Source organism: Sphingomonas sp. LHG3443-2, from assembly GCF_049896405.1.
Classification (GTDB): domain Bacteria; phylum Pseudomonadota; class Alphaproteobacteria; order Sphingomonadales; family Sphingomonadaceae; genus Sphingomicrobium.
The window spans coordinates 2493001-2547101 of sequence record NZ_JAFCUG010000001.1 but is presented as its reverse complement, the minus strand read 5'-3'; the positions used below and the strand labels follow the sequence as shown (position 1 = coordinate 2547101).

The following is a 54101-nucleotide window of genomic DNA, read 5'->3' as shown; positions in this document are numbered from 1 at the left end:
TAGCCGTAGTTCCACTTGGACACGAGCAGATAGTCGCCGACATACAGCCCCGGCAGCATCGACCCCGAGGGGATACTGAACGGCGCCGCGATCAGGCTGCGCAAAATCCACGCCACCACCAGAACGATCAGCATCCCGCGCAGCAGGCCGCCGCTGCCTTCCTTTTCCGCCTTGTCCGTGGTCGTGTCGCTCATGCCGCATGGCCTTGGCGCTCGGCAGGGCTCCGGGTCAAGCCAAGGCAGGGTGGATTTCGCGACCACCCTCGCTATGTCCGGGCCATGCCCTCGACCCCGTTTCAGCCCGCCTCTCCCTCGGCGACCCTTGCCGAGCTGTTCGCCTCCGATCCCCATCGCGCGCAGGAGTTCACCCACGATCTGGGCGGCATCCGGTTCGATCTTTCCAAGACTCACCTGACCCGCGAAGCGGTCGAAAGCCTCGATACCGAGGATTACTACGACGCGCTCGCCCGCCTGTTCGCCGGCGAGATCGTCAACCCGACTGAAAATCGTGCCGCAGAACACCCGGCCGAACGCGGCTTCGGCTCCCCCGACGCGGTCGCGCTCGCCGCCCAGCGACGCGGTCGGATGCGCGCGCTGATCGACGCGATCGAGGCCGGCGCGTTCGGCGACATCACCGGCATCCTCCATATCGGTATCGGCGGCTCGGCGCTCGGACCGGCGCTGCTGGTCGACGCACTCGGCCGCAACGAGCGGCGCTACCGGGTCGAGATCCTGTCCAACATCGACGGGCAGGCGGTTGACGAAGCGCTCGGCCGGCTCGATCCCGCCACCACTTTGGTCGCCATCGCCTCCAAGACCTTCACCACCGCCGAAACCCTCCGCAACGCCGAAGCCGCACTGGCGTGGCTTCAGGAATCCGGTGTCGATGACCCTTATGGTCGCCTGATCGCAATCACCGCCGCGCCCGACAAGGCGATCGAATTCGGCATCGACGAAACCCGCGTCCTGTCCTTCGCGCCCAGCGTCGGCGGTCGCTATTCCTTGTGGTCCGCGATCGGCTTCCCCGCCGCCCTCGCGCTCGGCACCGACGCCTTCGAAGCGATGCTCGACGGCGCGGCGATGGTCGACGAACATGTCGCCGAAGCCCCCGCCAGCGCCAATCTGCCGCTGCTCGCCGCGCTCGCCGACCTCACCTACACCCAAGGTTTCGGCGCTTCGACCCGCGCTGTCTTCGCCTATGACGAGCGCCTCCGCCTGCTGCCGTCCTACCTTCAGCAGCTCGTCATGGAATCTAACGGCAAGTCGGTCCGCCTCGACGGCTCTCTCGCCGCCGGTCCGACCTCGGCCATCCTGTGGGGCGGCACCGGCACCGACGCCCAGCATGCGGTATTCCAGCTCCTCCACCAGGGCACACACCTCGTGCCGGTCGAATTCATCGCCGTGGCGCAAGGTACAGACGAACAGGACCCCGCCCACCACCGCGAGTTGCTGCTCAACTGCTTCGCGCAGGGCGCCGCATTGATGACCGGGCGCGCCTCTGACGATCCCCATCGCAACTATCCCGGCAATCGCCCTTCGACGACCATCCTCCTCGATGAGCTCGACCCATCCTCGCTCGGAACCCTGCTCGCCTTCTACGAGCACCGCACCTTCGCCGAAGCCGTACTGCTCGGCATCAACCCGTTCGATCAATTCGGCGTCGAGCTCGGCAAGGACATGGCCCGTGCCATCGACGATCCCGACACGCGCGAGCGCTTCGACCCCTCCACCCGCGCGCTGATCGAAAAGGCTGGCCTGTGAGCGATTTCGACTTCGACCTGTTCGTCCTCGGCGCCGGCTCGGGCGGCGTCCGCGCCGCGCGCATTTCGGCCGGTCACGGCGCCCGCGTCGCCGTCGCCGAAGAACATCGCGTCGGCGGCACCTGCGTCATCCGCGGCTGCGTGCCCAAGAAGCTGCTCGTCTACGGCGCTCACTTCGCCGAAGACCTCGATGACGCCGCCATGTTCGGCTGGGACATTCCCGAACGCCGCTTCGACTGGCCGGTGCTGCGCGACAACGTCATGGCGGAAGTCGGCCGCCTCGAAGGTCTGTATGGCCAGACCCTCGCCAATCACGACGTGACCTTGTTCAAGAACCGCGCGGTCCTGACCGGTCCCAATTCGATCCGCCTCGACGACGGCCGCACCGTCACCGCCGGCAAGATCCTGCTTGCTCCCGGCGCGCGCCCGGCGCTGCCCGACATTCCCGGGGTCGAGCATGCCATCACCTCGAACGAGGTCTTCCACCTCGAGGTCATGCCCAAGCGCGTGGTGATCGCGGGCGGCGGCTACATCGCCAATGAATTCGCCGGCGTGTTTCACCAGCTCGGCGCCCACGTAACCATCGTCAACCGCTCCGACACGATCCTGCGCGGCTATGACGAGCAGATCGTCGATCGCCTGGTGAAGACCAGCCTCGCCAAGGGCATCGACTTCCGCTTCAACGCCGGCTTCGACGCGCTCGAGCGCCAGGACGACGGCACCATCCTGTGCCGAATGAAGGGCTGCGACGACATCGTCGCCGACCAGGTCCTGTTCGCCATCGGCCGCTTGCCGAACACCGACGGGCTCGGCCTCGAAGAACTCGGCGTCAAGCTGACCGAGCGGGGGGCGGTGGTGGTCGACGACCAGTATCGCTCCACCGTGCCATCGATCTTCGCCGTCGGCGACGTCACCGACCGCATCCAGCTCACCCCCGTCGCGATCCGCGAGGGCCACGCCTTCGCCGACACCCAGTTCGGCGACAAGCCTTGCACCGTCGACTATCAATGCATCCCGAGCGCGGTCTTCTCGCACCCGCCGATCGGCTCGGTTGGCCTCACCGAAAGCCAGGCCAAGAACAAGCTCGGCGTGATCCGCACCTACACCTCCGACTTCCGCCCGATGAAATATGTGCTGGCCGGCCGCAACGAACGCGCGCTCTACAAGATCGTCGTCGATGAAGGCTCGGACAAGGTCGTCGGCGTGCACATGATCGGCCCCGACGCGCCCGAAGTGCTCCAGGCCGCCGCCATTGCGGTCAAGGCCGGGCTGACCAAGGCCGACTTCGACGCCACCATCGCGCTGCACCCGACGATGGCCGAAGAACTGGTGCTGATGCGCTGACGTGACCGAAACCTACGACGCGATCATCATCGGCGCAGGCCACAACGGCCTCGTCTGCAGCTTCTACCTTGCGAAAAAGGGCCTCAAGGTCCTGCTCCTCGAAGCGCTGCCACAAGTGGGCGGCGCCGCCGTCACCGACGAATTCCTGCCCGGCTTCCGCAACAGCGCCGCCAGCTACACCGTGTCCCTGCTCCAGCCCAAGGTCATCCGCGACCTCGACCTCGCGAGGCACGGCCTCAGGGTCGTCCTGCGGAAAACCGACAACTTCCTCCCCGGCGAAAACGGCGACTATCTCCTCAGCGGCCGCGGCGGCCTGACCCGCAGCGAGATCGTCCGCCACCATGCTGAAGACGGCCCCGCCTACGACCGCTACATGGCGGAGCTCGAAACAGTCGTGCCCTTACTCCGCAAATGGATTCTGAAAGCCCCGCCCGAAGCAGGCTCGGGCCTCGCCGGCCTGCCCACCATGCTCGGCCTCGGCCGCGACCTCGCCGGCCTCTCGACCGACCAGATCCGCACCGTTCACGACTATGTCACCCGCTCCGCCGGTGACATCCTCGACCGCCATTTCAAGGGCGATCTCGCCAAAGCCCTGTTCGGCTTCGACGGCGTGGTCGGCAACTTCGCTTCGCCCTACACCCCCGGCACCGCCTACGTCCTTCTCCACCACCTGTTCGGCGAAGCGGCGGGCGTTCCCGGCGCCTGGGGCCACGCCATCGGCGGCATGGGGGCCATCACCCGCGCCATGGCCCAGGCCGCGCGCGAAGCCGGCGTCGACATCATCCTGGGTGCCCCCGCCGAAGAAATCATCGTCGACAAGGGGCGCGCGGTCGGCGTCGTTGCTAACGGCAAGGCGTGGCGCGCGCCGCAGATCATCGCCGGCCTCAACCCCCGCCTGCTGTTCGACAAGCTCGTTCCCAAGGGCGCCGTCCCCGACGCCACCTACGACCACATGACGCGCTGGTCGTGCGAAAGCGCGACCTTCCGCATGAACGTCGCGCTCTCCGAACTCCCGCGCTTCACCGCCAAGCCCGAAGCCGGCGACCACCTCACCGGCGGCATCATCATCGCGCCCAGCCTCGCCTACATGGACCGCGCCCATGACGACGCCAAACGCGACGGCTGGTCCAAACAGCCGATCGTCGAAATGCTCATCCCCTCGACCCTCGACCCGTCGCTCGCCCCGCCGGGCAAGCACGTCGCCAGCCTGTTCTGCCAGCATTTCCGCTACGAGCTTCCGAAGCCGCTCCACTGGGACAAACTGCGTGACAAGGTCGCCGATCACGTGATCGCCACCGTCGACCGCCAAGCCCCCGGCTTCGCCAAAAGCATCATCGGCCGCCAAATCCACTCGCCCCTCGACCTCGAGCGCCGCTTCGGCCTCGTCGGCGGCGACATCTTCCACGGCAAGATGGGCCTCGACCAATTGTTCAGCGCCCGGCCGATGATCGGTGCCGCCGACTATCGCATGCCGCTTCCCGGCCTTTATCTCTGCGGATCAGGCGCGCATCCCGGCGGCGGGGTCACCGGCGCCCCCGGCCACAATGCCGCGCAAGCCGTGCTCGCCGACCGCAAGCCGTGGCGCCGCCGCGCATGACCAAGCCGCTCGCAGGCATCCGCGTCCTCGACCTCAGCCGCGTCCTCGCCGGGCCGTGGTGCACCCAGCTCCTCGCCGACCTTGGCGCCGACGTGATCAAGATCGAGCGGCCGGGGCAAGGGGACGACACCCGCCACTGGGGTCCGCCGTGGGTCGAGCATCCCGACGGCACCCGCACCGCCGCCTATTTCCTCGCCGCTAACCGCGGCAAGCGCAGCGCCGCCATCGACCTCGCCAGCCCGGAAGGTGCGGACCAGGTCCGCCGCCTCGCCGACGCCAGCGATGTGGTGGTAGAGAACTTCAAGGTCGGCGCGCTCGCCAAATACGGGCTCGACGCCGCCACCATGCGCACCCGCAACCCGCGCCTCGTCTACGCCAGCATCACCGGCTTCGGCCAGGACGGCCCCCGCGCGGCCCAGGCCGGCTACGACTTCATGATCCAGGGCCAGGCCGGGCTGATGAGCGTCACCGGCCTCCCCGACGACGTCGACAACGGCGGCCCCTTGCGCGCCGGAGTGGCGGTCGTGGACCTGTTCACCGGTCTCTACACCGCCAACGCCATCCTCGCCGCGCTGGTTCGCCGCGGCACGACGGGAGAGGGGGCCACCATCGACAGCGCGCTGTTCGACTGCGGCCTCGCCATGCTCGCCAACCAGGCGTCGAACTATCTCGTCAGCGGCGACAGCCCGCCGCGCCAGGGCAACAGCCACCCCAATCTCGTGCCCTACCAACCCTTCGCCTGCGCCGATCAGCCGCTGATCATCGCGGTTGGCAACGACCGCCAGTTCGCGGCCCTCGCAGGGCTCCTCGGTCAGTCCGGCTGGGCCACCGACCCGCGCTTCGCCACCAACGCCGCCCGCATCGCCCACCGCGCCGATCTCGTCACGCAGATCGAAGCCATCACCCGCACCGCACCCGCCGCTCACTGGTACGAAGCGTGCGAGCGCGCCGGCATCCCCGCCGGGCCGATCAACAGCATCGCCAATGCGCTTGCCGACCCGCAGGCCACGCACCGCGCCATGCTGCGCGAGATGGGCGGCCTGCGCCTTCTCGGCAGCCCGCTCCGCCTCGACGGCCAGCGCATGGACAGCGATCTTCCGCCTCCACGGCTCGGCCAGCACACCGACGAGATCCTGACCGAACTGGGCTGAACCTCGCGCGTTAAACCTCCACAATGACGACAACCCGACCGACCCAGCCATGAGCGTCGCCTTCCGCCGCGAAAGCGACGACGAACATCTCGAACCCAAGTACGAGCTGCCGATCCCGCCCGGACCCAACCTCGTCACCGAACGCGGCCTCGCCCAAATCGAGGAGCGCGTCGCCGAACTCGAAGCCAAGCTCGCCGAGCCGATGGACGACGAAGCCCGCAAGAAGGTGCAGCGTGACGCCCGCTACTGGCTGAACCGCCGCGCCACCGCCCAGCTCGTGCCCACACCCGACGGCGAAGAAGTCGCGGTCGGCACCCGCGTCACCTTCACCCGCAATGGCGACACCCGCACCATTCTCATCGTCGGCCACGACGAAAGCGATCCCGACACCGACCGCATCGCCTTTACCGCGCCGTTGGTCCGCGCGATGATGGGGAGCGTCGAGGGCGACGAGGTGACGCTGGCCGACGGGCAAACCCTTTCCATCGAAGCGATCGAGCCCGCCTGACCTTACGGAGACCAGTCATGGAAACCCGCCGCCTTGGAGACAGCGATCTCCACGTGTCCGAAATCTCGCTCGGCTCCTGGTTGACCTATGGGGTCGGCGTGGAAGCCGACAAGGCGCGGGCCTGCCTCGACGCGGCCTTCGATGCCGGCATCAACTTCATCGACACCGCCAACGTCTACGGCCGGGGTGCGGCGGAAACCTTTCTCGGCGAAGCGCTCAGCGACCGCCCGCGCGACAGCTACATCCTCGCCACCAAGCTGTTCTTCCCGATGAGCGACGAGGACCGCGGCCTGTCACGCGAACAGGTCCACAAGCAGCTCGATGCGTCCCTTCAGCGCCTCCGCACCGACTACGTCGATCTCTATCAGTGCCACCGCTACGACGAGCACACCCCGCTCGAAGAGACGATGGAAGCATTGAGCGAGGTCGTCCGCAGCGGCAAGGTTCGCTACCTCGGCTTCTCCGAATGGCCCGCCGAGCGCATCCGGCAGGCGATCGACATGGCCGGGGTGGAGAAGTTCGTTTCCAGCCAGCCGCAATACAGCTTGCTCCACCGCGACCCGGAAACCGAAGTCATCCCGTTGTCGCCTGCCAACGGCATCTCGCAGATCGTCTGGTCGCCGCTCGGCCAAGGCGTGCTGACCGGCAAGTACAAGCCCGGCGAAGCGCCCGCCGCGGGCACCCGCGCGACCAGCGACGAGATGGGCGGCTTCCTCAAGAACCTGATGACTCCGGCCATCCTCGAAGCCGTGCAGAAGCTCCGGCCGCTCGCCGACGAATCGGGGCTTAACCTCTCGCAGTTTGCGCTGGCCTGGGTGCTTCGTGAGCCCAATGTCGCCTCGGCCATCATCGGTGCCTCGCGGCCAGAGCAGGTCCACGAAAACGCCGCCGCTTCGGGCGCGCGGGTCGATCCCGCGTTGTTTGAACGCGCCGAGGCCATCGTCGCCGACGCCCGCGGCTAGGGCTTGAACAATAGGATTGCGGCTGCTCTTCTGGCCTTAAGTCGTTGAGTGTGAGGCAGTTCCCCGAAGAGCAGCAAGGGCGGCGCGGAACCCGCGCCCTATGTGAACTTCGAGAACTTCGGTCTTAGTCCGCCTGACCGTATTTGCTCTCGATGAAGCGCCCCTGGGTGCTGAACGCATCGACGTCGCGCTTGGCCAGCCGCTCGCTGAGCTCGCCAAGCGCAGTGCGGGTGGCGGTGAGGCCTTCGACCAGGCGCTGGTCGATGGTCTTGCCCTCGGCATCTGTCTCGCTGCGGTAAGCGGCCGGGACCTTGGCATAGCGGTCGATCAAGCCGGGCAGGTGAAGGCTCATCAGGCGCCTGGCGTCCTGCGCGTCGGGGTCCATGGGATTGGTCCGTTCCAGCGTCTGCTTGAGCGTGCCGAGGTTGCCGCTGATCTGGTCCACCACCTCCTGCGCCGGGGCGGGGAGGGCGCGGCGGCTTTGATAGAGGTAGGAGCCGAAGCGCTGCACCATCTCACCGTTCGGCAGATCGGTCCGCACCGCCGTGACCGGCTCCTCGCGCACGCCCCAGACGAACAGCAGGCCGGCGATGGCGACCGCCAGCAGCACCGCGGCAAGGAAGCCGAACAGCCCGATCGGGGTCACCAGACCGACCACGATTGCGCCAAGGCTGATGGCCAGCAGGCCCAGCGCCGCATTGCGCCCGGCCTTGCCATAACGCTTGATCGTCCGCTGCCGCTCGGCCCGCGCCTGCGCCGCGACCGGGCCCTGCTTCTCATCAACAACCGCCATCACCCGGTCGAACCGGACAAGGGCCTTGGTCACGCGATCGTCCGTCTCGCTCACTTGACCTCAAGCGCCGCGAAGGGCGAACTCGCCTCCAGCCGGTTGCCGCCCTGGTTCGCGCCCTCGGCCCGGGCGATATAGCCGCGGCTCTTCTCGACCTCGTTACCGAGCGTATTGACCGTCTGCTTCATGTTCTCGAGCGCCTTCACCTTGAAGCTGTCGATCGAGTCCATGGTGTCATAGATGTTCTGGAACGCCCGCTGCAGCGTCTCCAGCGGAATGGTCGAACTTGCCGCCTGCTCGTGAATCGTCGCCGACTGGCTCTTGAGAAGCTGTCCCGTCGAGTCGATCATGCCTGCGGTGGTGGAATTGAGCGCCCCGATCTGCTCCAGCACTAGCCGCTGATTGGTCAGCGCCTGCGCCACCGTCACCGCAGTCCGCAGCGCCGCCACGGTCGTGGTGCTGGCGCGGTCGACGCCCTTCACCAGTTCGACATTGTTCTTCTTGACGATATCCAGCGCCAGATAGCCCTGCACCGTGACCGCCATCTGCGTCAGCAGATCCGTGGTCCGCTGACGAGTGTAGAAGAGGGCCGTCTCGCGGATCGCCTTGGCCTTCATCGGCTCGGTCGCATCAAGCTCGGCGGCCTTCTCCTCCAGCTTGGCATCGAGCGCCTTGCTGATGTGGATCATCTGCTCGAGCTTGTGCATCGTTTTCCACAGATTGGCGCGCTCGGTGTCGATGGCGGCATTGTCCATCAACAGCTCGTCCTTGCCGCTCTGAAGCCGCGCCAGGATCGCGCTGATGTGTCCCTGCGCGCTCTGATACTGGCGAAAGTAATTCTTGATCGACTTGCCGAACGGAATCAGCCCGAACAGCTTGCGCGTCGGTGTCAGCGCGCCATTTCGCTTGGGATCGAGCGCTTCCACGGTTGAGCGAAGCTGGGTCAGGTCGGCACCGATTCCGGTGTCGCTGTCGATCGCCTTGACCGGGCGGTCGAGGAAGCGGTTCGAGGCGCCGGCCGCTTCGCTGATCTCCTTGCGGCCCATGGCGGTCAGCTGGTCGACCTTCTTGCCGAACTCCGGGCTGTTGGCGTCCAGCGCCACCAGCTCGTCGACGAAGCCGTCGACCTTCTTCTCCAGCTCGGTCCGCTCGGTATCCTTGAGCGGCACCAAGCCCGCGGCCTCTTGAGGAACGACGGCCTGAAGCACTTCCGGCGGATCAAGCTTCAGCTTGGTCGCGGTCGGAGCGGCAGTCTGCGCAATGGTCGGATCAGTAGCCATGTCGTTCTTTAATCCCCTTCTTGCACCGAACATGGCCGCCGCTGCGGCGCCGTGCAAGAAGCAGGTGTATGATATGACTGATACAGCTATTCTTCAAGGCCGCATCGGTGAGGGTTCGATTAACCGTTTCTCAAAAGGATTCGCTCACCCTGTTGGTCGTAGATGCCTGGTTGGTTTAGATCTGTATGGGGCCATTTCAATGCTGCGATTGCTGAAGAAGCTACGGCGCAATGAGCGTGGCAATGTCCTGATCATGACGGCGGCGGCGGCTCCGCTGTTGCTCGGATCGGCAGGGCTTGCCGTGGACACCATCCAGTGGACCCTGTGGAAGCGCCAGCTCCAGCGCGCCGCCGATTCCGCAGCCATCGCGGGAGTCTACGACTTTCGCGAGACGGATGACGAGGCGGCCGCCAGGCGCGCGGTCACCAACGACCTCGAGGAGGACAAGAATACCTGGGTCGCCTTGAAGCCCGGATTTCCGGTCGTCGGCTTTCCCGCCGACACTGGTGTTATCCAAAATCGCGTCACCGTGACCTTGGCGGTGCAGCAAACGTTGCCATTCAGCTCGATCTTCATGTCTGCTGCGCCTACGATCACTGCAAGAGCCACTGCAGCGGTGGTGCCGTCGGGCGGGACTGCATGCTTCCAGGCGCTGGAAAACACGGCGGTGACTGGGATCACCCACAATGGCAACAACTCGGTGATCGCACCCGAGTGTGTCAGCTACTCGAACTCCACTGCCACCAACGCAGCAAGCGCGGGCGGAAGCTCGGACGTGCAATTGCGGGCAATCGCCACGGTCGGCGGTGTCCAACAGACCCGCAACTGGCGCGTGCAGCAATATCTGCCTTACTCGCCGGCACTTCCGGATCGCTATGCCAACGTCAATCCATCGTCGAGCGAGATGGTCGGATGCGAACAGAACATCACACTTGATCGCAATACGACCAGCATTCCGGCCGGGGTGAACTGCTTCTCTGGGCTTGATGTCGGAGCCAACCGCACGGTCAACCTTACGTCCCTTGGGCTTAGCGGTCCGATCTTCATCAACGGGGGCAGCGTCGACCTGCAGGGGACGCTCAACTGCACCGGGTGCACCATCATCCTGACGAACCAGAGCACCGCGTCAAACGCGACCATCGGCACCCTGTCGTCGAACGCGCAGGCCCAGAACAACGTCAGCGCGCCCACTGAAGGCAAATATGCCGGCATCGCTTTCTTCCAGGACCGCCGTGCCCCGATGCAGACGATCCGCATCAACGGCGGCTCGGGCAGCGTGATCAATGGCGCAGTCTACATGCCCAACGCTCTGATGAGGATCAACGGCAACGGCACCGGCGATGCGCTGTGTGCGAGCTTCATCGGCCGCCGGCTCGAGTTCATTGGAACCAGCGGAATCAGGATCGGCGATCCCAACTCGCCCGCCTGCGCGGCGTTCAATAGCGGCGGCGCCGGTGCGGTGTCAGTCGTGAGGCTCGTCGCATGACCCGGCTTCGGCGTCTCCTCGCAGCGAACGACGGGACTGCAGTCACCGAACTCGCCTTTGTCGCACCGATCCTGGCAGTGCTTGCAGCGGGCGTGATCGACATCAGCACGGCCTACAGCCGTAAGTTGGCGCTTGAGCAGGGCGCGCAGCGTGCCATCGAGAAGATCATGCAGACCACCGACGATGATACGGTGGAAGGCACGCTGGTGTCCGAGGCCGTATGCCAGGTCAACGGCATGAACGACAACGGAACTTGCAAGACGACGCCGATCACGGCCGCAAACGTGACCGTCACTTACAAGCGCACCTGCCGGACCCCCTCGGGCGCATTGGGAGGCCAGCAGACCAACACCAATCCCGACGCTCTCGACGCCCTGAGTTGTCCGAGCACGGCGCCAGTGCAGAACCGGTTCATCGACGTCACCATCGTCGACAACTTCCAGGGCATCTTCATTCACAAGTTCTGGGGCAATCAGAACGTCTTCCAGATCAACGCTTCGGCGGGGATGCGGACGCTGTGAACCAGTTCAGATCTCTCCTTCGCGATGATCGAGGCGCGACCGTCATCGAGTTCGCCTTCGCCTTTCCTGTGCTGATCGTGATGCTGTGGATGATCGTCCAGCTCGCGTTTATCCTTCGCGCGAATGCCGGCATTCAACAGGCGTTGGGTGAAGGGGCACGCTTTGCGACCTTGTGCCCCAACCCGACTATCCTCGGCTGCACGCCGCCGGATCGTGACGCCATTCGAACCCGGATGCTTGACGCTGTTGGCGGCACGGAGCTTGGCACCTTCAACGCGGACCGACCGACCCTTCTGACCGATGTCAGCGGCGCTCGTTACTACGATCTCCGGGTCACCTATTCGATGCCCACCAGCCTTTTGCTGTTTCCCGGACCGACGGTGAACCTCGGCAAGACCAAGCGTGTCTGGGTCGCCAGCTAACGACTGGTTCGGGCAGCGAAAAAGGCCGTGATGGCGTCCCGAACCTCGTCGGAGGTCAGGCGTTCGGAGAAATGGCCGTTCTCCCAGTTCATTCGCTCCAGTACGGCGCTGTGATCGACACCGCGAAGAAGCCGCTGGGTTAGCCGCAGCGCTTCGGCCGGACGAGCAAGCAGCGCCCCGACCACCTGCTCAAGTCGCTCCGCCAGCGCGCCGGTAGAAGCGCGGTGCGTGACAAGGCCGAACCGCTCCGCCTCGTCCACGCCGAACGGCTCGCCGATCAGCAGATATTTCGCGGCCAATTGCCGCCCCGCAAGCGCAGGAAGGATCAGCGAGCTGGCCGCTTCCGGCACCAGGCCAAGCTCGGTAAACGGCATCTTGAAGCGTGTGCCTTCCTCCGCGACAACGAGGTCGCAATGGAACAACATGGTGGTGCCGATCCCGACCGCATTGCCGTGGACGGCCGCGACCAACGGCAGCTTGTTGGTGGCGAGCGCCCGAAGAAGTCGCCAGACCGGGATGTCGGTCTGCCCGTCCTGCGGCATCTCCTTCATAAAGTCGGCAAGATCGTTGCCGCCGGTGAAATCGACACCATCGCCTTCGAGCGTGATGACTCGTAGCTCTGGATCGTCCTGCGCGGCCGTGATCGCGTCCGCCAGCGCGGCATACATCGCAACGGTGATCGCGTTTCGGCGCTCGGCGCGATTAAGGAGGAGGCGAAGATGCGGGCCGCGCCGCTCAACAAGGACATGCTCGGTCATGGACCCATCTGTGCCTTGCCGCTAAGCGACGCGCAACCGCAGCCCTGGGATTCAAGCCACCATGAAGTTCTTCGCCGACACCGCTGACATCGCCGACATCCGTGAGCTGATGGAGACCGGCCTCCTCGACGGCGTCACCACCAATCCCAGCCTAGTGAAGAAATCGGGCGGCGACTTCATCGAGACGGTGACGGAGATTGCCCGCATCTGCCCGGGTCCGGTCAGCGCCGAAGTGGTCGCGCTAGACCATGCCGAAATGATGCGCGAAGCCGAGGTGCTGCGCCGGATCGCGGACAACATCACGATCAAGGTCCCGCTCACCATGGACGGGCTGAAGACCTGCAAGGCGCTGACCAGCGACGGCACCATGGTCAACGTCACCCTGTGCTTTTCCGCCAACCAGGCGTTGCTGGCCGCCAAAGCCGGCGCCTCCTTCATCTCGCCGTTCGTCGGCCGCCACGACGATGTCGGTTATCCGGGCATGGATCTGATCGCGGACATCCGCATGATCTACGACAATTACGACTTCGTGACCGAGATCCTGGTCGCCAGCGTTCGCAATCCCATCCACGTCCATGAAAGCGCAAAGCTCGGCGCGGACGTGATGACCGCACCGCCATCCGTCATCAAAGCGCTGTTCAATCATCCGCTGACCGACAAGGGCATCGCCGCTTTCCTGAAAGACTGGGAAGCGACCGGCCAGAAGATCGGCTGACCCCGCTTCCACTGGACGTTAACCTTCCTGGCCCTACACTTACGGGCATGGGACAGCTCCTCTCCTTCGAGGATCATGCGCTGGCGCGGCTGCGGGCGCGGGTAGCCGCGGCTGAAGAGGCGCGGGAAGACCTGCTCGCCTTTGCGCGCGGCCAGTCGGGCGCGGTCGCCGCGATCCACCAAGCGGTGCTTGCCGCGATGGAAGCGACCGACTTCGACCATCTGCTGCATGTCGTGGTGCAGGAATGGCCGCTTATCCTCGGCCTGGATGCTGTGGCGCTGGGATTGATTGTCGGTGGCCAGGGCTTTCGCGTAGATTCAAGTGGTGTCCAGCATTGCGAAGCGGCGCTGCTGCGCCAATGGCTGAGCGGTGGTGAGCTCGTTCAGTTGCGGACCGTGGACCGCGGCCATCCGTTGTTTGGACCAGCCTGCGACCTGATCGGGGCCGAAGCGCTGATCCGCCTCCCCGACGCGCTGCCGGAAGCGGTACTGCTGCTGGGCCAGCGCGGCTCGCAGCCGCTCGACGGGCGGCATGGTTCCGAACTGCTGCTGTTCCTTGGTGCAAGCCTCGGCGCTATGCTGCGGCGGTGGACGCTCAACCCCTGACCGACGCGCGGGCGCTGGCCGTCCGCTTCGACAGCATGCTCCGGCTCGAGCGACGAGCAAGCGTCCATACGGCCCGGGCCTATGTGGCGACGGCCTATAGGTTGCTCGACTTCCTTGCCGTCCATCACGGTGGTGCGCCGACACCGGCAGATTTGACCACGCTGGAGGCGGCAGACCTTCGCGCCTTTCTCGCTCGTCGGCGCGGGGAGGGGCTGGGTCCTGCGGCGGCAGCGCGGGAAATGTCGGCGGTGCGCGCCTTCCTCCGCTTTGTCGCCGAGCAGCAGGGCGCGCCTGCCGTTTTGCCTCGCATTGCGACGCCCAAGCGCCCACGAACCCTGCCGCGCCCGGCCGCGCCGGCCGATGCCTTGGCGCTTGCCGAGGAAACGGGTGCGCTTGCGCGTGAACCGTGGATCGCCGCCCGGGATACGGCGCTGCTGCTACTGCTCTACGGTTCGGGCCTGCGTATTTCCGAAGCCTTGTCCCTACCGGCGCGAACGCATCCGCTTGGCGAGACGCTGCGGGTGACCGGCAAGCGCGGCAAGACCCGGCTCGTCGCCGTCCTCCCAGTCGTTGCCGATGCGGTCGCCAACTATGCGTCGCTTTGTCCGTGGCCGCTCGGACCGGACGAGCCGCTGTTTCGTGGTGCCAAGGGCGGGCCACTCAGCGGGGACGTCGTGCGGCGCGCAGTAGCGTCGGCACGGCGTACGCTGGGGCTCAATGATCGCATCACGCCCCATGCCTTGCGCCACAGCTTTGCGACGCACCTGCTTGCAGGCGGGGCGGACCTCCGCTCGCTTCAGGAACTGCTCGGCCACGCGAGCCTTAGTTCGACGCAGATCTATACGGCGGTGGATGCCGCTCACATGCTCGATGTCTGGAGAACCGCGCACCCGCGGGCCTGAGCGGCCGCGGGACGCCTCGGATCAGTTGGTGGCCCGGTAGCGGATCACACGCCAAAGGTAGCCGAGCACCAGCGTGACCAGGATCGCATTGCTGATCGGGCCGAGCCATTCGTCGACTTGGTCGAAGTGCTCGCGGAGCTTGTAACCGCCATAGGCGAGCGCCGATGTCCAGCCCGCCGTCCCGAGCGTCGAGGCGATGAAAAAGGTCTTAAACCGCATCTTGAGCAGCCCGGCCGGCACGGAGACGAGGCTGCGGACGGTTGGCAGCATGCGGCCAAGGAAGACGAAGAAGGTGCCGTTGTGCCGGAACCAGCGCTCTGCGCGTTGAACTTCGTCCCAGTCCATCGTGATCCAACGGCCGTACCGGTCGATGATCGGCTTGAGGCGGATGATGCCCAGCGCTCGTGCAGAGAGGTACCACACGACGTTACCGAGCATCGCGCCGGTGGTGCCCGCGGCGATCACGCCCCACAGGTTCAACTGCCCCTTGGCAGCGGCGATGCCCGCCACCGACATGATGACCTCGGAAGGGATGGGCGGGAACACGGTCTCGAGGAACATCAGGAACCCGACGCCGAGATAGCCCGATTGCTCGATCAAGCGGATGACCCAATCACCCACGGTCGGCACCCCGCTCAAGCTTCGCTTCGATCGCGTCCCAGATCAGCGCGGCGCTGTTGATGCGCTCGAAGGCGTCAAGCGCGACGAGGCCGGTCGGGGATGTCACGTTGATCTCGGTCAGCATGCCGCCGATCACGTCGATACCGACGAACAGCAGGCCGCGGCGGCGAAGCTCCGGCGCGAGTGCCGCGCAAATCTCGCGCTCCCGCTCGCTCAGTGCGGTCTGATGCGCGGTTCCCCCCGCCGCGAGGTTGGAGCGGATCTCGCCCTTGCCCGGCACCCGATTGATCGCGCCGATCGGTTCACCATCGACAAGGATGATCCGCTTGTCCCCTTCGCTGACAGCCGGGAGGAAGGCTTGAGCAATGAACGGCTCTTTCCAGGTCTCGGAAAACAACTCCGCCAGCGCACGCAGGTTCGCGCCGTCGCGGCCGATGCGGAACACCGCGGCGCCCGCATTGCCGTGCAGCGGCTTCAGGACGATCTCCCCGTGCCGAGCGTGAAAGGCGGTCAGCTCGTCCATGCTGCGGGTGATCAGGGTCGGCGGCATGAAGCGCGCGAAATCGAGTACCCACAGCTTTTCGGGCGCGCTTCGGACATTGGCGGGATCGTTCACCACCAACGTGTTTCCGTCCAACCGCTCCAGCAGGTGGGCAGCGGTTATATAACCCATGTCGAACGGCGGATCCTGGCGCATCAGGACCACGTCGACCTCTGCGGCGAGATCGAGGCTCACCGCTTCGCCGGCTTGGAAGTGATCGCCCTCCACACGCTGCACCGTCACCGGGCGGGCACGGGCGCGCAGGCCGCCATCCTCGTAGGTCAGCGCTTCGGCCGGATATTCGAACAGACGATGCCCGCGCGCCTGCGCTTCCAGCATGAGGGCGAAGGTCGAATCGCCCTTGATGCTGATGGTCTCGAGCGGGTCCATCTGGACCGCGACGGTGAGGCTCATGAAGGCTCCGATGAAGGCTGAGGCGTTCCCTTAGGGGTGCGGCAATCTCCTGTCATCCTTGCCAAACATTCTCGAGATGATGCGGCGGATAGCCGGGCACGATGTGGATGACGTCGATGCGCACGTCTTCGGCCTCGCCGAGAAAGCGCGGCACGAGGAAGTCGGCGGCGGCCGCCACCCGTTGCAGGCGGCGGAGGTCGAGCGAGCGGTGCGCCGCCGCGATGCTGGCGCGGGCCTTGACCTCGACAAAGGCAAGCAGCTTGCCGCGGCGGGCGACCAGATCCACCTCGCCGACCGGTGTTCGTACCCGCTCGGCGAGAACTTCCCATCCTTCGCGGCGCAGATAGACGGCGGCCTGCGACTCGGCGCGGCGACCGCGGCGTTCGGCCTCGACGCGGGCTTCGCTCAGCGGCCGAGCTCCAGCGCACGTTCGTACGCGCGCTTGCGGCGCACGCCGAGCTCTTGGGCTACCGCAGCAGCGGCTCGGCTCGGACTCGCCCCCGCAGCAAGCGCCGCTTGAAGCGCAGCATCAAGGTCGCCCTCGCTAGCCGCAGTCGCCTCGGCCGGGGGCCCGACGACGATCACGATCTCACCGCGCGGTGGCGCCTCGGCATATCGCCCTGCGAGCTCGGCAAGGGTGCCGGTGACGCATTCCTCGTGCATCTTGGTCAACTCGCGCGCGACCGCGGCTTCACGTTCACCAAGTCTGGCCGCAAGCGAGGCGAGGGAAGTGGCAAGGCGAGGACCGCTTTCGTAGAAAACAAGGGTGGCCCGGATTGCTGCGACTTCGGCGATGGTGTCGGAGCGGGCTTTCTCCTTCGGGGGCAAGAAGCCGAGGAACAGGAAGCGATCGGTCGGCAGGCCCGCGACTGTCATCGCAGCCACCGCAGCGCACGGGCCGGGAAGGGTGACGATATTGTGCCCGGCAATGCGCGCGTCGCGGACCAGCTTGTAGCCAGGATCGCTGATCAGCGGGGTGCCGGCATCGCTGACCAGCGCCACCACCTCGGACGCCAGGCGCCCCACAATCGCCTCCCGATCGGCGGTGTCGCTGTGGTCGTTGTAGGTGCGCATGGGCACCTTTGCGCCAATGTGGGCGAGGAGGCGCAAACTCACCCGTTTGTCTTCAGCCAGCACGAGATCGGCGGCACGCAGGAGGTCGGCCGCGCGCACCGTGAGGTCGCCCAGATTGCCGATCGGGGTCGCAACGATGTAGAGGCCTGGGGAAGGGGGCTGGTTCATGGGAAACAACAGCGTCATGGCATTCTCTGACAGTCCGGCACAAGGCCGCCGCTCCTTTATCCTGATCGCTGGCGCGGCGGCCCTGCTTGCCGGTTGCTCCACCCGGCCGCTTGACCGGCCCGGTCCAGTCGGATCGCGGGTGAACCGGGTTGCAGTGCTAGTGCCGCTGAGTGGGCCCGACGCAGCGGTTGGTCGGGCGCTTGGCAACGCGGCCCGACTGGCGATGCTCGACACGGGGACCAAGGCGTTCGAGCTCACCCTGTTCGACACCGCGCAACGTGGTGCGCCGGTCGCCGCGCAGAATGCGATTGCGACCAATCACGGCCTTATCCTGGGACCGCTGCTGAGTGAGGACGTCCGCGCCGTCACCCCGCTTGCCCAGCGCGCGCGGGTACCCGTGATTGCATTCAGCAACGACCGGGATGCGACCTCCCGCGGTACTTACATTCTTGGCTTCACGCCGACGCAAGCGGTTGAGCGGGTCGTCGTCGAAGCGGCGCAACGGGGAAGCCGGCGGTTCGCCGCGGTGGCGCCCGCCGGTGCTTACGGCCAGCGTTCCGCGCAGGCGCTTGCCGCCGCGGTGCAGGAGGCCGGCGGGCAGCTGGTGGGCGTCGAGACCTACGCCGCACCGGGTCAGGCAAGGGCGGCGGTACAGCGTCTTTCTTCGCGGCAATATGACGCACTGCTGATTGCCGACGCGCCCCGCGCTGCGGTGCTTGCGGCACCCGCGATCCCGGCGGGCGTCCGGGTCCTGGGCATGGAGCTTTGGGCGAGCGGAGGGGCAGGGACCAGCCCGCGGCTGCGCGGTGCTTGGTTCGCATCGCCCACACAGGGACAATGGGGTCAGTTCCTGCAACGCTATAAGGCGCGCTATCCGGGGCAGACCCCGCCGCGGATCGCCAGCCTCGGCTACGACGCGGTGCTGCTCACGGCGCGGGCGGCCCGCGGTTGGGCGCCCGGGAGGCGCTTTCCGCTCGGCGCAATCGACGATCGCGAAGGCTTTGCCGGGGTGGACGGCATCTTCCGCTTCCGCACTGACAATGTCGCGCAGCGAGCGTTCGAGGTGCGAGCGGTGACGGCGGGTGGATCGACCCTCGTGTCGCCTGCGCCGACCAGCTTCTGAACAGGCTAGCCAAAGCTCGAAATCCGCTGCATTCTCCGCTCCGCAACCACTTGGGGAGGGGCCTTGGTGATGCTTACAACACTGATGATGGTGGCGGCCGCGGCGACGATGCAGGCGGACGGGTCGACGCAGCGCAAGGCGTTTACGACCTGCCTGCGCACAACAGCCGAGCAGGCGCAAAAGGACAAGAAGACGTCGGCTGATTTCGACGGCATCGCGCGAGCTGGCTGCTCGGCGGAGATGACCGCCTTCCGCTCGGCACTGGTAGCCTTCGACGTGAAGAACGGCCGCGGGCGCAAGACTGCGGAAAGCGACGCCGACCAGCAGATCTCCGACTATGTCACCACTTATGCGGAGCGCATCACCGCCGACGGCGGCTGAGGATCGGCAATCTGCCCGAGGATATGGTCGAGTAACAGGCGGCCGGCGGGCGTCGTTCGGAGGCGCTCGCCCGATTTGGTGAGATGACCGCTTGCGACAAGACGAGCGACCGCGCGTTCGTCGAGAAGACGGTCGAGGCCGAAGCGATTGGCAATGTCGTGCGGCACGATGCCTTCGGCCAGACGAAGGCCCATGACCAGCGCTTCGTCGGCCGACTCGATTGGAGACAGCGGCGCTTCCTCGACGATGCCGTGACCGTTGCGTGATAGGCCCGAAAGAAAGTTCTCGGGCTTCTTGTGCCGCACGGTGCGGGCGCCGAGGCGGCGGCCATGCGCGCCTGGGCCAATGCCGGCGTAGTCGCCATAGCGCCAGTAAGTGAGGTTGTGGCGGCTCTCCTGTCCGGACCGCGCGTGATTGCTGATTTCATACAACGGCAGCCCGGCCTCGGCGGTGATCGCACCGGTCATCTCGTAGAGATCGGCAGCGGTATCTGCATCTGTAGGCTCAAGCTTGCCTGCCGCATGCATCGCGGCGAAGCGCGTGCCGGGCTCGATGGTCAATTGGTAAAGCGAGAGGTGCCCGGTGCCGAGCGCCAACGCGCGGGTCAGCATCGTTTGCCAGTCGACAGCGGATTGGCCGGGCAGGGCGTAGATGAGGTCAAATGTGACGCGGTCGAAATTTGCCTGTGCGACGTCAAGCGCGGCGAGACCTTCGCTTGCCGAGTGGGCGCGGCCGAGGAAGCGCAGGGCGGCGTCATCGAGCGATTGGAGGCCGAGGCTGACGCGGTTGATGCCCGCGCTTGCAAGATCGGCGAAGCGCGCGGCCTCGACCGAAGAGGGGTTGGCTTCGAGCGTGATCTCGATGTCGTCGGCCGCCGGCCAGTGGCGTCGCGCGGCGCTGATCAGGGCTTCGGCGGTCGCAGGGTCCATTAGCGAGGGCGTTCCGCCGCCGAAGAAGATACTAGTCAGCCGGCGATCCGGCAGCAGCGCCGCTTCGTAGGCGAGGTCGGCAAGCAGCGCCTCGCGCCACGCCTGCTGGTCGATCGATTCGCGGACGTGGCTGTTGAAGTCGCAATAGGGGCATTTGCTGACGCAGAACGGCCAGTGGATGTAGAGGGCTAGGTCGCCAGCCATCGCACCAGTTGCTCGAACGCCTTGGCGCGATGGCTCATGGCGTGCTTGGCCGCAGGCTCCATCTCGCCGAAGGTCTGCTCATGGCCGTGGGGCACGAAGACCGGATCATAGCCGAAGCCGTTGGACCCGCGCGGCGGCCAGACGAGGTGACCGAACACTTTGCCTTCGAAGCTTTCGGCACGGCCGTCGGGCCAGGCGAGCGACAAGGCACAGGTGAAATGCGCATCGCGGCCGGCTTCCGGCCCAGCGGCCTCCAGCGCTTCTTCGACCTTCTGCATCGCGCGGCCGAAGTCGCGGTGGCCGCTTTCGTCTTCGGCCCAGCGGGCGGAGTGAATGCCCGGCTCGCCGTTCAGCGCATCGACGCTGAGGCCACTGTCATCGGACAAAGCGGGGAGGCCGGCGAGGTCGGCGGCGGCGCGAGCCTTGAGCTCGGCGTTGGCGATGAAGCTGGTGCCGGTTTCCTCGGGCTCGGGCAAGTCGAGCTCGGCCGCGCCGACGCACTCGATTCCAAACGGCGCAACCAGCGCACGGATTTCGCGCAGCTTGCCTTCGTTGTGGGTGGCGATGACCAGCTTTGGCCCGACCGCGTTCACCGGCCGCATGCCTTAAGCTGTGCCGCGAAGATGTCGCCGCAGCCGATCCGGGCGAGGCGGAGCAAGCGAAGCAGTCCTTCCTCATCGAATGTCGCGCCCTCGGCGGTGAGTTGGGCTTCGACGATCGCGCCATCAGCGGTGAGGACGAAGTTGCCGTCGCTGCCCGCGGTCGAATCCTCGAGATAATCGAGGTCGAGGACGGCGGTGTCCTGGTGGAAACCGCAGCTTACGGCGGCGACCTGAGTGCGAATGGGATCGGCGGAGAGCTTGCCCATGATGCCGTCCACCGCAAGGCGCATCGCGACCCAGGCGCCCGAGATGGCGGCGGTGCGGGTGCCGCCGTCGGCCTGGATGACATCGCAGTCGAGGACGATCTGGCGTTCGCCCAGCAGCGATAGGTCGGTGACGGCGCGGAGCGAGCGGCCGATTAGGCGCTGAATCTCCTGGGTCCGGCCCGACTGCTTGCCCTTGGCGGCCTCGCGCGCGCCGCGGGTGTGGGTGGCGCGGGGGAGCATGCCATATTCGGCGGTGACCCAGCCCTGCCCCTTGCCGCGAAGGAACGGCGGGACCTTTTCCTCGAGGCTGGCGGTGACCAGCACGCGGGTGTCGCCGAAGCTGACGAGGCAGGAGCCTTCGGCGTGCTTGGTGAAGCCGGGCTCGAAGCTCAGGGTCCGCATCTGGTCGGGGGCGCGGCCGGATGGGCGCATCGGTCGTATCTCCTGATAATGGTTCGGCACGCCTCTACTCGCTTGGGCCCCGAAGTCGAGGCGCGAGCTAGAATTGAGCGGAGGCCCAGGCGTGACTACATGACCCCCATGACCCCGCCGCTACCCGAACTGACAACCCGGATGCGCGACATCTTCGGCCTGGTGGTCGAGGCGTATCTGGAGCGGGGGCAGCCAATTGGGTCCAAAGCGCTGACGGGCGCCGTAAACCTGTCACCGGCTTCGATCCGATCGGTGCTTGCCGAGCTGGAGGAGCGCGGGCTGCTGACCCATCCGCATACCTCGGCGGGGCGGCTGCCTACGGAAACCGGCCTGCGACTCTTCGTCGACGGCATCATGCAGTCGCACCTGCCAAGCGTGGAGGAGCGCGCAGCGATCGAGCGGCAGGTGCGCGATCGGCCCCTGGAAGAGGCCCTGGCCAATGCCACTGCAGCCTTGTCAGGCCTGTCGGCCTGCGCCGGGGTGGTTGTCGCGCCCAAGATCGAGCGGCGGCTGCGCCAGCTTGCGTTTGTGCCACTCGGCCCCGGGCAGGCGCTTGCCGTGGTGGTCGGTGAGGATGGCAGTGTCGAAAACCGGATGGTTGCGCTACCGCCGGGGCTGACCGCCGCGGCTTTGGCCGAGATCGCCAATTTCGTCACCGCGCGGCTCGCCGGGCTGACACTGGCGGAGGCGGAAGGACGGTTGCGGCAGGAGATCCGGGAGCGGCGCGAGGCGCTGGATGCGGCGGCGGCGGAGCTGGTCGCGACCGGGCTTGCCGAATGGCGTGAGGATGGACCTCAGCGCCCGGTTCTGATCGTTCGCGGTCAGGCCAACCTGCTCGACGAAGCGGCGGCGCTCGATCTCGAACGAGTGCGCAAACTGCTGGACGAGCTGGAAGACCGTCAGGAGATCGTGCGCCTTCTGGAGGGAGCGCGTGAGGGCGAAGGGTGCCGCATCTTCATCGGCTCCGAGAATCGGATGTTCGCCCTGTCGGGCTCGAGCGTCATCGCAGCACCCTATCGCGGCGCCGAAGGCAAGGTAGTGGGCGTGGTAGGAGTGATCGGGCCGACGCGGTTGAACTATGCCCGCATCGTGCCCATGGTTGATTATACGGCGCAAGCACTCACCAGATTGATGGGATAAGAATGACCGATCGTCACGACGAGGCCGAGGAAATCCGCGCGGAAACGGCGGAAAACAGCCCCGAGCTGCAGGAACATGACCAGTTTGCCGAACTTCAGGCTAAGCTCGAAGATGCGCAGGCCAAGGCGCTTTATGCGGCGGCTGAAGTGCAGAACGTTCGCCGCCGTGCCGAGCAGGAGCGGGTGCAGGCGGTGACCTATGCCAACACTGGGTTCGCCCGCGACATGTTGAGCGTGAAGGACAATCTCGACCGCGCGCTAAGCCACATTCCTGAAGGCGCCCGCGAAGGTGAGCTCAAGAACTTTATCGAGGGCATTGAGGCAACGGCGCGAGAACTGGACGCGGTGTTCGGCCGTAACGGCGTGACCCGGGTCGAAGCCAAGGGCCTGCCGCTCGATCCCAACCGCCACCAGGCGATGATCGAGATCCCGAGCGATGCCGCGCCCGGCACGATCGTCGAGGAAATGCAGGCGGGTTACGTGCTGAAGGATCGCCTGCTGCGGCCGGCGCTAGTCGGCGTCGCCAAGGCAGGCTGAGCTTTTTACTGAGCTAAGAAAGAGGGCTCGGCACCACCCAGTGCCGGGCCCCTTTTTGTTTATGCAGTTCCTTAGCCGCGTACCGGCGCCACCGGCGGCGGAGGCGGTGCCGGGCAGGTGTCGGTCGCCAGGATCACCGAGCCGTCGCCGCAGGTCTGCGTCGGGGGCGGTGCAGGCGGGGGCGGAGGCGGCGGCGGCAGCGGCGGCGCTTCCGCCCGGCTCGAAGCGAACTTGAAGCGCATCGTCAGCCCGATTTCACGCGGACGGCCGATGTTGTAGCCGAGCCGGGCACGGCCACCGCGTTCACGGTCGAACGACAAGAGCGCATTCTCGTCGAACAGATTGTTGGCATAGAGCTGGATGCCGAGGCCGCTGTCGAAGTCGATTCCCGCCGACAGGTTTACCAGATCGTAGGCTGGGAGCAGGAGATTGACCGTGGTCGAGGCAGTCGCCGGCGCTCCGTTGAAGGCGAGACCCGAGACAAACGTCCGAGGATTGTTCTCCTGGTCGGCGGGCTGCGTGTAGCGATTGCCGACCCGTTGCCAGCTTGCCGAGACATACCATTCGGCGCGGTCGCTGAAGCGGCTGCCATAAGTCGCCGAGGTAGCGAACTGATATTTCGGAACGCTTGGCAGGCGGTTGCCGTTACGAATGCCCGTGGCAGCGGCGAGGGCACCGGGGAGGGTGGTGTCGAATTCGGCATTCACCACGCTGCCGGCGAAGCTGAGGTCGAAGCCGGCGAAGGGCCGCACGTTGAATTCGGCTTCGAGGCCGCGGGTGTGAGCCTTGTCGACGTTGAACACCACACGGCTCGAGCAGCTGCCTGCGTCGAGCGTGACCTGCAGGTTCTTGATGTCGGTGTAGAAGGCCGCGGCGTTGAAGGTGACCGGGCCTTGGCTGTATTTCACGCTGCCTTCGTAGTTCCACAGCGACTCGTCGTCGTAATTTTGGAAGCCGCCGAACAGCGCCCGGTCGGCTGGTGAGCAGAGCGGCAGGTTCAGCGGATCGTTGACCCCGCCGAGGCGGAAGCCCTTGGCCGCCTGGAGGTTGAGGGTGGAATTGCGGCTGGGCTCGAACGAGACGATCGAACGCGGGCTGAAGCCGTTGGAGCTGGTCTTGTCGCCGATCCGGCGGTCGCCATTGGCGAACAGGCCGACCGAGATGAAATTGCGGCTTTCGGAGAAGTCGTAGAAGCGGCCGCCCCCGGTCAGCTTGACCATGCCAAAGTCGTAGTTCGCTTCGCCGAACACGGCCTTCTGCTTGATGTCGCAGGGAATGTCGGCGTTGTAGGCGAATTAGCCGGGAAGCCGTTGCGGACGGGGGCCGACGTCCCGGCGCCAAGCGTCGCGTCGGTGGCGGCATCATAGCCAGGGGTAGGCAGCCGCTGCGTGTACTCGCGATCGACCATGGAGTAGAACCCGCCAAGCACCCACGAGAAGGGTCCGGTGCGGTCGGTGCGCGGCTGATTGGTGATATAGCGGATGGTGCCGCCGACGCTGTCCGACCCGAACAGGGTGCCTTGCGGGCCGCGCAAGGTCTCGACGCGGTTCAGGTCGAACAGGTCGAAGTCGGGCGTGAACAGCGACAGCGAGACGATGCTTTCGTCGAGGTAGACGCCGACCTGCTCTTTCACGCCGGGCTGATCGCGAACGATCTGGCCCGCGGGCACGCCGCGCACGCTGACCTGGCTCTGCCCCGGTCCGAGGTTCTGGACCTGCAGGCCGGCGACGTTGCGGCTGATGTCCTCGATCGTCCCGGCATTGGCCCGCTGGATGTCCTCCTGCGTCTGCGCATTATCGAGAAGGGCACGTCCTGAACCTCGACGCGGGCTTTGTCGCGGTGACGATGATGTCGCCAAGGCTGGTCTCGTTCCCATCCGGTGCGGGATCGCTGACCGTGGCGGTTGCTCCCTGCGCCTGGGCTTCACCCGCGGTCTGCGCGGCGGCCGGCCCGGCAAGCACAAAGGCTGCGGTGCTCGCGAGCAAGGTCCGGTGGCCCGGCTGACAGGCGCATGGCGGTCTCCCCCTCTTTTTCGTTACGGAGTGCAAGCGAACTTACGATGACGTCAAGTCGAGCGGTCGTGCGCCCATGTGGGCGTTCAACCCACAGTTGCGGCTTTGTTGCTACAGGTTACTGAAGGGTAGCAGGGGCTCGATCTGAGCAAGGTCGGCGGCTTTCACCGGCTTGATTCCGCGGCGCTGGAGAAAGGCGTGGCGGACGAGTTCGGCCTGCTGCTCAAGGCCGTAGCGCAGAAACGGGCGGCCTTCGCGATACTGGTAGGCGTAGCGGCAGAAGGGGTGGCGCATCAGCGGCAGGTAGAAGCGGCCCGCGCGGCCCGTCTGCCAGACATGCGTCATCTCGTGGATAAAGAGGCCTTGCAGTGCCCAGTCAGCCTGGCTGAAGTCCTCGCGCCAATTGGGATCGCCAGGGTGGAAATGGATGTGGCCGCACGGCGCCATGACGATTCCGCGCGGCTGGAACGGCCACCATTTGCGCCGCACCAGCTTCACGCCCGCATAGTTGATGGCCTCGCCGAACACCGATCGAGCCATCTCGATTTCGCCTCGCGTGAGGGGACGCTCGGGCGTCATGGGATACATCCTCTTGGCAACGCGCAAGCGCCTCGCTAACGCACTGGCCAAAGGTTTCACGGAAGGAAAGTGTTGAGATGAGCGAGACCGCAGAACGGGTGAAGAAGATCGTTGTGGAGCACCTGGGCGTCGAAGCCGAAAAGGTGACGGAAGAAGCGAGCTTCATCGACGATCTCGGTGCCGACAGCCTCGACATCGTCGAGCTGGTCATGGCGTTCGAGGAAGAATTCGGCGTGGAGATCCCCGACGACGCGGCGGAGAAGATCACCACCGTCAAGGATGCGATCGACTACATCGACCAGCATCAGGGCTGAGCCCGTCCAAACGGGTTCGCCGAGGCGATACGAACAGGCTCGGCGCTGCTGCCGGGCCTGTTTCCGTATCCGGGCCTGATCAAAAGTCTTCGGAAGGGGAAAGTTTATGCGTCGTGTCGTGGTCACGGGTCTGGGTCTGGTGACGCCGCTGGGTGCGGACGTCGAGACGACTTGGCGCAACATCCTCGCGTCCAAGAGCGGGGCAGGCCCGATCACGCGCTTCAACGCGTCCGGCTACAAGTGCCAGATCGCCTGTGAGGTGAAGCCCGCTGATCACGAATTTGGCTTCGATCCGGGCAAGCGAGTCGATCACAAGATCCAGCGGCAGGTCGATCCCTTCATCGTGTTCGGCCTCGACGCGGCCGGGCAAGCGCTCGAGGACGCCGGCCTCACCGACATGCCGGACGAGATGAAGCTGCGCGCGGGCTGCTCCATCGGCAGCGGCATCGGTGGTCTTCCGGGAATTGAGAGCGAAAGCCTTGTGCTGGCCGAAAAGGGGCCGGGCCGAGTGTCGCCGCACTTCGTCCATGGGCGGCTCATCAACCTCATCTCCGGGCAGGTCTCGATCCGTTACGGGTTGATGGGACCGAACCATGCGGTGGTGACCGCCTGCTCGACCGGCGCGCATTCGATCGGCGACGCGGCGCGGATGATCCGTGACGACGATGCCGACATCATGGTCGCGGGCGGCGCCGAGGCGACGATCTGCCCGATCGGCGTTGCCGGCTTCGCCCAGGCGCGCGCGCTCAACATGAGCTATAACGACCGGCCCGAGCAGGCCAGCCGCCCTTATGACAAGGACCGCGACGGCTTCGTCATGGGCGAGGGCGCGGGGGTGGTGGTGCTCGAGGAATATGAGCACGCCAAGGCGCGCGGCGCGAAGATCTATGCCGAGGTGGTGGGCTACGGGCTTTCGGGCGACGCGTACCACGTCACTGCGCCACATCCGGATGGTGCGGGCGCCGAGAACTCGATGCGGATGGCCCTGCGCAAGGCCGGAATGAGCCCAAGCGACATCGACTACATCAACGCCCACGGCACCTCGACCATGGCCGACACGATCGAGCTGGCCGCGGCCAAGCGGGTATTCGGCGATGATCTCGGCGGCGCATCGATGAGCAGCACGAAGTCTGCAATCGGGCACTTGCTGGGCGGCGCGGGCGCGGTCGAAAGCATCTTCTGCATTCTCGCGATTCGCGATCAGATCGTGCCCCCGACGCTCAACCTCGACACGCCGGACGACGGGACCGAGGGCGTCGATCTCGTCCCCCATCACGCCAAGAAGCGTGAGGTGAAGGCGGTGCTGAACAATAGCTTCGGCTTCGGCGGGACCAATGCCAGCCTGGTGTTGAAGGCGGTCTAAGCCGCTTCTGTAGCTACATCTCGCCGCGAGCCCGGCGGAGGGCGAACCATTTCTGGACGTTGGCATTATGCTCCGCCAGCGTCCGCGCAAACACGTGCCCGCCGGTGCCGTCGGCGACGAAGTAGATGTACTGGTGTGGCTCGGGATCGAGCACTGCGGCGATGCTGGCCCGACCAGGGTTGGCAATCGGGCCGAGCGGCAATCCGGCACGGCGATAAGTGTTGTAGCCGGTGTCGGCGTTCAGCTCGGATCGCAGGATCCGGCGGCCGAGCGGCTTGCCCTTGGTCACCGGGTAGATGACCGTTGGGTCGGCATCGAGCTTCATGCCGATCTTGAGCCGATTGCAATACACACCGGCGACCGCGCGGCGCTCGGCAGGCTTGCCGGTTTCCTTTTCGACGATGGAGGCAAGCGTGACCGCTTCCTGCGGCGTCGACACCGGGCAGGTGCCGACCTTCCGCTTCGGCCACAGCTCGGCCAGCGTACGATTCATCGCCGCCTTCATCCGCGCCGCCACGGCCGCTCGAGGCTCGCCGCGGGCAAAGCTGTAGCTGTCGGGAAGGACCGATCCTTCTGCGATCTCGGGCACCGGTCCGCTCAGGAAGGCCACGGCGGCGAGCTTCTCGGCGACGAGGATGCTCGGCATGCCCTCGGGAACGGTGACGAGGCGCTGAACGGGCTGACCGTGCTGCAAAATATCGAGCAACTGCGCGCCGCCGGTGCTGGCCGGGATCTTGAACTCGCCGGCCTGGATGCCGTCGGGCGAGCCAAAGAGGCGGGCGGCGAGCCGGTAGGTGGTGCAATTGCCGGGGATGAGGCTGCGGTGCTCCAGCTCTGGGCAAAGGCTGGTGAGCGTTGCTCCTTCAGTGACCGTGACGGTTTCGGCCTTGGACGTCCCGCCACCCTGCCACAGCAACAGAAAGGCTGCCGCCGCGGCGATCAGCCCCAGAATGGGAAGCGCGACGAGAAGCCGCTTCATGCGGTCAGGGCAGCGGCCGGAACATAGCCGACAAGGCCGCCGGCATAGCCCCAGGCCCAGCCGCCGCGCTTGTCGAGGATGCGGACGGAAGCGCCGGCCTCAAGCTCACCCAACTGCTCGCTGTCGTCAGAAGGAGCGGCGTGAAGCGTGGCGGCGCGCCTCAGATGACATTCGAGCGGTTCGACATAGTGCGACGCGATAACGGTGCCGGCGAGCGCAATGTCGGCCAGATCCTGGCGGTACGCGTGAGTGGTGGGGTCCGGATGAGCGGACGGTCCGGCCAGGGAAAAACCGCCGACCGGCGCCTCAGCGATGGGCGTGAGCGAGCTGCCCGAGAGCCGGTCGCCGATCTGCGTCGCCGCGGTCGCCGCCACGCTCGCTACCCCTGATGTTGCGCTTGAACCCTTCAAGGAAATCCGCCCCGCTGCTGGTCCGGACGACAAACACGTTTCGGCGGTCGTCCTGGTCTCGTTCGCGGCGCAGATAGCCGAGCGCACCCAAGGTATTCAAGGCGCGGGTGACAACGGGCTTGGAAACACCAAGGACCCGGGCAAGGCCGCGGACCGTGTGTGGGCCGGGGGTGAGGTAAACGATCATCAGCAGAGCCATTTGCCGATTGGTCAGGTCGGGTTCGCCCGACCGGACGTAACCAACAAGGGCCCGCATCCACCCGCTTAGCGATGCATCGCTCATTGGTCCGCAAACTCCTCGCCTGCCTAGCGTGCCCTGTTAACCGGCGAGGAACCGAAATGTTGCGCCCGAGCGAACTTGGATTGAAAAACAGTCGCTAAGAGCGACGGAACCGGCGCGACAGCGCGGCGTGCACGGCGCGGAGCCCAAGCGCCTCGCCGCCCTTGGGTCGGCCCGGCTTTGGCGTGGGGCGCCAGGCGAAGGTGTCGAGGTGCGCCCAGGCAGAGCCTTCGGGCACGAAGCGGCGCAGGAAGAGGGCGGCGGTGATGGTGCCGGCGAAGGGCGAGTCGGCGCTGTTGGAGAGGTCGGCGAGGTCGCTTTTCAGCATGTCGTCATAGCCATCCCACAGCGGCAGCCGCCACAGGGGGTCGCCGACCTCGGTCCCAGAGGCAAGGAGGTCGGCAGCGAGGCCATCATCGTTGCTGAAAGTAGCGGGCAGGTCCGGGCCGAGCGCAACACGGGCGGCCCCGGTAAGGGTGGCGAAGTCGATGATGGTCGCGGCGCCCTCTTCGCCGGCGCGGGTCACCGCGTCGGCAAGGATGAGCCGGCCTTCGGCATCGGTATTGTCGATCTCGACCTTCAGGCCGTGGCGGCTGGTGAGGATGTCGCCCGGTCGGAAGGCGCCGCCGGAGACGGCATTCTCGACCGCCGGGATCAGGAGGTGCAGTCGGACTGGCCAGCGCTCGGCAACGATCAGCCGGGCGAGCGCCAGCGCATGGGCCGCGCCGCCCATGTCCTTTTTCATCAGCCGCATGCCGGCGGCGGGTTTGAGGTCGAGGCCGCCGGTGTCGAACACCACGCCCTTGCCGATGATCGCCAGCTTCGGGTGCGCGGCATCCCCCCAGCGCGCTTCGATCAGGCGGGGAGCGCGCGACGGCAGGGCGGCTGCCCCCACCGCGTGGATCATGGGATAGCCCTGCTCCAGCGCATCACCCTTGGTTACGTCGACGTCGGCACCTGCTGCGCTGGCCCAGTCGCGCACGGCGCGCTCGAGTTCGGCGGGGCCGAGGTCACCGGCAGGGGTGTCGACGAGGTCGCGGACGAGGGCGGTAGCTTCGGCGAGACGCACGATTTCGCCGAGGCGCGCGGGTTCGGCGGTGAGGAGGACGCGCGGTCCGATCGGCGTCTCGGGCTTGCTCTTGTAGGTCGTCAGGCGATGCTGCGCGAGGAGCCAGCCGAGCGCGGCGGGACCGGGCAACATCTCACCAGCGAGGCGATAGGTGCCCTCAGGCAATCGCTCGGCCGCGGCGGCGAGGCACCAGGGGGTAAGCGCGGAGAGCTTGGCAACGCCGACAAGCGCCTCCCACTCGTTCGGCGATGAGCCGGGAATAAGCAGTAGCTGTCCGGCCTTGGCCTCGAAGCGAGCCGCCTCGACCAGCGCTCGGCGCGGGCCGGCGTGGGCCTTGAGCCATTCGGGCAGGAGGGCCGTGTCGATCAGGTGGAGCGAGCGGGCGGGCTCACCGCGGTCGGGGCGGAGCAGGGCGGCAAAATCGGTCATCGCCACGTCCTTAGCCGCAAATCAGGGAGGGCCGAAACCCGGTCCTCAGTCCCCCGGGCTGGCGGCGGAGCCGGCAAGGAGGCCGCCGTCGATGTGAAATTCCGAGCCGGTGACGTAGGCGCTTTCGTCGGCGGCGAGATAGGCGACCATGGCGGCGACTTCCTGCGGCGTGCCGAAGCGGCGGAGCGGGGTGTCGGCGACCATCGCCGCCATCTTCGCCTCGCGGTCGGGGCCGTCGCCGATCAGCGCTTCCCACATCGGCGTGAGGACGGCGGCGGGGTGGACGCTGTTGCAGCGGATGCGCCAGCCTTGCTGTGCGCAGTAGAGAGCCACGGACTTGCTGTGATTGCGGATCGCGGCCTTGGACGAGGCGTAGGCGGCGGCGCCGGGAATGCCGACGAGCCCTGAGCGCGAGGAGATGTTGATGATCGAGCCGTCCCCCTTCGCCTTCATCGCGCGGATCGCGTAGCGGCAGCCGAGGAAGGTGCCGTCGAGGTTGGTGCGGTGTACGGAATGCCATTCGGCGAGGCTGGCGTTCTCGGGATCGTGGGCGGTAGGCGGGCCTTCGAAACCGGTCACCCCGGCGTTGTTGACGAGGACGTCGCAAGCGGGGTGAGCCGCTCAAGCTCGGCCCAATGCTCTTCCTCGCGCACATCGAGCAGCAGGAATTCGGCGCCGAGCGCTTCGGCGGCGGGGATGCCGGCGGCCTCGTCGACGTCGGTCATCACCACGCGGGCGCAGTCGTCGCGGAACCGCGCGGCGATCGCCTGACCGATGCCGCGGGCGGCGCCGGTCACGATGCAGAGCTTATCCTCGAGCCGCCTCATGCGCCTGCTCCTCGACCGGAACACCGAACAGGTCGTGCTCGTCGGCTTCTTCGACCAGGACCGTGGCGAAGTCGCCGGCCGCGAGATGACCAGCGTCGCGAAGGTGGACTTCACCGTCGATCTCAGGCGCGTCGGCCTTGCTGCGCCCGGTCGCGCCGCCCGTCTCGGCATCGACCGCGTCGATGATGACGTCGACGGCGGCGCCGACCTTGGCCGCGAGCTTCTCGGCCGAGATACGGGCGGTCAGCTCCATCACGCGGGCGTAACGCTCTTCCTTGACCTCTTCGGGCACGTGGCCAGGAAGGTCGTTGGCGGGCGCGCCCTCGACCGGCTCGAAGCGGAAGGCGCCGACGCGGTCGAGGCGGGCTTCGGCCAGCCACTGGAGGAGATATTCGAAATCTTCCTCGGTCTCGCCGGGGAAACCAACCACGAAGGACGAGCGGATGGCGATGTCGGGAACTTCGCGGCGCCACTGGACCAGTCGCTCGAGCACCCGGGCCTCGTTCGCCGGTCGGCGCATCGCCTTCAGCACTTTGGGGCTGGCGTGCTGGAAGGGAATGTCTAGGTACGGAAGGATCAGCCCCTCGGCCATCAGCGGCATGACCCGGTCAACGTGCGGATAGGGGTAGACGTAGTGGAGGCGGACCCACGGCTTGGTGCCGTCGGGCGCGCGAAGCTCACCCAGTGCGCGCGCTAGATCGGTCATGTGGGCGCGGACATCACCGCCCCTCCACGGCCATGCGGCGTGCTTGAGGTCGAGGCCGTAGGCGCTGGTGTCCTGGCTGATGACCAGCAGCTCGCGCGTGCCTTGTGCGAGGAGCTTCTCAGCTTCGCGCAGAATGGCGTCAGGACGGCGGCTGACGAGATCGCCGCGGATCTGGGGGATGATGCAGAAGGCGCAGCGGTGATTGCAGCCTTCGGAGATCTTCAGATAGCTGTAGTGACGCGGCGTCAGGGTCAGCTGGGGCGACGCCTGCGGCACCAGATCGAGATAAGGCGAGCGCGGCGCAGGCGCAGCGTCGTGGACGGCGGCCACCACGTCCTCGTAGGCGTGGGCGCCAGTGATCGCGAGAACGTTCGGGAAGCGCTCGCGGATGACTTGGGCCTCGCGGCCCATGCAGCCGGTGACGATGACGCGGCCATTTTCGGCCAGCGCTTCGCCGATCGCCTCGAGGCTTTCTTCCTTGGCGGAGTCGAGAAAGCCGCAGGTGTTGACGAGCACGACGTCGGCGCCTTCGTAGTCGGCGCTCATCTGATAGCCGTCCGAGCGCAGCTGACCGAGGATCCGCTCGCTGTCGACGAGGTTCTTGGGACAGCCGAGACTGACCATGCCGACACGCGGCGGGGTGGGAAGAACAGTAGCCATGGGAAGGCTGGCGCCTTTAAAGGAAAAGTGCGGCCAAAGCTAGGCGAGTGCTATTTGCGGATGGTCTCGTTCAGCACGGCGAGGCGGATGCCATATTTGAATGCTTCCAAACGGTTGTGGATGGTGCGGCCATCCGCCTGGAGCGCGAGCTGCTGGCGGATCTTCATGCCACTTGGCGTGGTGTAGCGGATGTAGGCGCGAGGGCCGCGTAGATCCATTGCAACTATGCCCTGCGCGTCGGTCAGCGTGCCGAGGTAGCCGCCGTTTGGCAGAGTCCGGATCTTCCATAAGCGGGTGCGCGGCGGCTTTGTTCCTTCGCTGATGCGCTGGACAAGATTGAGGGTGTCGCCCTGCCGCGTCCCACGGCTTTCGACGCGGATCGGAACATCCTTACCGATGATCGGATCGAGCGTGCCCGTACCGCGGCTGTCGCCAGCGAAGAAGACGACGGGATCGAGGGGGGCCTGCCCGGCGGGCAAATCGGTGCGTGTGCAGCCGGCCAGCGCGGCCGCGAGAACGACGGCGAAAGCTTTAGCGATCGCGGACGAGCGCATCGACGACCCCTGGATCGGCAAGCGTGCTGGTATCGCCGAGCTGGTCGAGCTGGCCTTCGGCGATCTTGCGCAGGATTCGGCGCATGATCTTGCCCGAGCGGGTCTTGGGCAAACCCGGGGCAAACTGGATGCGTTCGGGCGTGGCAAGCGCGCCGATATGCCTCCGGACTTCGCCATTGAGTTCGGTGCGGAGGGCGTCGCTGCCTTCCTCCCCGGCGTTCAGCGTGACGAAGGCGTGGATGCCTTGGCCCTTGAGGTCGTGTGGCGCGCCGACCACCGCGGCCTCGGCGACCAGCGGGTGGGCGACCAGCGCGCTTTCGACCTCGGCGGTGCCAATGCGGTGCCCCGAGACATTGATGACGTCGTCAACCCGGCCGGTGATCCAATAGTCGCCATCCTCATCCCGGCGGCAGCCGTCACCGGTGAAATAGAGGCCGGGGTAGGTCGAGAAATAGGTGTCGATGAAGCGCTGCGGATCGCCCCACACGGTGCGCATCTGGCCGGGCCACGAGCCCCGCAGGCAGAGGTTGCCGCTGACGTCGTCGCCGTGGATCTCGCGCCCTTCGGCATCGACCAGCAGCGGCTCGATCCCGGGCAGGGGCCGGGTGGCGCTGCCGGGCTTCATCGAGGTGGCGCCCGGAAGCGGGGTCATCAGCACGCCGCCGGTCTCGGTCTGCCACCAGGTGTCGACGATGGGGAGGCGACCGTCGCCGACCACGTCGTGATACCAGCGCCAAGCCTCGGGATTGATCGGCTCGCCGACGGTGCCGAGCAGGCGGAGGCTGTCGCGACGATGCTTCGTCACGGGCTCGTCGCCCTCGCGCATCAGCGCGCGGATGGCGGTGGGGGCGGTGTAGAGGATGGTGACGCCGAGGCGGTCGATGGTCTCCCACAGGCGCGAGGCGTCGGGGTGGGTCGGGACGCCGTCGAACATGACGGTGGGGGTGCCGGTCATCAGCGGCCCGTAAAGCGTGTAGCTGTGCCCGGTGATCCAGCCAATGTCGGCGGTGCACCAGAACAGGTCGCCGGGCTCGGGATCGAACACCCAGTCGAAGGTGGTCGCGACCCACACCGCATACCCACCGGTAGTGTGGACCACGCCCTTGGGCTTTCCGGTCGAGCCTGAGGTGTAGAGGATGAACAGCGGATCTTCGGCTGCCATCGGCTCGGCGGAGCAGTCGGCGGAGAGACGCCCACGATGATCTTCCCAGCGCAGATCGCGGCCTTCGCGCATGGCGACCTCACCTCCGGTGCGGGTCACGACGATCACCGTTTCGATTGCGCCTGACAGGTCGCAGGCAGCGTCGACATTGGCCTTCAGGGGAATACGCTTGCCGCCGCGCACGCCTTCGTTGGCGGTGATGACGACGCCCGCGCCGCAATCGTCGATCCGGCCGGCGAGGCTCTCGGGGGAGAAGCCGCCGAACACCACCGAATGGACCGCACCGATGCGGGCACAGGCGAGCATCGCCGCGGCCGCTTCGGGGATCATTGGCATGTAGATCATCACCCGGTCGCCCTTGGCGACTCCGCGCTCCTTCAGGAGGTTGGCGAAGCGGCAGGTGAGATCGTGCAATTCGGCATAGGTGACCGAGCGGCCGGCACCGGGCTCGTCGGGTTCGAAGACGAGCGCGGTGTCGTTGGCCTTCGCCGGCAGATGGCGATCAAGGCAGTTGACCGACAGGTTGAGGATGCCGTCCTCGTACCAGCGGATGCCGAAGCTCTCGCGGTCGTAGGACCAGTCGCCGCTTCTGGTCGGGAAACGCTCCCAGTCGAGCCGCCGCGCCTGCTCCAGCCAGAAGGCGTGGGGATCGGCCGCGTGGGCGGCATGCAGCGCGGCGAGGCTCTCCGGGGTCATCTCAGGCGTTCTGCTCCATGTCGATGACGAAGCGGTAGCGAACGTCGTTCTTGAGGAGGCGTTCGTAGGCCTCGTTGACCTGCTCGATCCTGATATGTTCGACCTCGGGGTAGATGTCGTGGCGGGCGCAGAATTCGAGCATCTCCTGCGTTTCGGGAATGCCGCCGATCGCCGAGCCGCCGACCGCGCGGTTCCAGAATACAAGATTGGCGCCGATGAAGCCCGGCATCGGGGTCAGCGCGCCGACGATCACCATCCGGCCCGAGCGGCCCAGCAGCTGCAGATAGCCGTCGATCTCGTGGCTGACGGGGATGGTGTTGAGGATGAAGTCGAAGCGCGTGGCCGCGGCCTTCATCTGCTCGGGGTCGGTGGAGACGATCACGTCGTGCGCGCCGAGGCGGCGGGCGTCCTCGCCCTTTTCAGGGGTGGTGGTGATCATGGTGACGTGCGCGCCCATCGCCGCGGCGAGCTTCACGCCCATGTGACCGAGCCCGCCAAGACCGACGACCGCGACCTTGGTGTTCTTGCCGACGTCATACTGGCGCAGCGGCGAATAAGTGGTGATGCCGGCGCAGAGCAGAGGCGCGACCCGCTTCACGTCCATGCCGTCCGGCACCTTGCAGACAAAATGGTCGCGAACGACGACGTGGTCGGAATAGCCGCCCTTGGTGACGCTGCCGTCGTGACGGTCCTTGCTGTTGTAGGTCTGGATCGCACCCTGGCGGCAGAAGATTTCCCAGCCTTCTAGGCACTGGTCGCATTCCATGCAGCTGTCGACCATGCAGCCGACCGCTACGGTGTCGCCGACCTTGTGCTTGGTGACGTCTGGACCGACCGCAGTGACGGTGCCGACGATTTCGTGACCGGGGACAACCGGATAGCGGCTTCCGCCCCAGTCGTTGCGGCAGGTGTGGAGGTCGGAGTGGCAAATGCCCGAGTGGGTGATCTGGATCGCGACGTCGTTGGCGCGGAGGTCGCGGCGTTCAAATTCCATCGGGCGCAGCGGCTGGTCGGCGGCGTCGGTGCCCCAACCCTTGGCGGTGGTCGGCATATCTATTCTCCTGCGCGGGCCAGCGTGCGCTGGGCCTGAATAAGGTGGGGTTTGTCGACCATTCGGCCGTCAACGCTCAACACGCCAGCCGAGGGTTCGGCGGCAAAGGCTGCGACGATCGCGCGGGCTTGAGCGATCTGGTCGGGGGTCGGGGAAAAGGCGTGGTTGATTGGGCCGACCTGCGCCGGGTGAATTGCGAGCTTGCCGGTGAATCCGTCGCGGGCGGCGTCGAGCGCTTCGTCGATCAAGCCGGGTTCGTCTCGGAAGTCGGCGAACACGCCATCGACTGGCTGCACGCCCGCGGCGGCAGCGCCGGCGAGGGTCAGGGTGCGGGCGAGGGTGTAGGGGGCGGTGTAGCGGCCCTTGCCGTCCTTGTTCGAGGCGGCGCCGAGCGCTGCGGAAAGGTCCTCGGCGCCCCAGCTCATCGCGGCGAGGGGGCTGTCCTTGACGTCGCGGTAGGAGAGCAGGCCGAACAGCGAGGCCGCCGTTTCGGTGACGATGGCGTGGAGGGGGATCGAGCCGGTGCGGTGCTGGAGCTCGGTGATGTCAGCGCCGCTTTCGGCCTTTGGCAGGACGAGGCCGTGAATGTCGGCCTTGCCGAGGAGTTCGAGGTCGAGACGGTGTTCCTCGGTACGCAAGGGGTTGATACGGACCCACCATTGCGGCCCGCCCGAACGCGCGGGGAGGTTGCGGAGAAGGTCGCGGGCAGCGGCCTTGTTGGCGAGGGCGACGCTGTCTTCGAGGTCGAAGATCAGCGCGTCGGCTTCGCTCTCGAGCGCGCGGGCGATCTTCTTTTCGCTGTCGGCGGGGACGAATAGCCAGGAGCGCGGTTGGCGGCTCATGCGCCGGCTTTCTGGATGAGGGCCGTGCGCTTCATCGTGCAGACGGTCTGGCCGCGCTGGTTGATCGCGCGATGTTCCCAGGTGACGAGGCCGGCGGTCGGGCGAGACTTACTGTCGCGCTTCGACACGCAACTGCTTTCGAAGTGGAGCGTGTCCCCGATGAACACGGGCGAGGGCAAGCGGACCTCGTCAAAGCCGAGGTTGGCGACCAGCACGCCTTCGGTGGTGTCGGCGACCGAGGCGCCGACCAGCAGCGAGAAGGTGAAGCAGCTGTTGACGAGGATGCGGCCGAACTCGGTTTCGGCGGCCGCTTCGGCGTCGAGGTGCAGCGGCTGGGGGTTGTGGGTGAGGGTGGAGATCAGGAGATTGTCGGTCTCCGTCACCGTGCGGCGGAGGGCGTGGGCGACCGTGTCGCCTTCCTTCCACTCGTCATAAAGGCGTCCGGGCATGAGCCTCGCTTAGGCCCGGCTTCAGCCGATGAGAAGCCCCGCCATCGCCTCGGCGATCGCCTCTCCGTCGAGGCGATATTCTCCGTAGAGATCGGGCAGGTTGCCGGTCTGGCCGAAGCGGTCGACGCCCAAGGGCGCGACGCGGTGGCCCAGCACGCTGCCGAGCCAGGAAACCGAGGCCGGGGCGGCGTCGCACAGGGTGACGAGGCGTGCGGTCGGCGACAGGCGGCAAAGGAGGGTGGCGGCGTGGCTGGGTGCGCGCTTACCGTGCCATTCGGCGGCCTGGGCCGCGCTCCAGCCGCGGTGGAGGAGGTTGGGGCTGGTGACGCTGAGCAGGCCGAGGCCGGGGACGTCGTCCTTCAGTGCGTCGAAGGCGGCGAGGGCTTCGGGCATGACCGCGCCCATCGCGACGATGGCGGCTTCGGCGCCGGGGCCGGGCTCGCGCAGCCAGTAGCCGCCGGCGAGGGCGTCGGCCTGCCAGGCGTCATACGCGCGGGGCTCCTGCGCGATGCTGCGGGTCGAAAGGCGGAGGTACGTGCTCTCGCCCGCCGGATCGTCGATCAGGCGGAAGGCTTCGCGCATGAAGAGGGCGAGTTCGTCGGCGAAGGCAGGCTCGTAATGGCGCAGGCCCGGCTGGCCGAGCGCGATCAAAGGCGGGTTGATCGACTGGTGCGCGCCGCCTTCGGGCCCGAGGGTCAGGCCGGAGGGGGTGGCGACCAGCAGGAAGCGGGCGTCCTGATAGCAGCCGTAATTGAGGCTATCGAGGCCGCGGGCGATGAACGGATCGTAGAGGGTGCCGATGGGCACGAGGCGGTGGCCGAACAGGTCGCCCGAGAGGCCCGCGGCGGCGAGCATCAGGAACAGGTTGGATTCGGCGATCCCGAGCTCGACGTGCTGGCCGGCTTGCCTGGCGGCCCATTTCTGCGCAGACGGGATCTTGGCTTCGGCGAACACGTCCTTGATGCCGCGGCGGTGGAACAGGCCGCGGTTGTTCACGAAGGCGCCGAGGTTGGTCGAGACGGTGACGTCGGGCGAGGTGGTGAGGATTCGGTCGGCGAGCGGATCGCCCGACTTGGCGAGGTCAAGGAGGATGCGGCCGAAGGCGGCTTGCGTGCTCTGTTCATCGCCGGTGGGGGTGGGGAGGACGGGGACCGGCCATCTGGTGAAATTGCGGGATTCTTTCTTGCGGCGGACCTTGGTCGCGTCGATCAGCGTCTGGGCGCCGGTGCGGGCATTGCCGCCAAGGCCGGCGAGGGGCTCCCATTCCTCGCCCGCCGTGATGCCGAGGCTGTCGCGATAGGCGGCGAACTGGGTCGGGTTCATCAACCCCGCGTGATTGTCCTTGTGGCCGGCAAAAGGCAGGCCATAGCCCTTGACGGTCCAGGCGATGAAGAGGGTGGGCAGGTCGTCCTGGCACGCGGCAAAGGCTTCGGTCAGGCTTTCAAGGCAGTGGCCGCCGAGGTCGCTCATCAAGGCGGCGAGTTGGTCGTCGTCGACGCTGGCGAGGAACGGCTTGGCGGTGTCGCCAAGGTCCCGGTCGATTCGGGCGCGCCAGGCGCCGCCGCCCTGATAGAGCATAGCGCTGTGATCCGCGTTGGGGAGGGCTTCGAGCCAGTCCTTCAGCGGCGAATGCTCGGCCAGCGTGGCTGCGAGCCGCTTGCCGTGGCGAAGCTCGACCACGCGCCAGCCGCAGGTACGGAAGATGTCGTCGAACCGCTCGAACATGCGGTCGGCGCTGGTGGCATCGAGGCTCTGGCGGTTGTAATCGACGATCCACCACAGGTTGCGGACGTCGTGCTTGTGGCCCTCGATCAGGGCTTCGTAGATGTTGCCTTCGTCGAGTTCGGCATCGCCCATCAGCGCGACGAAGCGGCCGCGCTGATCGTCGGCAAGCGCGCCGCGGGCGGAGAGCCAGTCCTGGACCAGGCTGGCGAAGAGGGTGATGGCCACCCCGAGTCCGACCGAGCCGGTGGAGAAATCGACCGGGATGCGGTCCTTGGTCCGGCTGGGATAGCTTTGCGCGCCGCCAAAGCCGCGGAAGTTCTCCAGCGTGGCGCGGTCCTGGCCGCCGAGCAGATAGTGGATGGCGTGGAGGACCGGCCCGGCATGGGGCTTCACCGCGACCCGGTCGTTGGGGCCGAGGGCGTCGAAATAGAGCGCGGCCATGATCGCCGCCATCGACGCGCTCGACGCCTGGTGCCCGCCGACCTTCAGTCCGTCCGCGCTCTCCCGCACGTGATTGGCATGATGAATGATGTTGGCGGCAAGAAAGCGTAGGCGTTCTTCAAGGGTGCGGAGGGCAGCGATGTCGGTCGGCATGCCCCCGCGGTTAGCGCCCTCAGGCCGTCATGGCGAGTTCGTTCGGAACGACGATCTTCACCGGCTCCTCGGGCGCATTCGCCGCATCGAACCGCTCCTGCGCGGCGCGGATGCAGGCGATGTGGGCGATGGCCCAGCTACCTAATGCCTCGACCGGTTCGATCAGGCTCTGCCCGAGCTCGGTCAGCGCGTAGGTGACGCGCGGGGGAACGGTCGGCTCGACCGTGCGGCTGACGAGGCCGTCGCGCTCAAGGCCGCGTAGAGTGAGGGTCAGCATGCGCTGGCTGATCCCGTCGATCTCGCGCTTCAGTTCGTTGAAGCGGTGCGGGGCGCGGGCGAGGATCATGACGATCAGCACCGACCATTTGTCACCGATCCGGTTGAGCACCGGCGTCACATTGCGGCAGCCCGCTGCACGCAGGCCATTTTCTTCCATCGTTCCAGTATCATGCATGTGACCTGATACCCTCCATGTGCGTTCTTGAGATGATCCGAAGACCAGTTACCTATGGTGTCCAGGTAATCATTTGTGACTGGAGATACAATGTCAGGGTCCAACACCATCCTTCGCGTCGACAGCTCGATCACGGGCGAGAACAGCGTCAGCCGGCAGATCACGAACCGCATCGTCGAGCAGCAGCTTGCCGCCCGTCCAGACGCGCAGGTCATCGACCGCGACCTCGTCGCCGATCCGCTCGCCCACCTCACGCTGGATCAGTTCGCCGATGCGAGCGTGCTCGAGGAGTTCCTCGCCGCCGACACGGTGGTGGTCGGCGCGCCGATGTACAATTTTACGCTGCCGAGCCAGCTCAAGGCCTGGATCGACCGGCTGGCGGTGAACGGCCGCACCTTCCGCTACACCGCTGAGGGCGTGCCCGAGGGGCTGGCCGGACCCAAGCGGGTGATCATCGCTTTGTCGCGCGGCGGCTATTACGGAACCGAACAGGGCAATGCCGATTTCGAGCATCTCGAAAGCTATCTGAAGGCGTTTTTCGGCTTCATCGGGATCGTGCCCGAGTTCGTACGCGCCGATGGGATCAATCTCGGCCCGGAGGTGAAGGCCAAGTCGGTCGAGCAGGCGCTGCGCGACGTGGAGCTGCTTGCGGCCTAATCTTGAATGCGCCTTAGAAATCCCCGTTTGGTCATGTCGTGAAGCTCTCGGCGGCAATAATGCTCGTCGAGAGCCGCTCGTTGCGGGCGGACGTACTCCATCTTTTGAAGCTCTCTAAGAAGTTCGCCTCGATTGGCTGAGCCGAGCTTTTTAACTGCATCCCACATTGGAATACGCTGGGGATAACCATCACTGGCTTGCGGGCGTCGAACGCACTCGTAACGAGTGGTAGGAAGCGCAGTTGGTTGCTTCATTTCATCTCCTACGCCAGCAGGCGCAGCGGGTTCTCGATCAGGGGCTTGAGCGCCTGAAGGAAGCTCGCCGCGTCCCAGCCGTCGACCACGCGGTGATCGCAGCTGAGCGAGAGGTTCATCCGCTTGCGGATTTCGAGCTCGCCATTCACCGGCACGACCTTGTCCTCGACCTTGTTGACCGCGATCGTGGCGACTTGCGGGGGCGAGATGACGGGGGTCGACACGACCCCGCCCATCGGCCCCAGCGAGCTGATGGTAAAGGTCGGGTTCGACAATTCCTCACGCGTCGCCTTGCCGGTCTTGGCGGCGTCCGACAGGCGCGCGACTTCGGTCGCGAGCTGCCAAATCGACAGCCGCTCGGCATTGCGGATGACCGGCACCATCAGCCCGTTCGGGGTCTGCGCCGCCATGCCCATGTGGACGCCGCCGTGGCGGGTGATGAGGTTGGCTTCGTCATCATAGGTGGCGTTGATCATCGGGAAGTCGGCGAGCGCCTTGTTCAGCGCGGTGATCAGGAACGGCAGCAGGGTAAGCTTGGGGTTCTGGCCGCGGTCGCGGTTCATCATCGCGCGGGTTTCTTCGAGCGCGGTGACATCGAATTCCTCGACCAGGGCGAAGTGCGGGATGCGGCGCTTGGCCGCCTGCATATTCTCCGCGATCTTGCGGCGCAGGCCGACGACCTTGATCTGCTCGTCCTGGCGAAGCGCACCGCCCGAGCGGCCCGAGACCTGCCCGCCGTTGTAGAGCAGATAGGCGTCAAGATCGGCATGGCGGATGTGCTCGCCCTGGTGCTTTACCTGCGCAAGATCGATGCCGAGGTCGCGCGCGCGGGCGCGGACGGCCGGGGTCGTCAGAACCTGCGCCTTATGAGTTTCGGCGACCGGCGCGGCCGGAGCGGGCTCGGGCTGCGGCTGAGAGGCAGGAGCAGCGGGCGTGGGCTCGTCGGCCACTTCCAGCGTCGGATTGGCTTCTTCCTGCGCTTGCGTCGGCACGGCGGCGCCGTCGGCGAGGGGGACTTCTTCCTCGGCTTCGGCCGGCGCAGCGGTATCGGCACCTTCGGTTTCGATCTCGACCAGCACCGAGCCGATGGCGATCTGGTCGCCGACTTCGCCGGCAAGCTTGCGGACCACGCCGGCGACGGGCGATTCCATTTCCACGGTCGCCTTGTCGGTCATCATGTCGGCGAGCTGCTGGTCTTCCTCGACCCGGTCGCCGACCTTGATATGCCAGGCGACGATCTCGGCCTCGGCAATGCCTTCGCCGATGTCGGGGAGCTTGAAGAGATAGGTCGCCATTAGTCTGCCATGACCTTTTCTAGGGCTTGTTTCATGCGGATCGGGCCGGGGAAATAGATCCACTCGTAGGCGTGGGGGTAGGGCGTGTCCCAGCCCGACACCCGCCCGACCGGGGCTTCGAGATGGTAGAAGCAGCGTTCCTGGACGAGGGTCACGAGCTCGGACGCGAAGCCGCTGGTCTTGGTGGCTTCCTGGACCACCAGGCAGCGGCCGGTCTTCTTCACGCTTTCCTCAATCGTCGCCATGTCGAGCGGGACGAGGGTGCGCAGGTCGATGACCTCGGCGTCGATGCCGTTCTCTTCGACCGCGGCGAGCGCGACGTGAACCATCGTGCCGTAGGCGAGGACCGTGAGGTCGTTGCCGGGGCGGACGATCGCGGCCTTGCCGAGCGGCACGGTGTAGTGGCCGTCGGGTACCTCGGAGGCCGCGTGCTTGGCCCACGGCTTGACCGGGCGGTCGTGGTGACCGTCGAACGGGCCGTTGTAGATGCGCTTGGGCTCGAAGAAGACGACGGGGTCGGGATCTTCGATGGCGGCGATCAGCAGGCCCTTGGCGTCGTAAGGCGTCGAAGGGATGACCACCTTCAAGCCCGCAACGTGGGTGAACAGGGCTTCGGGCGACTGGCTGTGGGTCTGGCCGCCGAAGATGCCGCCGCCATAGGGCGAGCGGATGACCATCGGCATGGTCCACTCACCGGCGGTGCGATAGCGCATGCGGGCGACTTCGGAGACGATCTGGTCGTAGCCAGGATAGATGTAGTCGGCGAACTGGATCTCGATCACCGGCTTCAGGCCATAAGCGGCCATCCCGACCGCAGCGCCAACGATCCCGCCTTCGCTAATCGGCGCGTCGAAGCAGCGTTCCTTGCCGAATTCCTTCTGGAGGCCGGCGGTCGCGCGGAACACGCCGCCAAAATAGCCGACGTCTTCACCGAAGACGACGATGTCGGGATCGGCCGCCATGGCGACCCGGTGGGCGTCGTTGATCGCCTCGATCATGTTCTTGGTCGGCATCAGCTGGCGTCCCGTCCGAGGAAGATGCGGGCTTCGCCAAGCGCCGCGTCGCGCTGTTCGGCGAGGTGCCAGGGGGTGTCGGAATAGACGTCCTCGAACATCGACCCGATGCGGTCGAAGCCTTGCCCCGGCAGAATGCCCTGCGCTTCGGCCTGCTTCTGCGCGGCGCGGACCGTCTTGTCGGCGTCAGCGACCAGTGCGGCGTGACGTTCGTCGTCCCACTCGCCGAGGCCGATGAGATGCGCTTTCAGGCGCTCGACCGGGTCGCCGAGCGGCCATTGCTGTGCTTCGCCAGCCGGGCGGTAGCCGGTCGGATCGTCCGACGTGCTGTGGCCTTCAGCGCGGTAGGTGAAGAACTCGATCAGGGTCGGCCCAGCATTGGCGCGGGCGCGCTCGGATGCCCATTGCACCGCGGCATAGACGGCAAGCGCGTCATTGCCGTCGACCCGCAGGCCCGCGATGCCATAGCCCACCGCGCGGGCAGCGAAAGTCGCCTGCTCGGCCCCGGCGATTCCGGAGAAGCTGGAGATCGCCCACTGGTTGTTGACCACCGCGAGGATGACCGGCGCCTGATAAACGGCGGCAAAGGTCAGCGCGGAGTGGAAGTCGCCTTCGGCCGTGGCGCCTTCGCCGATCCAGCCCATCGCGATCCGGCTGTCGCCCTTGATCGCCGACGCCATCGCCCAGCCCACGGCCTGCGGATATTGGGTGCCGAGATTGCCCGAGATCGAGAAAAAGCCGTGCGGCTTGTCCGAATACATGATCGGGAGCTGGCGGCCGTGGAGCTTGTCGCCGGCGTTGGAATAGATCTGGCACATCATGTCGACCAGCGGATAACCGCGGGCGACCAGCAAGCCCTGCTGACGATAGGTCGGGAAGCACATGTCGTCGCGGTCCAGCGCAGTGGCGGCAGCGACCGCGATCGCCTCTTCGCCGGTGCACTTCATATAGAAGCTGGTCTTCCCCTGTCGCTGGGCGCGGTACATGCGGTCGTCGAACACCCGCACGGTGACCATGTCGGTCAGCATCTTGCGCAAGGTGTCGGGCGACAGGCGCGGGTCCCACGGGCCGACGGCGCGGCCGTCTTCGTCCACCACGCGCACCAGGTGATTGACCAGCGGGTGGCTGTCGGACGCAGGGGCGCTGCTGTCGGGACGCGGAGCGCTTCCCGCGGCAGGAACCTGGACGGTGGAGAAATCGGGCGTGTCGCCGGGCCGGTAAGACGGCTCGGGCACGTGCAGCGCAAGGCGCGGGGCGTTGCGGCGCGGCGGAGACAGGGGCTCACTCATCGGGGGCAGCGCTTAGGACGGAGGGTGGCTGCGTGGCAATCCTGCAGTGCGGCATGACGGTTGACTTGAACGCCGGGCCAAGGGCAGGGCAGGCGCATGTCCGAGATCACCGATACCCCGCCCGATCGCCTCAGCCTCGATCCGCATAGCCCGCACTTCGACGAAGCCAAGCTGCGCCGCGGTGTTGGGATCCGCTTCAACGGCAATGAGAAAACCAACGTCGAGGAATATTCGGTGTCGGAAGGCTGGATCAAGGTCGCGGCCGGCAAGAGCCGCGATCGGTTCGGCAATCCGATGACGATCAAGCTCAAGGGCACTGTTGAGCCTTATTATGAGCGCGCCGCGGAAGGTGACGCCGAAGCATCGGACGAAAGCACTGACGAGCAGTAAGGCTCTTCGCCGCTCCTGATCCGGCGGCAGTTGCTGCCTCATCAACGCAATCAAAAGAGCCACCCCGGGTTTGAAGCCGGGGTGGCGCTTTATTCATCGGCGGTGCCTCAGACGCCGTGCGTACGGACGCTGCGCTGCGAGGGGGTAGCCTCCGAGGGAAAGCGCGGGTTCGTCTTGCGGCTGCGGTTCCATTCGTAGAGCTTCTTGGCACCATAGCCCACGGCCAGCGCGGTGCCGAGCGGACCCAGACCGCGCGAGGCGATACGGGCACCGGCGGCGCCAAGAAGGGCGCCCTTCAGCCCGTCGTTGCGACCGGCCACGCGGTTACCAATGATGGCTCCTGCGATCTTCCCCAACATGATGCTGACCCTTCCTTGCGTGTAATGATCTGATTGCTTCGAGAGACGCTCAGAAGGCGCACCGGGTTCCGAATCTCGCGGTTGGGATGGTTCACCAACCACCGTGGGAAAAGTCACCAACCGACCATCACTAATCGGGTCACGCCAAGCAAAAACCGCAGAAAACCAGATTTGGCACACTTGCTGCATGATGAACGGCATGACCGGTCGAACGGCCGGCAACCAGATCAAGGAGCCAAGTCATGAACCTCAAGACCACCCTCTTCTCCGCCGTCGCCGCCCTGCTGGTCAGTGGGCTTGCCGTCGGATCCGCCATCGCCCCGGCGAGCGTCGCCGTCGCCGCTCCGGTGAAGATCGCTTTCTATGCTTGAGCCGGTCGTCACCAAGGCCGGTGCCCGGTTCGAATATCTCGGCCCGATCGGCACCGCCCCGGCCGAACTCGGACCGGTCGGCCAGGTGCTCGATACTGTCGACATCTGGCTCGCCGGGACCCTGCAAAGCCTGTTCAACCTGATCAAGCGCTAACCGCCTGACCGCTGTTTCACCCTCTTTTGAGGACACGACCACCATGAACCGCCCCGCCTTCCGCCTCGACACCAAAAACCGCAAGCTCCTCGGCGTCTGCGCCGGTCTCGGGCATATGCTGCGGATCGACCCGACCTTTGTTCGCGTCGCCTTTGTCGCGGTGCCGCTGCTGAGCTTCGTCACCTTCTGGCAGGCGCTGGTCACCTATGTCCTCTGCGGTCTGGTCGGAGCGTTCGCGTCGGGTCGCCGGCCGTGGACCAGCGATTACGAACGGATGGGTGACACGCGCCGGGCCAGCATCAGGGATCTGCGCGAGAAGATGGACACCAACGATCGTCGGATGATGGCCGTCGACCATCACCTCAACAGCAACCAGAACGATGCGCTTGCCCGTGAAATCGAGGCGCTGCGCACGGAGAAGGCATGATGACCGACCTCAGCATCGTGGCGCTGACCGGCGCGCTCCTCCTGACCGGTCTCCTTGTGGCGGGAGTGTTCGCCTCCCGCGCGTGGGCTCAATGGCTCGAAGTAAGGAAGCTCGAGCTGGCAAGCGGGCGGCCCCAGGCAGACGAGCCGATCGCGCCCGCCGCCGGAACCGACCGGATCGAACTTGCCGACCTCAAAGCACGGATCCGCAAGCTGGAGGCCATCGCCAGCGGAATCGATCTCTAAGCGTGGAAGCTAGGAGAGGGAGGGCCCGGCATCTTCGGATGCCGGGTCCTTTTTTGTGTGCGTCAGAAGGCCAGGCGCGCGGTCAGTCGAAGGTCGCGGCCGGCGATCGGGGCATAGTCCTTGAGCAGGCTGGTGTGGCGGCGGGCCTCGACATCGAAGATGTTATTGGCCTGAAGCCCGAGGGTCAGCTGCGGACGCTCTTGCAGAGGGCGCCAGTTCACCGACGCATTGACCAGGGTGAAGGCCGCAGTATCGGTCTCGATCAGTGCATTGCGGTTCTGGGCGAAGCTGTGTTCGACCTCCACCCGGCCGTCGATTGCGCCGGCCTTGGCATCCACGCCGCCAAGCAGGCGCAGGGGCGGGATCTGCGGCGCGGGGCCGAAGCCCTTCACTGTGGCCCGGACGTAGTCGGCCTGCGCATCGGCGGCGAGCTCGACCCCGGCGAAGGCGCCGAGCCGGGCATGGCCTTCGACTTCGAAACCGGTGAAGCGCGCATTGGCCTGGCTGTAGAGATAGACGGGAAGGTCGTCCTCCACCTCGCCGGTCGGGCGGAGATAGATGAAGTCGGTAAAGCGGGTGTGATAGAGGTTGAGGCCGAAGGTCAGCGGCCCGGCTGAGCGGCGCAGGGTCGCTTCGACCGACAGGCTCTTTTCCTTGCCGAAATCGGGATTGCCGATCTCGAACGCTTGGGTGCCGGCGTGCGGCCCGTTGGCGAAGAGTTCGTCGGTCGACGGCGCGCGCTGCGAATAGGAGAGGTTGAGGCCGGCGCGGGTGGCGGGGGCGACCGCGACGCTCCCGCCGATCGACCCGGCAAGGCTGGTGAACTTGCGCTCCAGCGCCGGGTTGCCGAGGTCGAGGTCCGCCTCAGCAGTCAGGTCGCTGCGCTCGACCCGGGCGCCGATTTCGACGCGGTAGGGGCCGGTTTCGTAATTCTGCAGGGTGAACAGGCCGAATTGCTTCTGCTGGTTGGCGGGCAGATACTTCTCTTCGCCGACCACGTTGACGCGGCGGTCGAGGTACTGGACGCCGAAGCCGCCACCCCAGCCATTCACTGTGCGCTGAACCGCTTCGATCCGGCCTTCCTCGCCGCGGCTGCGGAACGTGGTGCCGATCTCGCCCGTCTCCTCGAGCTCGTCGTGGCGATAACGGACGGCACCGCCGCGGACCTTCACCTGGTCGATGAAGCCGCCGACCGGGATTTCGGCACGAACGTCGTAGCGGGTCTGCTTCTGGTCGAGGCGGACTTCTTCGGCTTCGGCAGTGGGATCGAGCGAGTAGCGGACGGGTGCGCCGTACAGGTTGTCGAAGCGGGCGATCGAGGCGCCGATGTTGAAGCGGCCGTCGATATAGGCGACACCGCCGGCGATCTCGGACGATTTGCCGGCGGAATTGGGGAGGTCGCCCTTCAAGTCAGCGAGTTCGCGGATCTCGGCGTCGCTGCTGGCGCGCGCTTCGGCGCGGAGGGCCGGCGAGAGGATGTAGCCGCCGGTGCGGACATCGTCGCTCTTGAACAGGCTGCCGTCGGCGTGAAGCACGAGGTGCTGGCCGACCGGTACGTCGATCCGGGCGTTGGCCGAGCGCTCGTCGGCGGCGCTGCCCAAGGTGCCGAGCGCATCGATGTGCAGAGGGCTTTCCGGCATCGAGCGCGGAATGCGGCTGTCGATGACGTTGACCACGCCGCCAATCGCCGAGCTTCCGAACAGCAGGGCGGCGGGTCCGCGGAGGACTTCGATGCGGTCGGCGGTGAGCGGATTGATTGCGACCGCGTGATCGACGCTGGAGGTCGAGACGTCCAGGCTGCCGATGCCGTCGGTCAGCACCCGCACTCGCTCACCGCCAAGGCCGCGAAGGATCGGGCGGGAGCTGTTGGGACCGAAGCTGGTGGCCGACACACCCGGTTGGCGGATCAGCGTCTCCCCGATGGTCGAGCGAAGATCGCGCTGGAGTTCTTCGCCCGAGACAACGCTGATTCCACCGAGCACATCCTCGCGGTTGCGGCGGATGCCGGTGACGACAATGTCGCGGTTCTGCTCGGCATCATGGTCGCTGCTTCGAGGGGCAGGTTCGGCGACGGTGGCGCTCTGCGTTGTCGCAACCACGGTTGGCGAAGTGGTGGCGGCAAGCACGGCCGCAAGGGAAAGTTGGAACATGTAAAAAGCGGTCCGACTGGAATTTCAGCCGGGCAATTAGGCCGGATGATATAATATGACAAGGCCGCCTTAGCCGTTGGTCGCCGCTTGGGGTCGTCTTGTCGAGCGGGGTGGGCTAGGCCGCCCCTCATGCTCGTCACCCATCTCGAATGCTCGCTCACCGGCGAGAGCTACGCCGCCGGCGAGATCCATAATCTGAGCCGCGCGGGGCGGCCGCTGCTCGTGCGCTACGATCTCGAAAAAGTCGGCAAGGCGCTGTCCCGTGAGACGCTGGCGGCTCGCGCGCCCGGCATGTGGAAGTGGCGCGAGCTGCTGCCGTTGCCGGAAGGGGCTGACCCCGTGAGCCTGGGCGAGATCGAGACGCCTATTTTGCCGCTCACTCGGCTGTCGGAGCGCGCCGGTGTGCGCACGCTACTGGTCAAGGATGAAGGGCGGTTGCCGACCGGTTCGTTCAAGGCACGCGGTCTTGCGATGGCGGTGAGCATGGCCAAGCACTTCGGCCTCAAGCAGATGGCATTACCGACCAACGGCAATGCCGGCGCGGCGCTGGCCGCCTATGCTGCGGCGGCGGGGATCGAAGCGACGGTGATCTGCCCCCAAGAAACACCGCCGATCAACATCGCGGAGGCCGAAGCTTACGGCGCCCGCGTGCTGGTTGCCGACGGCCAGATCGACGAGTGCGGACGGCTTGTCGGCGAAGGCGCCGCGGCGGGCCGCTGGTTCGATGTTTCTACCCTCAAGGAGCCGTACCGGGCCGAGGGCAAGAAGGTGATGGGGCTGGAGCTGGCCGAGCAGTTCGGCTGGGAATTGCCGGATGTCATCTTCTATCCGACGGGTGGCGGCACCGGTCTCATCGGCATGTGGAAGGCGTTCGCCGAGTTGGAAGCGATCGGCCTGATCGGGTCCAAGCGACCGCGCATGGTCGCGGTGCAGGCGACCGGCTGCGCCCCAATGGTGCGGGCCTGGGAACAGGGCGACGAGTTCGCCGAACGCTGGGAACAGCCGGCGACGGTCGCTACCGGCATTCGCGTGCCGAAAGCGGTGGGCGACTTCCTGATCCTGCGCGCGGTGCGAGAAAGCGGCGGCTTTGCCATCGCGGTTGAGGAGGAGCAGATCGTGGCCGAGCTTGCCGCGGCGGCGCAGGATGATGGGCAGCTGCTCTGTCCCGAAGGAGCGGCCGTGCTTGCGGGCTGGCGTTCGGCGCTGGCCCGAGGCCTGGTCGGACGCGACGAGAAGGTGGTGCTGTTCAACTGCGCAGCGGGCAACAAATACCCCCTCGTTCCGGCTGCTCCGCACATCCGGCTGGCCGACAGCCATGGCGCCACCGTCTAGCCGTTGATCGGCTGGCAGCGACGGGCTGCAGTTTCGATACGCCGCCGGTCCAAGCCTCACCGCCTTTCGGCGAGTGGGCCCTTCACAATGTGGGGATTTCTCCCAACATAGGGGAGGAAGAGAACGGGCAGTGAGGCCGGGCGCCTCAACCAACACTCGGAAAAACAAGCGAAAACCAAGGGTGGCACGGTATGTGCATCCCGATGGTGTGAGCGTCGCCGAGCCGACCGCCCCTGGAGAGATTAGAAATGAGCCAGAAGATGATCCCAGCCGACTACTTCCGCAACAATGTCGCGTTTCGCAACGACACTCTCCTGGGTGTCTGCGAGGCGCTCGGCCACGACCTCGGCTTCAACCCGAACTTCCTGCGCGTGCCGCTGGGCGCCGGAATCATTTTCGCGCCGATGCTGATGGTCGGCATCTACTTCGCGCTGGGCGCCGTGGTGTTCGTCAGCCGCACCTTCTTCCCGGATCGCGTGCAGCGTTCTGCCGAGACCGAGGTGGTCGAGGCCGCCCCTGTTGCGCACAACGAGCAGATCGAACTGCCGCGCGCCGCCTGAGGCGAAGGATAGAGTGACTGGTGCCGGTTGCAGGAGTCGAACCCGCGACCTTCGGTTTACAAAACCGCTGCTCTACCAACTGAGCTAAACCGGCGTGCCGGCTCCCTTGGCTCAGACGATGCCGAAGGTCCAGCCCTCGGTGCGTGCAAGAGTTGGGGTGAGGCCCTGCGGGGTAAAGGCATCGGGGTGCTGGAGATGTGCCCGCATGCCCGCGGCGGTGACCAGCGCGTCGGTCTGATGATCGTCGGGCTCAAAGCGGAGCCGGGCCGGCGGGCTGCCGAGCGCTTTCAAGGCCGTGTTGAGGTCGGCGCGCGTGCGCAGCTTGGTGCCGGAGAGGCCTGCGTTGCGCAGATAGATGCGAGTGTAAATTTCGACCACCGCGCTTTCCCCTGGCACGAGGGGGTCCATCGGCCAGATCGCGACCTTGCCGCTGATCCGGTGGAGGAGGCGCATGCCGGCGAAGCTCGCCTTGGCGACCTGCGCGGCGCCGATCGCGTCATAAGCGCTGGCGGTCTTTCTCCCGCCCGCCTCGTTCAGCCGATGGTCGCATTGGCGGAAGCGGACGAAGTCGGCTTTCACCCCGTCGGCGATCCCGAAATAGAAGTGGCGGCGGTGGGTCTGTTCGAGGAAGCTCGCGGCGCCCAGATCCTCGTCAGGAGCCTTGGCGTCGACGTAGGCCCAGAAATTGCGGGCATTCTCCGGAACCCCGCTCTCGCCTGGCAGATAAGCGCCGCGCTCAGCGAACGGCGGAGCGAAGGAGAAGTCGAAGCCGAACAGGGTCGGCTCCTTGGTAGCCTCGTCCACCAGCCAGTCGGCGACCTCAGTGCGGCTCCAGGCGTGACCGGGGCGGACCAGCCGGGGCGGGCCATCCGGTCCGCAAGCCGCGACCGCAATGCCCCTGTGCCGCCGGCCTTTGGCGCCCGACCAGTCGATCGCGACGGTGCGGGTGAACCCCGTCAGATGAGCGTTCCGCCGTCGCCGCCGGTCGGAGTCTCCTTGGTGCCTTCAAGCCGCGCCGGGCGCCGCGGCGCCTGTGGGGCACGCTGGCCGGTCACGTGGTCGGCATAATGATTGAGGATTCGGCCCGCCGCTTCCCGTCCGCCAAGCCCAAAGGCCAAAGCAGTCGCGATGGCCCCGGCGCCGAGAATCAGCCCGAACGCCATGTAGACGATGACGTCTGCCAGCCCCATGAAGGTGAGGCCGATAGCGGTGAACAGTGCGATGATGGCATAGCGGATCATGGTCTGGGCGAAGCCGCCTTCCCCGGTGGACGAGCCGACCAGCTTCGACAGGATCCGCGCCAGGAAGATTCCGGCGACGATGATCAGGGTGCCGAAGATGACCTTGGAGCCGAGCTCGGTGACCTGAATCAGGAACACCGCGACCGTATCGCCGCCGAGCTGGTGCGCGGCTTCGATCGCGGCCGCCAGCATGATCGCGACAAAGGCGATGTTGGCGACGATCCGGCTGGGCACGGTGGTGACGGGCAGTACGCCGGTCGAGCGCAGCGCATCGTCGAAGCCGGTCGGCGGCAGGATCGCTTCGATGATGGTCTTGAGGAACTTGGCCGCGACGAAGGCGATGCCGAGCCAAAGCGCCGCGGTCAGCAGGCGGGGAATGGCCGCGCTGATCTCGTCGAGCATGTTGATCGCCGGACCGCTGATCGCTTCGATCCCGAGCACCTGAAGGGCGGCAATCGCGACCGGGATGATGATCAGGGCAAAGGCGAGGATGCCGGCGGCGCGGGCGAGGCTGGCGCGGGTCGCGCCGGGCGCGGCACCGGGCGGCACGGCGGCGGGGTCTTGCCGAACCGTCGGCGGATGATCGCCAAGCCCGGCGCGGGCCATGAAGCCGTCGATGTTGGCGGCGGTCAGCACCGTTTCGACCAGGCGGCGGACAATGCGGGCGACGATCAGGCCGACGAAGAAGATGAGGCCCGCACCGATCAGGCGGGGCAGGAAGGCGAAGATCTCGCTGGTGAGGGTGTTCACCGGGGCGAGGATCTGGCCGATCTGCAGGAAGTTGAGCGCGGCCATGATGCCGACCAGCCAGACCAACAGCTTGGCGATGGTGCCGATCTGCTCGCCGACCGTCTCATGCGAATTGCCGGGGGTGTGCTTTTGCAAGGCCGGGGTGCGGCTGATCGCCTTCGCCAGCGCCCATTTCACCGCCCGCGCGATCGCCCAGGTGGCGAGGATGATGACCAGCGCGATGGCGATGCGCGGCGCCCATTCGACGAGCTCGGCGCGCCATTGGTCGGTGGTGGACGGTGGATACATCAGCCTTGCTCCCCTTGGGCTTCTTGGCGCTTCTCGTTCCACCACGCGAGCCGCTCGGCAAGTCGTTTCTCGAAACCGCGGTCGGTGGGGGTGTAATAGGTTTGCGGCGTCATCTCTTCGGGCCAGTAATCCTGGCCGGAGAAGGCGTCCGGAGCGTCATGGTCGTATTGGTAGCCCTTGCCGTAGCCTTGCTCGCGCATGAGCTTGGTCGGCGCGCCGAGGATGTGCTTGGGCGGGGACAGCGAGCCGTGCTCCTTGGCGCTCTTCCACGCATCCTTCTGCGCCATGTAGAGCGCGTTCGATTTGGGCGCGGTGGCGAGGTAGAGGCAGGCCTGGACGATGGCGAGTTCCCCCTCGGGCGAGCCGAGGAAGTCGAACGTGTCTTTGGCCGCCATGCACTGCACCAGCGCCTGCGGGTCGGCGAGGCCGATGTCCTCAACCGCGGCGCGGGTCAGGCGGCGGAGGAGGTAGAGCGGCTCTTCGCCGGCGGTCAGCATGCGCGCGAGATAATATAGCGCGGCCTGCGGATCGGAACCGCGGATCGACTTATGCAGCGCGGAGATGAGGCCGTAATGCCCTTCGCGATCCTTGTCGTAGACCGGCAGGCGGCGCTGAATAAGGTCGCGCAGGGCTGCGGTGTCGAGCGGTTGCTCCAGCCTGGCGGCGAACAGCATCTCGGCCTGGTTGAGGAGAAAGCGGCCGTCGCCGTCGGCGCTGGCGATGAGCGCCGCGCGGGCGTCGTCGTCGAGAGGGAGGGGCTTGCCTGCGATCGCCTCTGCGCGGTCGAGCAGGGTCCCGAGCGCGGCTTCGTCGAGGCGGTGGAGGACCAGCACCTGCGCGCGGGAGAGCAGCGCGGCATTGAGCTCGAAGCTGGGGTTTTCCGTGGTGGCGCCGACCAGCGTCACGGCGCCGGCCTCGACATAGGGCAGGAAGCCGTCCT

60 protein-coding genes, 1 tRNA gene and 1 pseudogene (2 of these 62 only partly in view) are annotated in these 54101 nt (G+C 66.4%); 26 read left to right on the top strand and 36 right to left on the bottom strand.

What is annotated here, in order from left to right; translation table 11 throughout:
- Positions 1–194, bottom strand: the 5' end (the start) of a protein-coding gene (gene lepB / locus ACP69Z_RS12820; RefSeq protein ID WP_426267853.1) for a signal peptidase I. Its footprint begins 598 nt before the window's first position; 194 of the gene's 792 nt are visible here — the first part of the coding sequence; the start codon lies at positions 192–194; its stop codon lies beyond the left edge, outside the window.
- A gap of 84 nt (positions 195–278) precedes the next feature.
- Here lepB and pgi point away from each other — a divergent pair, with 84 nt between their 5' ends.
- The 6 genes from pgi to ACP69Z_RS12790 are packed head-to-tail and all read left to right on the top strand — an operon-like array spanning position 279 to position 7321.
- Positions 279–1760 carry a glucose-6-phosphate isomerase gene (gene pgi / locus ACP69Z_RS12815; RefSeq protein ID WP_426267852.1) on the top strand — a complete coding sequence of 494 codons (1482 nt, stop codon included), beginning with the start codon at positions 279–281 and terminating at the stop codon, positions 1758–1760.
- Positions 1757–3103 (top strand): glutathione-disulfide reductase, encoded by a 1347-nt coding sequence (gene gorA / locus ACP69Z_RS12810; RefSeq protein ID WP_426267851.1) that lies wholly within the window; start codon positions 1757–1759, stop codon positions 3101–3103. Before pgi ends, gorA begins: the two co-directional genes overlap by 4 nt.
- Before the next feature lies 1 nt (position 3104).
- Positions 3105–4700, top strand: a complete 1596-nt coding sequence (locus ACP69Z_RS12805; RefSeq protein ID WP_426267850.1) for a phytoene desaturase family protein — start codon at positions 3105–3107, stop codon at positions 4698–4700.
- Positions 4697–5851, top strand: a complete 1155-nt coding sequence (locus tag ACP69Z_RS12800; protein WP_426267849.1) for a CaiB/BaiF CoA transferase family protein — start codon at positions 4697–4699, stop codon at positions 5849–5851. Before ACP69Z_RS12805 ends, ACP69Z_RS12800 begins: the two co-directional genes overlap by 4 nt.
- A gap of 49 nt (positions 5852–5900) precedes the next feature.
- A complete protein-coding gene (locus ACP69Z_RS12795; protein WP_426267848.1) occupies positions 5901–6359 on the top strand; it encodes a GreA/GreB family elongation factor in 459 nt (152 codons plus the stop codon).
- Positions 6360–6376: 17 nt separating this feature from the next.
- Entirely contained in the window at positions 6377–7321 is a 945-nt protein-coding gene (locus ACP69Z_RS12790) for an aldo/keto reductase family protein (protein ID WP_426267847.1), read from the top strand.
- 124 nt (positions 7322–7445) lie between these two features.
- Here the strand turns inward: ACP69Z_RS12790 and ACP69Z_RS12785 are convergent, their stop codons facing one another.
- The gene (locus tag ACP69Z_RS12785) at positions 7446–8168 is read right to left on the bottom strand and encodes a hypothetical protein (RefSeq protein WP_426267846.1); all 723 of its coding nucleotides are present in this window, start codon (positions 8166–8168) and stop codon (positions 7446–7448) included.
- The gene (locus ACP69Z_RS12780; RefSeq protein ID WP_426267845.1) at positions 8165–9391 is read right to left on the bottom strand and encodes a toxic anion resistance protein; all 1227 of its coding nucleotides are present in this window, start codon (positions 9389–9391) and stop codon (positions 8165–8167) included. Before ACP69Z_RS12780 ends, ACP69Z_RS12785 begins: the two co-directional genes overlap by 4 nt.
- Positions 9392–9422: 31 nt before the next feature.
- Between ACP69Z_RS12780 and ACP69Z_RS12775 the strand changes: the two genes are divergently transcribed.
- The 3 genes from ACP69Z_RS12775 to ACP69Z_RS12765 are packed head-to-tail and all read left to right on the top strand — an operon-like array spanning position 9423 to position 11820.
- Complete coding sequence (locus ACP69Z_RS12775; RefSeq protein WP_426267844.1) at positions 9423–10877, top strand: pilus assembly protein TadG-related protein; 1455 nt, start codon at positions 9423–9425, stop codon at positions 10875–10877.
- Entirely contained in the window at positions 10874–11398 is a 525-nt protein-coding gene (locus ACP69Z_RS12770) for a TadE/TadG family type IV pilus assembly protein (protein ID WP_426267843.1), read from the top strand. Before ACP69Z_RS12775 ends, ACP69Z_RS12770 begins: the two co-directional genes overlap by 4 nt.
- Positions 11395–11820 carry a TadE/TadG family type IV pilus assembly protein gene (locus tag ACP69Z_RS12765; protein WP_426267842.1) on the top strand — a complete coding sequence of 142 codons (426 nt, stop codon included), beginning with the start codon at positions 11395–11397 and terminating at the stop codon, positions 11818–11820. The genes ACP69Z_RS12770 and ACP69Z_RS12765 overlap by 4 nt, the downstream gene beginning before the upstream one ends.
- Here ACP69Z_RS12765 and ACP69Z_RS12760 read toward each other — a convergent pair.
- A complete protein-coding gene (locus ACP69Z_RS12760) occupies positions 11817–12578 on the bottom strand; it encodes an enoyl-CoA hydratase-related protein (RefSeq protein ID WP_426267841.1) in 762 nt (253 codons plus the stop codon). The two genes, ACP69Z_RS12765 and ACP69Z_RS12760, sit on opposite strands and share 4 nt — an antisense overlap.
- Positions 12579–12639: 61 nt before the next feature.
- Here ACP69Z_RS12760 and fsa point away from each other — a divergent pair, with 61 nt between their 5' ends.
- Genes fsa through ACP69Z_RS12745 form a run of 3 tightly spaced genes read left to right on the top strand, consistent with a single transcriptional unit; the run spans position 12640 to position 14800 of the window.
- On the top strand, positions 12640–13293 hold the full coding sequence (gene fsa / locus ACP69Z_RS12755; protein ID WP_426267840.1) for a fructose-6-phosphate aldolase: 654 nt from the start codon (positions 12640–12642) through the stop codon (positions 13291–13293).
- 47 nt (positions 13294–13340) lie between these two features.
- Positions 13341–13898, top strand: a complete 558-nt coding sequence (locus ACP69Z_RS12750; RefSeq protein ID WP_426267839.1) for a DUF484 family protein — start codon at positions 13341–13343, stop codon at positions 13896–13898.
- Between the two features lie 35 nt (positions 13899–13933).
- Entirely contained in the window at positions 13934–14800 is an 867-nt protein-coding gene (locus ACP69Z_RS12745) for a tyrosine-type recombinase/integrase (protein WP_426268111.1), read from the top strand.
- A 21-nt stretch (positions 14801–14821) separates the two neighbouring features.
- Here ACP69Z_RS12745 and ACP69Z_RS12740 read toward each other — a convergent pair whose 3' ends face one another.
- The 4 genes from ACP69Z_RS12740 to rsmI are packed head-to-tail and all read right to left on the bottom strand — an operon-like array spanning position 14822 to position 17636.
- Positions 14822–15421, bottom strand: a complete 600-nt coding sequence (locus ACP69Z_RS12740) for a DedA family protein (protein WP_426267838.1) — start codon at positions 15419–15421, stop codon at positions 14822–14824.
- On the bottom strand, positions 15414–16376 hold the full coding sequence (gene gshB / locus ACP69Z_RS12735) for a glutathione synthase (RefSeq protein WP_426267837.1): 963 nt from the start codon (positions 16374–16376) through the stop codon (positions 15414–15416). Before gshB ends, ACP69Z_RS12740 begins: the two co-directional genes overlap by 8 nt.
- Before the next feature lie 52 nt (positions 16377–16428).
- Positions 16429–16785, bottom strand: a complete 357-nt coding sequence (locus ACP69Z_RS12730; RefSeq protein WP_426268110.1) for a YraN family protein — start codon at positions 16783–16785, stop codon at positions 16429–16431.
- Positions 16782–17636: a 16S rRNA (cytidine(1402)-2'-O)-methyltransferase gene (rsmI, locus tag ACP69Z_RS12725; protein ID WP_426267836.1), complete on the bottom strand. Its 855-nt coding sequence runs from the start codon at positions 17634–17636 to the stop codon at positions 16782–16784. Before rsmI ends, ACP69Z_RS12730 begins: the two co-directional genes overlap by 4 nt.
- Between rsmI and ACP69Z_RS12720 the strand changes: the two genes are divergently transcribed.
- Together ACP69Z_RS12720 and ACP69Z_RS12715 are read left to right on the top strand one after the other, a co-directional pair.
- Positions 17635–18741, top strand: coding sequence for a penicillin-binding protein activator (locus ACP69Z_RS12720; RefSeq protein ID WP_426267835.1), 1107 nt, complete (start codon positions 17635–17637; stop codon positions 18739–18741). The two genes, rsmI and ACP69Z_RS12720, sit on opposite strands and share 2 nt — an antisense overlap.
- A 66-nt stretch (positions 18742–18807) precedes the next feature.
- The gene (locus ACP69Z_RS12715; protein ID WP_426267834.1) at positions 18808–19122 is read left to right on the top strand and encodes a hypothetical protein; all 315 of its coding nucleotides are present in this window, start codon (positions 18808–18810) and stop codon (positions 19120–19122) included.
- Here ACP69Z_RS12715 and hemW read toward each other — a convergent pair.
- The 3 genes from hemW to rph are packed head-to-tail and all read right to left on the bottom strand — an operon-like array spanning position 19089 to position 21555.
- Positions 19089–20255 (bottom strand): radical SAM family heme chaperone HemW, encoded by a 1167-nt coding sequence (hemW, locus tag ACP69Z_RS12710; RefSeq protein WP_426267833.1) that lies wholly within the window; start codon positions 20253–20255, stop codon positions 19089–19091. The genes ACP69Z_RS12715 and hemW overlap by 34 nt on opposite strands.
- Entirely contained in the window at positions 20240–20848 is a 609-nt protein-coding gene (gene rdgB / locus ACP69Z_RS12705; protein WP_426267832.1) for an RdgB/HAM1 family non-canonical purine NTP pyrophosphatase, read from the bottom strand. Before rdgB ends, hemW begins: the two co-directional genes overlap by 16 nt.
- Positions 20845–21555 (bottom strand): ribonuclease PH, encoded by a 711-nt coding sequence (rph, locus tag ACP69Z_RS12700; protein WP_426267831.1) that lies wholly within the window; start codon positions 21553–21555, stop codon positions 20845–20847. Before rph ends, rdgB begins: the two co-directional genes overlap by 4 nt.
- Positions 21556–21663: 108 nt before the next feature.
- Between rph and hrcA the strand changes: the two genes are divergently transcribed.
- Together hrcA and ACP69Z_RS12690 are read left to right on the top strand one after the other, a co-directional pair.
- Entirely contained in the window at positions 21664–22695 is a 1032-nt protein-coding gene (hrcA, locus tag ACP69Z_RS12695) for a heat-inducible transcriptional repressor HrcA (protein ID WP_426268109.1), read from the top strand.
- Between the two features lie 2 nt (positions 22696–22697).
- The gene (locus ACP69Z_RS12690; RefSeq protein ID WP_426267830.1) at positions 22698–23231 is read left to right on the top strand and encodes a nucleotide exchange factor GrpE; all 534 of its coding nucleotides are present in this window, start codon (positions 22698–22700) and stop codon (positions 23229–23231) included.
- A gap of 71 nt (positions 23232–23302) precedes the next feature.
- Here ACP69Z_RS12690 and ACP69Z_RS12685 read toward each other — a convergent pair whose 3' ends face one another.
- From ACP69Z_RS12685 to ACP69Z_RS12675, 3 genes are all read right to left on the bottom strand, one after another.
- Complete coding sequence (locus tag ACP69Z_RS12685; protein ID WP_426267829.1) at positions 23303–24481, bottom strand: TonB-dependent receptor domain-containing protein; 1179 nt, start codon at positions 24479–24481, stop codon at positions 23303–23305.
- On the bottom strand, positions 24439–25089 hold the full coding sequence (locus ACP69Z_RS12680; RefSeq protein ID WP_426267828.1) for a TonB-dependent receptor plug domain-containing protein: 651 nt from the start codon (positions 25087–25089) through the stop codon (positions 24439–24441). Before ACP69Z_RS12680 ends, ACP69Z_RS12685 begins: the two co-directional genes overlap by 43 nt.
- A gap of 265 nt (positions 25090–25354) precedes the next feature.
- On the bottom strand, positions 25355–25822 hold the full coding sequence (locus ACP69Z_RS12675; protein WP_426267827.1) for a vgr related protein: 468 nt from the start codon (positions 25820–25822) through the stop codon (positions 25355–25357).
- 77 nt (positions 25823–25899) lie between these two features.
- Here ACP69Z_RS12675 and ACP69Z_RS12670 point away from each other — a divergent pair, with 77 nt between their 5' ends.
- Both ACP69Z_RS12670 and fabF read left to right on the top strand, forming a co-directional pair.
- Positions 25900–26136, top strand: a complete 237-nt coding sequence (locus ACP69Z_RS12670; protein WP_029940227.1) for an acyl carrier protein — start codon at positions 25900–25902, stop codon at positions 26134–26136.
- Between the two features lie 106 nt (positions 26137–26242).
- Positions 26243–27499 carry a beta-ketoacyl-ACP synthase II gene (fabF, locus tag ACP69Z_RS12665; RefSeq protein WP_426267826.1) on the top strand — a complete coding sequence of 419 codons (1257 nt, stop codon included), beginning with the start codon at positions 26243–26245 and terminating at the stop codon, positions 27497–27499.
- Positions 27500–27512: 13 nt separating this feature from the next.
- Here fabF and mltG read toward each other — a convergent pair whose 3' ends face one another.
- The 13 genes and pseudogenes from mltG to ACP69Z_RS12600 all read right to left on the bottom strand — a co-directional run bounded on the left by mltG (position 27513) and on the right by ACP69Z_RS12600 (position 40386).
- On the bottom strand, positions 27513–28478 hold the full coding sequence (gene mltG / locus ACP69Z_RS12660; protein WP_426267825.1) for an endolytic transglycosylase MltG: 966 nt from the start codon (positions 28476–28478) through the stop codon (positions 27513–27515).
- Positions 28475–28852, bottom strand: coding sequence for an SH3 domain-containing protein (locus tag ACP69Z_RS12655; protein WP_426267824.1), 378 nt, complete (start codon positions 28850–28852; stop codon positions 28475–28477). Before ACP69Z_RS12655 ends, mltG begins: the two co-directional genes overlap by 4 nt.
- Entirely contained in the window at positions 28785–29144 is a 360-nt protein-coding gene (locus ACP69Z_RS12650) for a MarR family transcriptional regulator (protein ID WP_426268108.1), read from the bottom strand. The genes ACP69Z_RS12655 and ACP69Z_RS12650 overlap by 68 nt, the downstream gene beginning before the upstream one ends.
- Before the next feature lie 121 nt (positions 29145–29265).
- Positions 29266–30666, bottom strand: a complete 1401-nt coding sequence (locus tag ACP69Z_RS12645; RefSeq protein WP_426267823.1) for a leucyl aminopeptidase family protein — start codon at positions 30664–30666, stop codon at positions 29266–29268.
- A 45-nt stretch (positions 30667–30711) separates the two neighbouring features.
- Positions 30712–31493, bottom strand: a pseudogene (locus tag ACP69Z_RS12640) (SDR family oxidoreductase).
- On the bottom strand, positions 31474–32859 hold the full coding sequence (gene rimO / locus ACP69Z_RS12635; RefSeq protein ID WP_426267822.1) for a 30S ribosomal protein S12 methylthiotransferase RimO: 1386 nt from the start codon (positions 32857–32859) through the stop codon (positions 31474–31476). Before rimO ends, ACP69Z_RS12640 begins: the two are co-directional and overlap by 20 nt.
- A gap of 50 nt (positions 32860–32909) precedes the next feature.
- Positions 32910–33413, bottom strand: a complete 504-nt coding sequence (locus tag ACP69Z_RS12630; RefSeq protein ID WP_426267821.1) for a DUF3833 family protein — start codon at positions 33411–33413, stop codon at positions 32910–32912.
- Positions 33391–35271 (bottom strand): acetate--CoA ligase, encoded by a 1881-nt coding sequence (gene acs, locus ACP69Z_RS12625; protein ID WP_426267820.1) that lies wholly within the window; start codon positions 35269–35271, stop codon positions 33391–33393. Before acs ends, ACP69Z_RS12630 begins: the two co-directional genes overlap by 23 nt.
- A 1-nt stretch (position 35272) precedes the next feature.
- Positions 35273–36322 (bottom strand): NAD(P)-dependent alcohol dehydrogenase, encoded by a 1050-nt coding sequence (locus ACP69Z_RS12620; RefSeq protein ID WP_426267819.1) that lies wholly within the window; start codon positions 36320–36322, stop codon positions 35273–35275.
- Positions 36323–36324: 2 nt separating this feature from the next.
- The gene (locus ACP69Z_RS12615; protein ID WP_426267818.1) at positions 36325–37164 is read right to left on the bottom strand and encodes an HpcH/HpaI aldolase/citrate lyase family protein; all 840 of its coding nucleotides are present in this window, start codon (positions 37162–37164) and stop codon (positions 36325–36327) included.
- Complete coding sequence (locus ACP69Z_RS12610) at positions 37161–37613, bottom strand: MaoC family dehydratase (RefSeq protein ID WP_426267817.1); 453 nt, start codon at positions 37611–37613, stop codon at positions 37161–37163. Before ACP69Z_RS12610 ends, ACP69Z_RS12615 begins: the two co-directional genes overlap by 4 nt.
- A 21-nt stretch (positions 37614–37634) precedes the next feature.
- On the bottom strand, positions 37635–39932 hold the full coding sequence (locus tag ACP69Z_RS12605) for a transketolase (RefSeq protein WP_426267816.1): 2298 nt from the start codon (positions 39930–39932) through the stop codon (positions 37635–37637).
- A 19-nt stretch (positions 39933–39951) separates the two neighbouring features.
- Positions 39952–40386, bottom strand: coding sequence for a winged helix-turn-helix transcriptional regulator (locus ACP69Z_RS12600; protein WP_426267815.1), 435 nt, complete (start codon positions 40384–40386; stop codon positions 39952–39954).
- A 90-nt stretch (positions 40387–40476) separates the two neighbouring features.
- On the opposite strand from ACP69Z_RS12600, the gene ACP69Z_RS12595 reads away from it, so the two are divergent.
- Complete coding sequence (locus ACP69Z_RS12595) at positions 40477–41043, top strand: FMN-dependent NADH-azoreductase (protein ID WP_426267814.1); 567 nt, start codon at positions 40477–40479, stop codon at positions 41041–41043.
- A gap of 262 nt (positions 41044–41305) precedes the next feature.
- Here ACP69Z_RS12595 and ACP69Z_RS12590 read toward each other — a convergent pair whose 3' ends face one another.
- From ACP69Z_RS12590 to ACP69Z_RS12580, 3 genes are read right to left on the bottom strand one after another with little or no spacing between them, the layout of a single operon-like run.
- Positions 41306–42592, bottom strand: coding sequence for a dihydrolipoamide acetyltransferase family protein (locus tag ACP69Z_RS12590; RefSeq protein WP_426267813.1), 1287 nt, complete (start codon positions 42590–42592; stop codon positions 41306–41308).
- Positions 42592–43605: an alpha-ketoacid dehydrogenase subunit beta gene (locus ACP69Z_RS12585; protein ID WP_426267812.1), complete on the bottom strand. Its 1014-nt coding sequence runs from the start codon at positions 43603–43605 to the stop codon at positions 42592–42594. Before ACP69Z_RS12585 ends, ACP69Z_RS12590 begins: the two co-directional genes overlap by 1 nt.
- A complete protein-coding gene (locus ACP69Z_RS12580; protein ID WP_426267811.1) occupies positions 43605–44894 on the bottom strand; it encodes a thiamine pyrophosphate-dependent enzyme in 1290 nt (429 codons plus the stop codon). Before ACP69Z_RS12580 ends, ACP69Z_RS12585 begins: the two co-directional genes overlap by 1 nt.
- Before the next feature lie 105 nt (positions 44895–44999).
- On the opposite strand from ACP69Z_RS12580, the gene ACP69Z_RS12575 reads away from it, so the two are divergent.
- Positions 45000–45284: a DUF3297 family protein gene (locus ACP69Z_RS12575; protein ID WP_426268107.1), complete on the top strand. Its 285-nt coding sequence runs from the start codon at positions 45000–45002 to the stop codon at positions 45282–45284.
- Between the two features lie 107 nt (positions 45285–45391).
- On the opposite strand, the gene ACP69Z_RS12570 is transcribed toward ACP69Z_RS12575, so the two are convergent.
- Positions 45392–45643 carry a hypothetical protein gene (locus ACP69Z_RS12570; protein WP_426267810.1) on the bottom strand — a complete coding sequence of 84 codons (252 nt, stop codon included), beginning with the start codon at positions 45641–45643 and terminating at the stop codon, positions 45392–45394.
- A 242-nt stretch (positions 45644–45885) separates the two neighbouring features.
- Between ACP69Z_RS12570 and ACP69Z_RS12565 the strand changes: the two genes are divergently transcribed.
- The 4 genes from ACP69Z_RS12565 to ACP69Z_RS12550 are packed head-to-tail and all read left to right on the top strand — an operon-like array spanning position 45886 to position 46840.
- Entirely contained in the window at positions 45886–46014 is a 129-nt protein-coding gene (locus ACP69Z_RS12565; RefSeq protein WP_338504911.1) for a hypothetical protein, read from the top strand.
- Positions 46007–46168, top strand: a complete 162-nt coding sequence (locus ACP69Z_RS12560) for a hypothetical protein (protein ID WP_426267809.1) — start codon at positions 46007–46009, stop codon at positions 46166–46168. Before ACP69Z_RS12565 ends, ACP69Z_RS12560 begins: the two co-directional genes overlap by 8 nt.
- 43 nt (positions 46169–46211) lie before the next feature.
- Complete coding sequence (locus ACP69Z_RS12555; protein WP_426267808.1) at positions 46212–46595, top strand: PspC domain-containing protein; 384 nt, start codon at positions 46212–46214, stop codon at positions 46593–46595.
- Positions 46592–46840 carry a hypothetical protein gene (locus tag ACP69Z_RS12550; protein WP_426267807.1) on the top strand — a complete coding sequence of 83 codons (249 nt, stop codon included), beginning with the start codon at positions 46592–46594 and terminating at the stop codon, positions 46838–46840. Before ACP69Z_RS12555 ends, ACP69Z_RS12550 begins: the two co-directional genes overlap by 4 nt.
- A 62-nt stretch (positions 46841–46902) precedes the next feature.
- Here the strand turns inward: ACP69Z_RS12550 and ACP69Z_RS12545 are convergent, their stop codons facing one another.
- Positions 46903–48990, bottom strand: a complete 2088-nt coding sequence (locus tag ACP69Z_RS12545; protein WP_426267806.1) for a TonB-dependent receptor — start codon at positions 48988–48990, stop codon at positions 46903–46905.
- A gap of 129 nt (positions 48991–49119) precedes the next feature.
- On the opposite strand from ACP69Z_RS12545, the gene ACP69Z_RS12540 reads away from it, so the two are divergent.
- A complete protein-coding gene (locus tag ACP69Z_RS12540) occupies positions 49120–50322 on the top strand; it encodes a threonine synthase (RefSeq protein WP_426267805.1) in 1203 nt (400 codons plus the stop codon).
- Positions 50323–50582: 260 nt separating this feature from the next.
- Positions 50583–50882: a PspC domain-containing protein gene (locus ACP69Z_RS12535; RefSeq protein WP_426267804.1), complete on the top strand. Its 300-nt coding sequence runs from the start codon at positions 50583–50585 to the stop codon at positions 50880–50882.
- Positions 50883–50900: 18 nt separating this feature from the next.
- Here ACP69Z_RS12535 and ACP69Z_RS12530 read toward each other — a convergent pair.
- From ACP69Z_RS12530 to ACP69Z_RS12515, 4 genes are all read right to left on the bottom strand, one after another.
- Positions 50901–50976 (bottom strand) — tRNA-Thr (locus tag ACP69Z_RS12530).
- Between the two features lie 17 nt (positions 50977–50993).
- Positions 50994–51842: a hypothetical protein gene (locus ACP69Z_RS12525; RefSeq protein WP_426268106.1), complete on the bottom strand. Its 849-nt coding sequence runs from the start codon at positions 51840–51842 to the stop codon at positions 50994–50996.
- Complete coding sequence (locus ACP69Z_RS12520; RefSeq protein ID WP_426267803.1) at positions 51839–53161, bottom strand: mechanosensitive ion channel; 1323 nt, start codon at positions 53159–53161, stop codon at positions 51839–51841. The genes ACP69Z_RS12525 and ACP69Z_RS12520 overlap by 4 nt, the downstream gene beginning before the upstream one ends.
- Positions 53161–54101: the 3' portion of a replication-associated recombination protein A gene (locus ACP69Z_RS12515; protein ID WP_426267802.1), read on the bottom strand. The gene runs 376 nt beyond the window's last position; only the last 941 of its 1317 coding nucleotides appear in the window; the start codon falls outside the window, past its right edge; it ends in the stop codon at positions 53161–53163. Before ACP69Z_RS12515 ends, ACP69Z_RS12520 begins: the two co-directional genes overlap by 1 nt.

Excerpts from the sequence above, each read along its gene's own strand:
- ACP69Z_RS12630 (WP_426267821.1), bottom strand. The coding sequence starts at position 33,413 with ATGCGCTCGTCCGCGATCGCTAAAGCTTTCGCCGTCGTTCTCGCGGCC.
- fsa (WP_426267840.1), top strand. The coding sequence starts at position 12,640 with ATGAAGTTCTTCGCCGACACCGCTGACATCGCCGACATCCGTGAGCTG.
- ACP69Z_RS12560 (WP_426267809.1), top strand. The coding sequence starts at position 46,007 with ATGCTTGAGCCGGTCGTCACCAAGGCCGGTGCCCGGTTCGAATATCTC.
- ACP69Z_RS12545 (WP_426267806.1), bottom strand. The coding sequence starts at position 48,990 with ATGTTCCAACTTTCCCTTGCGGCCGTGCTTGCCGCCACCACTTCGCCA.
- gshB (WP_426267837.1), bottom strand. The coding sequence starts at position 16,376 with ATGAGCCTCACCGTCGCGGTCCAGATGGACCCGCTCGAGACCATCAGC.
- ACP69Z_RS12610 (WP_426267817.1), bottom strand. The coding sequence starts at position 37,613 with ATGCCCGGACGCCTTTATGACGAGTGGAAGGAAGGCGACACGGTCGCC.
- ACP69Z_RS12650 (WP_426268108.1), bottom strand. The coding sequence starts at position 29,144 with ATGCGGGCCCTTGTTGGTTACGTCCGGTCGGGCGAACCCGACCTGACC.
- mltG (WP_426267825.1), bottom strand. The coding sequence starts at position 28,478 with ATGAAGCGGCTTCTCGTCGCGCTTCCCATTCTGGGGCTGATCGCCGCG.
- ACP69Z_RS12775 (WP_426267844.1), top strand. The coding sequence starts at position 9,423 with ATGGCCGCCGCTGCGGCGCCGTGCAAGAAGCAGGTGTATGATATGACT.
- ACP69Z_RS12780 (WP_426267845.1), bottom strand. The coding sequence starts at position 9,391 with ATGGCTACTGATCCGACCATTGCGCAGACTGCCGCTCCGACCGCGACC.
- ACP69Z_RS12760 (WP_426267841.1), bottom strand. The coding sequence starts at position 12,578 with ATGACCGAGCATGTCCTTGTTGAGCGGCGCGGCCCGCATCTTCGCCTC.
- ACP69Z_RS12675 (WP_426267827.1), bottom strand. The coding sequence starts at position 25,822 with ATGACGCCCGAGCGTCCCCTCACGCGAGGCGAAATCGAGATGGCTCGA.
- ACP69Z_RS12620 (WP_426267819.1), bottom strand. The coding sequence starts at position 36,322 with ATGCCGACCACCGCCAAGGGTTGGGGCACCGACGCCGCCGACCAGCCG.
- ACP69Z_RS12790 (WP_426267847.1), top strand. The coding sequence starts at position 6,377 with ATGGAAACCCGCCGCCTTGGAGACAGCGATCTCCACGTGTCCGAAATC.
- ACP69Z_RS12645 (WP_426267823.1), bottom strand. The coding sequence starts at position 30,666 with ATGACCGATTTTGCCGCCCTGCTCCGCCCCGACCGCGGTGAGCCCGCC.
- ACP69Z_RS12600 (WP_426267815.1), bottom strand. The coding sequence starts at position 40,386 with ATGCATGATACTGGAACGATGGAAGAAAATGGCCTGCGTGCAGCGGGC.
- rph (WP_426267831.1), bottom strand. The coding sequence starts at position 21,555 with ATGCGCCCATCCGGCCGCGCCCCCGACCAGATGCGGACCCTGAGCTTC.
- ACP69Z_RS12585 (WP_426267812.1), bottom strand. The coding sequence starts at position 43,605 with ATGCCGACCAAGAACATGATCGAGGCGATCAACGACGCCCACCGGGTC.
- pgi (WP_426267852.1), top strand. The coding sequence starts at position 279 with ATGCCCTCGACCCCGTTTCAGCCCGCCTCTCCCTCGGCGACCCTTGCC.
- ACP69Z_RS12535 (WP_426267804.1), top strand. The coding sequence starts at position 50,583 with ATGATCCCAGCCGACTACTTCCGCAACAATGTCGCGTTTCGCAACGAC.
- acs (WP_426267820.1), bottom strand. The coding sequence starts at position 35,271 with ATGACCCCGGAGAGCCTCGCCGCGCTGCATGCCGCCCACGCGGCCGAT.
- rsmI (WP_426267836.1), bottom strand. The coding sequence starts at position 17,636 with ATGACGCTGTTGTTTCCCATGAACCAGCCCCCTTCCCCAGGCCTCTAC.
- ACP69Z_RS12580 (WP_426267811.1), bottom strand. The coding sequence starts at position 44,894 with ATGAGTGAGCCCCTGTCTCCGCCGCGCCGCAACGCCCCGCGCCTTGCG.
- ACP69Z_RS12550 (WP_426267807.1), top strand. The coding sequence starts at position 46,592 with ATGATGACCGACCTCAGCATCGTGGCGCTGACCGGCGCGCTCCTCCTG.
- ACP69Z_RS12595 (WP_426267814.1), top strand. The coding sequence starts at position 40,477 with ATGTCAGGGTCCAACACCATCCTTCGCGTCGACAGCTCGATCACGGGC.
- ACP69Z_RS12670 (WP_029940227.1), top strand. The coding sequence starts at position 25,900 with ATGAGCGAGACCGCAGAACGGGTGAAGAAGATCGTTGTGGAGCACCTG.
- ACP69Z_RS12520 (WP_426267803.1), bottom strand. The coding sequence starts at position 53,161 with ATGTATCCACCGTCCACCACCGACCAATGGCGCGCCGAGCTCGTCGAA.
- ACP69Z_RS12570 (WP_426267810.1), bottom strand. The coding sequence starts at position 45,643 with ATGTTGGGGAAGATCGCAGGAGCCATCATTGGTAACCGCGTGGCCGGT.
- hemW (WP_426267833.1), bottom strand. The coding sequence starts at position 20,255 with ATGGCTGGCGACCTAGCCCTCTACATCCACTGGCCGTTCTGCGTCAGC.
- ACP69Z_RS12605 (WP_426267816.1), bottom strand. The coding sequence starts at position 39,932 with ATGCCGACCGACATCGCTGCCCTCCGCACCCTTGAAGAACGCCTACGC.
- ACP69Z_RS12745 (WP_426268111.1), top strand. The coding sequence starts at position 13,934 with ATGCTCCGGCTCGAGCGACGAGCAAGCGTCCATACGGCCCGGGCCTAT.
- ACP69Z_RS12690 (WP_426267830.1), top strand. The coding sequence starts at position 22,698 with ATGACCGATCGTCACGACGAGGCCGAGGAAATCCGCGCGGAAACGGCG.
- ACP69Z_RS12590 (WP_426267813.1), bottom strand. The coding sequence starts at position 42,592 with ATGGCGACCTATCTCTTCAAGCTCCCCGACATCGGCGAAGGCATTGCC.
- ACP69Z_RS12555 (WP_426267808.1), top strand. The coding sequence starts at position 46,212 with ATGAACCGCCCCGCCTTCCGCCTCGACACCAAAAACCGCAAGCTCCTC.
- rimO (WP_426267822.1), bottom strand. The coding sequence starts at position 32,859 with ATGGCTACTGTTCTTCCCACCCCGCCGCGTGTCGGCATGGTCAGTCTC.
- ACP69Z_RS12540 (WP_426267805.1), top strand. The coding sequence starts at position 49,120 with ATGCTCGTCACCCATCTCGAATGCTCGCTCACCGGCGAGAGCTACGCC.
- ACP69Z_RS12795 (WP_426267848.1), top strand. The coding sequence starts at position 5,901 with ATGAGCGTCGCCTTCCGCCGCGAAAGCGACGACGAACATCTCGAACCC.
- ACP69Z_RS12750 (WP_426267839.1), top strand. The coding sequence starts at position 13,341 with ATGGGACAGCTCCTCTCCTTCGAGGATCATGCGCTGGCGCGGCTGCGG.
- ACP69Z_RS12770 (WP_426267843.1), top strand. The coding sequence starts at position 10,874 with ATGACCCGGCTTCGGCGTCTCCTCGCAGCGAACGACGGGACTGCAGTC.
- ACP69Z_RS12615 (WP_426267818.1), bottom strand. The coding sequence starts at position 37,164 with ATGAGCCGCCAACCGCGCTCCTGGCTATTCGTCCCCGCCGACAGCGAA.
- ACP69Z_RS12800 (WP_426267849.1), top strand. The coding sequence starts at position 4,697 with ATGACCAAGCCGCTCGCAGGCATCCGCGTCCTCGACCTCAGCCGCGTC.
- hrcA (WP_426268109.1), top strand. The coding sequence starts at position 21,664 with ATGACCCCGCCGCTACCCGAACTGACAACCCGGATGCGCGACATCTTC.
- fabF (WP_426267826.1), top strand. The coding sequence starts at position 26,243 with ATGCGTCGTGTCGTGGTCACGGGTCTGGGTCTGGTGACGCCGCTGGGT.
- ACP69Z_RS12565 (WP_338504911.1), top strand. The coding sequence starts at position 45,886 with ATGAACCTCAAGACCACCCTCTTCTCCGCCGTCGCCGCCCTGCTGGTC.
- ACP69Z_RS12720 (WP_426267835.1), top strand. The coding sequence starts at position 17,635 with ATGGCATTCTCTGACAGTCCGGCACAAGGCCGCCGCTCCTTTATCCTG.